The sequence below is a fragment of the Chitinophagales bacterium genome (assembly GCA_020636535.1).
Lineage (GTDB): Bacteria > Bacteroidota > Bacteroidia > Chitinophagales > JADIYW01 > JADJSS01.
Window position 1 is genome coordinate 115,344 of record JACJXT010000011.1, and the last position, 57,671, is coordinate 173,014.

49 protein-coding genes and 1 tRNA gene (2 of these 50 cut by a window edge) are annotated in these 57,671 nt (G+C 30.9%); 33 read left to right on the forward strand and 17 right to left on the reverse strand.

Annotation, left to right across the window (positions count from 1 at the left end; all coding sequences use genetic code 11):
• On the reverse strand, nucleotides 1-197 hold the 5' portion of the coding sequence (locus H6553_00900; GenBank protein ID MCB9032375.1) for a type II toxin-antitoxin system Phd/YefM family antitoxin. The gene continues 58 nt to the left of window position 1, outside the view; the window shows 197 of its 255 coding nt (coding positions 1-197); its start codon is at nucleotides 195-197; its stop codon lies off the left edge, out of view.
• A 220-nt stretch (nucleotides 198-417) separates the two neighbouring features.
• Here H6553_00900 and H6553_00905 point away from each other — a divergent pair, with 220 nt between their 5' ends.
• Nucleotides 418-1,950 (forward strand): DEAD/DEAH box helicase, encoded by a 1,533-nt coding sequence (locus H6553_00905; protein ID MCB9032376.1) that lies wholly within the window; start codon nucleotides 418-420, stop codon nucleotides 1,948-1,950.
• Nucleotides 1,951-2,002: 52 nt separating this feature from the next.
• Nucleotides 2,003-3,601: an alanine:cation symporter family protein gene (locus tag H6553_00910; protein ID MCB9032377.1), complete on the forward strand. Its 1,599-nt coding sequence runs from the start codon at nucleotides 2,003-2,005 to the stop codon at nucleotides 3,599-3,601.
• 36 nt (nucleotides 3,602-3,637) lie between these two features.
• Here the strand turns inward: H6553_00910 and H6553_00915 are convergent, their stop codons facing one another.
• The 4 genes from H6553_00915 to H6553_00930 all read right to left on the reverse strand — a co-directional run bounded on the left by H6553_00915 (nucleotide 3,638) and on the right by H6553_00930 (nucleotide 6,199).
• Nucleotides 3,638-4,054 (reverse strand): arsenate reductase ArsC, encoded by a 417-nt coding sequence (locus H6553_00915; GenBank protein ID MCB9032378.1) that lies wholly within the window; start codon nucleotides 4,052-4,054, stop codon nucleotides 3,638-3,640.
• Between the two features lie 138 nt (nucleotides 4,055-4,192).
• The gene (locus tag H6553_00920; protein ID MCB9032379.1) at nucleotides 4,193-4,648 is read right to left on the reverse strand and encodes a hypothetical protein; all 456 of its coding nucleotides are present in this window, start codon (nucleotides 4,646-4,648) and stop codon (nucleotides 4,193-4,195) included.
• Nucleotides 4,649-4,663: 15 nt separating this feature from the next.
• Nucleotides 4,664-4,996 (reverse strand): winged helix-turn-helix transcriptional regulator, encoded by a 333-nt coding sequence (locus H6553_00925; protein MCB9032380.1) that lies wholly within the window; start codon nucleotides 4,994-4,996, stop codon nucleotides 4,664-4,666.
• 123 nt (nucleotides 4,997-5,119) lie between these two features.
• Entirely contained in the window at nucleotides 5,120-6,199 is a 1,080-nt protein-coding gene (locus H6553_00930; GenBank protein MCB9032381.1) for an NTP transferase domain-containing protein, read from the reverse strand.
• A gap of 148 nt (nucleotides 6,200-6,347) precedes the next feature.
• Here H6553_00930 and recQ point away from each other — a divergent pair, with 148 nt between their 5' ends.
• Nucleotides 6,348-8,570 carry a DNA helicase RecQ gene (gene recQ / locus H6553_00935; GenBank protein ID MCB9032382.1) on the forward strand — a complete coding sequence of 741 codons (2,223 nt, stop codon included), beginning with the start codon at nucleotides 6,348-6,350 and terminating at the stop codon, nucleotides 8,568-8,570.
• A gap of 7 nt (nucleotides 8,571-8,577) precedes the next feature.
• Here the strand turns inward: recQ and H6553_00940 are convergent, their stop codons facing one another.
• Nucleotides 8,578-9,675 (reverse strand): alkane 1-monooxygenase, encoded by a 1,098-nt coding sequence (locus H6553_00940; protein MCB9032383.1) that lies wholly within the window; start codon nucleotides 9,673-9,675, stop codon nucleotides 8,578-8,580.
• Nucleotides 9,676-9,788: 113 nt separating this feature from the next.
• Here H6553_00940 and H6553_00945 point away from each other — a divergent pair, with 113 nt between their 5' ends.
• On the forward strand, nucleotides 9,789-10,400 hold the full coding sequence (locus H6553_00945) for a TetR/AcrR family transcriptional regulator (protein MCB9032384.1): 612 nt from the start codon (nucleotides 9,789-9,791) through the stop codon (nucleotides 10,398-10,400).
• A gap of 9 nt (nucleotides 10,401-10,409) precedes the next feature.
• On the opposite strand, the gene H6553_00950 is transcribed toward H6553_00945, so the two are convergent.
• From H6553_00950 to H6553_00965, 4 genes are all read right to left on the reverse strand, one after another.
• Entirely contained in the window at nucleotides 10,410-11,978 is a 1,569-nt protein-coding gene (locus H6553_00950; GenBank protein ID MCB9032385.1) for a peptidase C1, read from the reverse strand.
• A gap of 304 nt (nucleotides 11,979-12,282) precedes the next feature.
• Nucleotides 12,283-13,755, reverse strand: coding sequence for an RtcB family protein (locus tag H6553_00955; GenBank protein ID MCB9032386.1), 1,473 nt, complete (start codon nucleotides 13,753-13,755; stop codon nucleotides 12,283-12,285).
• A gap of 11 nt (nucleotides 13,756-13,766) precedes the next feature.
• On the reverse strand, nucleotides 13,767-14,846 hold the full coding sequence (locus H6553_00960) for an AAA family ATPase (GenBank protein MCB9032387.1): 1,080 nt from the start codon (nucleotides 14,844-14,846) through the stop codon (nucleotides 13,767-13,769).
• A 274-nt stretch (nucleotides 14,847-15,120) separates the two neighbouring features.
• Nucleotides 15,121-15,543 (reverse strand): hypothetical protein, encoded by a 423-nt coding sequence (locus tag H6553_00965; GenBank protein MCB9032388.1) that lies wholly within the window; start codon nucleotides 15,541-15,543, stop codon nucleotides 15,121-15,123.
• A gap of 251 nt (nucleotides 15,544-15,794) precedes the next feature.
• Here H6553_00965 and H6553_00970 point away from each other — a divergent pair, with 251 nt between their 5' ends.
• From H6553_00970 to H6553_01020, 11 genes are all read left to right on the forward strand, one after another.
• Nucleotides 15,795-16,283, forward strand: a complete 489-nt coding sequence (locus tag H6553_00970) for a hypothetical protein (GenBank protein ID MCB9032389.1) — start codon at nucleotides 15,795-15,797, stop codon at nucleotides 16,281-16,283.
• 67 nt (nucleotides 16,284-16,350) lie between these two features.
• Nucleotides 16,351-17,529, forward strand: a complete 1,179-nt coding sequence (locus H6553_00975; protein MCB9032390.1) for a cytochrome-c peroxidase — start codon at nucleotides 16,351-16,353, stop codon at nucleotides 17,527-17,529.
• Between the two features lie 131 nt (nucleotides 17,530-17,660).
• A complete protein-coding gene (locus H6553_00980) occupies nucleotides 17,661-19,049 on the forward strand; it encodes a BamA/TamA family outer membrane protein (protein ID MCB9032391.1) in 1,389 nt (462 codons plus the stop codon).
• Nucleotides 19,046-19,915, forward strand: a complete 870-nt coding sequence (locus tag H6553_00985) for an NAD kinase (protein MCB9032392.1) — start codon at nucleotides 19,046-19,048, stop codon at nucleotides 19,913-19,915. The genes H6553_00980 and H6553_00985 overlap by 4 nt, the downstream gene beginning before the upstream one ends.
• Nucleotides 19,916-19,990: 75 nt before the next feature.
• Nucleotides 19,991-20,521: a hypothetical protein gene (locus H6553_00990; protein MCB9032393.1), complete on the forward strand. Its 531-nt coding sequence runs from the start codon at nucleotides 19,991-19,993 to the stop codon at nucleotides 20,519-20,521.
• Nucleotides 20,522-20,855: 334 nt separating this feature from the next.
• The gene (locus tag H6553_00995; protein MCB9032394.1) at nucleotides 20,856-21,095 is read left to right on the forward strand and encodes a hypothetical protein; all 240 of its coding nucleotides are present in this window, start codon (nucleotides 20,856-20,858) and stop codon (nucleotides 21,093-21,095) included.
• Between the two features lie 45 nt (nucleotides 21,096-21,140).
• Nucleotides 21,141-21,809 carry a tRNA (guanosine(46)-N7)-methyltransferase TrmB gene (trmB, locus tag H6553_01000; GenBank protein ID MCB9032395.1) on the forward strand — a complete coding sequence of 223 codons (669 nt, stop codon included), beginning with the start codon at nucleotides 21,141-21,143 and terminating at the stop codon, nucleotides 21,807-21,809.
• Between the two features lie 194 nt (nucleotides 21,810-22,003).
• The gene (locus tag H6553_01005; protein ID MCB9032396.1) at nucleotides 22,004-23,497 is read left to right on the forward strand and encodes a cysteine--tRNA ligase; all 1,494 of its coding nucleotides are present in this window, start codon (nucleotides 22,004-22,006) and stop codon (nucleotides 23,495-23,497) included.
• The gene (locus H6553_01010) at nucleotides 23,481-24,470 is read left to right on the forward strand and encodes a M28 family peptidase (GenBank protein MCB9032397.1); all 990 of its coding nucleotides are present in this window, start codon (nucleotides 23,481-23,483) and stop codon (nucleotides 24,468-24,470) included. Before H6553_01005 ends, H6553_01010 begins: the two co-directional genes overlap by 17 nt.
• 81 nt (nucleotides 24,471-24,551) lie before the next feature.
• Nucleotides 24,552-24,625 (forward strand) — tRNA-Ile (locus H6553_01015).
• Between the two features lie 167 nt (nucleotides 24,626-24,792).
• A complete protein-coding gene (locus tag H6553_01020) occupies nucleotides 24,793-29,529 on the forward strand; it encodes a S8 family peptidase (protein ID MCB9032398.1) in 4,737 nt (1,578 codons plus the stop codon).
• Nucleotides 29,530-29,546: 17 nt separating this feature from the next.
• Here H6553_01020 and H6553_01025 read toward each other — a convergent pair whose 3' ends face one another.
• Nucleotides 29,547-30,311: a biotin--[acetyl-CoA-carboxylase] ligase gene (locus H6553_01025; protein MCB9032399.1), complete on the reverse strand. Its 765-nt coding sequence runs from the start codon at nucleotides 30,309-30,311 to the stop codon at nucleotides 29,547-29,549.
• Nucleotides 30,312-30,344: 33 nt separating this feature from the next.
• Between H6553_01025 and rsfS the strand changes: the two genes are divergently transcribed.
• Entirely contained in the window at nucleotides 30,345-30,728 is a 384-nt protein-coding gene (gene rsfS, locus H6553_01030) for a ribosome silencing factor (protein MCB9032400.1), read from the forward strand.
• An 18-nt stretch (nucleotides 30,729-30,746) separates the two neighbouring features.
• On the forward strand, nucleotides 30,747-32,768 hold the full coding sequence (locus H6553_01035) for an ATP-dependent zinc metalloprotease FtsH (protein MCB9032401.1): 2,022 nt from the start codon (nucleotides 30,747-30,749) through the stop codon (nucleotides 32,766-32,768).
• Between the two features lie 411 nt (nucleotides 32,769-33,179).
• Here H6553_01035 and bshA read toward each other — a convergent pair whose 3' ends face one another.
• On the reverse strand, nucleotides 33,180-34,319 hold the full coding sequence (gene bshA / locus H6553_01040; protein ID MCB9032402.1) for an N-acetyl-alpha-D-glucosaminyl L-malate synthase BshA: 1,140 nt from the start codon (nucleotides 34,317-34,319) through the stop codon (nucleotides 33,180-33,182).
• 216 nt (nucleotides 34,320-34,535) lie between these two features.
• Between bshA and H6553_01045 the strand changes: the two genes are divergently transcribed.
• Entirely contained in the window at nucleotides 34,536-35,708 is a 1,173-nt protein-coding gene (locus tag H6553_01045; protein MCB9032403.1) for a hypothetical protein, read from the forward strand.
• Here the strand turns inward: H6553_01045 and H6553_01050 are convergent, their stop codons facing one another.
• Genes H6553_01050 through H6553_01060 form a run of 3 tightly spaced genes read right to left on the reverse strand, consistent with a single transcriptional unit; the run spans nucleotide 35,709 to nucleotide 39,993 of the window.
• A complete protein-coding gene (locus H6553_01050) occupies nucleotides 35,709-37,511 on the reverse strand; it encodes a gliding motility-associated C-terminal domain-containing protein (protein ID MCB9032404.1) in 1,803 nt (600 codons plus the stop codon).
• Nucleotides 37,492-38,754 (reverse strand): insulinase family protein, encoded by a 1,263-nt coding sequence (locus tag H6553_01055; protein MCB9032405.1) that lies wholly within the window; start codon nucleotides 38,752-38,754, stop codon nucleotides 37,492-37,494. Before H6553_01055 ends, H6553_01050 begins: the two co-directional genes overlap by 20 nt.
• 3 nt (nucleotides 38,755-38,757) lie before the next feature.
• Nucleotides 38,758-39,993: an insulinase family protein gene (locus H6553_01060; protein MCB9032406.1), complete on the reverse strand. Its 1,236-nt coding sequence runs from the start codon at nucleotides 39,991-39,993 to the stop codon at nucleotides 38,758-38,760.
• Between the two features lie 435 nt (nucleotides 39,994-40,428).
• Here H6553_01060 and H6553_01065 point away from each other — a divergent pair, with 435 nt between their 5' ends.
• The 11 genes from H6553_01065 to atpG all read left to right on the forward strand — a co-directional run bounded on the left by H6553_01065 (nucleotide 40,429) and on the right by atpG (nucleotide 52,734).
• Nucleotides 40,429-41,553 (forward strand): CofH family radical SAM protein, encoded by a 1,125-nt coding sequence (locus tag H6553_01065; protein MCB9032407.1) that lies wholly within the window; start codon nucleotides 40,429-40,431, stop codon nucleotides 41,551-41,553.
• A 176-nt stretch (nucleotides 41,554-41,729) separates the two neighbouring features.
• Nucleotides 41,730-44,918, forward strand: coding sequence for a SusC/RagA family TonB-linked outer membrane protein (locus H6553_01070; GenBank protein ID MCB9032408.1), 3,189 nt, complete (start codon nucleotides 41,730-41,732; stop codon nucleotides 44,916-44,918).
• A gap of 61 nt (nucleotides 44,919-44,979) precedes the next feature.
• Nucleotides 44,980-46,407 carry a SusD/RagB family nutrient-binding outer membrane lipoprotein gene (locus H6553_01075; GenBank protein MCB9032409.1) on the forward strand — a complete coding sequence of 476 codons (1,428 nt, stop codon included), beginning with the start codon at nucleotides 44,980-44,982 and terminating at the stop codon, nucleotides 46,405-46,407.
• Nucleotides 46,408-46,425: 18 nt separating this feature from the next.
• A complete protein-coding gene (locus H6553_01080) occupies nucleotides 46,426-47,106 on the forward strand; it encodes a DUF5011 domain-containing protein (GenBank protein ID MCB9032410.1) in 681 nt (226 codons plus the stop codon).
• 12 nt (nucleotides 47,107-47,118) lie between these two features.
• Nucleotides 47,119-47,637 (forward strand): hypothetical protein, encoded by a 519-nt coding sequence (locus tag H6553_01085; protein ID MCB9032411.1) that lies wholly within the window; start codon nucleotides 47,119-47,121, stop codon nucleotides 47,635-47,637.
• A 138-nt stretch (nucleotides 47,638-47,775) separates the two neighbouring features.
• Nucleotides 47,776-48,924 carry a F0F1 ATP synthase subunit A gene (atpB, locus tag H6553_01090; protein MCB9032412.1) on the forward strand — a complete coding sequence of 383 codons (1,149 nt, stop codon included), beginning with the start codon at nucleotides 47,776-47,778 and terminating at the stop codon, nucleotides 48,922-48,924.
• Between the two features lie 39 nt (nucleotides 48,925-48,963).
• Nucleotides 48,964-49,170, forward strand: a complete 207-nt coding sequence (atpE, locus tag H6553_01095; GenBank protein ID MCB9032413.1) for an ATP synthase F0 subunit C — start codon at nucleotides 48,964-48,966, stop codon at nucleotides 49,168-49,170.
• 37 nt (nucleotides 49,171-49,207) lie between these two features.
• On the forward strand, nucleotides 49,208-49,702 hold the full coding sequence (gene atpF / locus H6553_01100; GenBank protein MCB9032414.1) for a F0F1 ATP synthase subunit B: 495 nt from the start codon (nucleotides 49,208-49,210) through the stop codon (nucleotides 49,700-49,702).
• 4 nt (nucleotides 49,703-49,706) lie between these two features.
• Nucleotides 49,707-50,249, forward strand: coding sequence for an ATP synthase F1 subunit delta (gene atpH, locus H6553_01105; protein MCB9032415.1), 543 nt, complete (start codon nucleotides 49,707-49,709; stop codon nucleotides 50,247-50,249).
• Between the two features lie 15 nt (nucleotides 50,250-50,264).
• Nucleotides 50,265-51,842, forward strand: a complete 1,578-nt coding sequence (locus H6553_01110; GenBank protein ID MCB9032416.1) for a F0F1 ATP synthase subunit alpha — start codon at nucleotides 50,265-50,267, stop codon at nucleotides 51,840-51,842.
• 7 nt (nucleotides 51,843-51,849) lie between these two features.
• On the forward strand, nucleotides 51,850-52,734 hold the full coding sequence (atpG, locus tag H6553_01115) for an ATP synthase F1 subunit gamma (GenBank protein ID MCB9032417.1): 885 nt from the start codon (nucleotides 51,850-51,852) through the stop codon (nucleotides 52,732-52,734).
• 340 nt (nucleotides 52,735-53,074) lie between these two features.
• Here atpG and H6553_01120 read toward each other — a convergent pair whose 3' ends face one another.
• Both H6553_01120 and H6553_01125 read right to left on the reverse strand, forming a co-directional pair.
• The gene (locus H6553_01120; protein MCB9032418.1) at nucleotides 53,075-54,685 is read right to left on the reverse strand and encodes an IS1634 family transposase; all 1,611 of its coding nucleotides are present in this window, start codon (nucleotides 54,683-54,685) and stop codon (nucleotides 53,075-53,077) included.
• Nucleotides 54,686-55,072: 387 nt separating this feature from the next.
• A complete protein-coding gene (locus tag H6553_01125) occupies nucleotides 55,073-55,306 on the reverse strand; it encodes a hypothetical protein (protein MCB9032419.1) in 234 nt (77 codons plus the stop codon).
• Nucleotides 55,307-55,427: 121 nt separating this feature from the next.
• On the opposite strand from H6553_01125, the gene scpB reads away from it, so the two are divergent.
• From scpB to H6553_01145, 4 genes are all read left to right on the forward strand, one after another.
• Complete coding sequence (gene scpB / locus H6553_01130; protein MCB9032420.1) at nucleotides 55,428-56,015, forward strand: SMC-Scp complex subunit ScpB; 588 nt, start codon at nucleotides 55,428-55,430, stop codon at nucleotides 56,013-56,015.
• Nucleotides 55,975-56,835, forward strand: coding sequence for an rRNA pseudouridine synthase (locus tag H6553_01135; GenBank protein MCB9032421.1), 861 nt, complete (start codon nucleotides 55,975-55,977; stop codon nucleotides 56,833-56,835). The genes scpB and H6553_01135 overlap by 41 nt, the downstream gene beginning before the upstream one ends.
• Before the next feature lie 79 nt (nucleotides 56,836-56,914).
• Nucleotides 56,915-57,400, forward strand: a complete 486-nt coding sequence (locus H6553_01140) for a hypothetical protein (GenBank protein MCB9032422.1) — start codon at nucleotides 56,915-56,917, stop codon at nucleotides 57,398-57,400.
• Between the two features lie 8 nt (nucleotides 57,401-57,408).
• Nucleotides 57,409-57,671 carry the 5' portion of a hypothetical protein gene (locus H6553_01145; protein ID MCB9032423.1) on the forward strand. Its footprint extends 220 nt past the window's final position, so the window shows 263 of its 483 coding nt (coding positions 1-263); the start codon lies at nucleotides 57,409-57,411; the stop codon falls past the right edge of the window.

Sequence of the window (57,671 nt, forward strand, 5' to 3'; positions counted from 1 at the left end):
GCATCTAAACGCATTTCATTTTTTCGAGAAGATAATTCATGATTGGTAGCAATAAGAGCATTGTATTCATCAAGCGACATTACTACAATTCCAGAATCTTTTCCTCTATTTATAATTAGCGTTTCAAAATTCTTTGTAACTCTATCTAAATAAGATTTTATATCTTTTCTAAAATCAGAAACACTAGTAACTAACATAATTTTGTACTTTTATTAGTACAAATATAAGTACAAATTTTAATACAACAAAATCTTATAAAGTGTTTTTAATTTATTGTCTTAAACTGAATAAACAATAACTTTTTATTAAATCAAAAAACAACAAAATTAATTCCAATTAATTGACTAACTTAGCCATTTTCCTCAAGAACTTGCTTTAAATTTTAATGGTACACATTTTGTGGTAATAAAACTATACATGAAGCAAGCTGAAACAATTTTAGAAAAAAGACCGGAAACTGCCAAAAAGCTTTATCCATATCAACAAGAATACATTGAAAAAATATTTAATACACTAACCAATAATACTAAAAACGATAATATTATTTTTCAGCTACCAACTGGTGGTGGAAAAACAGTTATTTTTTCTGAAATTGCCAGACGATATTTAGCACAATACAATCAAAAAATATTAATTCTTACACATAGAATTGAGTTACTAAAACAAACAGCAAAAGCACTAGAAGAAGTACATATTCACTGCAAATATATTACTAGTGAAGTAGATACTATAGACAATACTCAAAACTACGATTGTTACTTGGCAATGGTAGAAACTTTGAACAATCGACTTAAAGAAGATGAGAGTTTTATAGAAGGCATTCGTTTAGTTATTGTTGATGAAGCTCACTACAACTCATTTAGAAAAATTTTTAAATATTTTAAAAACGCAACTATTCTTGGTGTAACAGCTACGCCATTAAGTTCTAATGTAAATCTGCCATTGCGTCAAAATTATCAAAAATTAATTGTTGGCGACTCAATCAAAGAACTTATTGCAAAAGGTTATTTAAGTGATGCTACAACTTTTTCGTTTGATGTACATTTAGGTAATCTAAAAATTGGTATCGATGGAGATTATACCATCAATTCTCTAGACAGAATTTATATGGGATTTGAAATGCACGACAAGCTACTTCAAGTGTATAATGAAAAAGCAAAAGGCACAAAAACACTTATTTTTAATAGTTCTGTTGCCACTTCAAAATCGGTAGAAAAGTTTTTTTTAGACAATGGCGTAGAAATAAAACACCTAGATAGTACTAGCAAAAAACAAGAGCGAAAAGATGTATTACAATGGTTGAAAGAAACACCAAATGCTATAGTTACTAGTGTTGGAATTTTAACAACAGGTTTTGATGAACCAACAGTAGAAACCATTATTTTAAATAGAGCAACGCGTTCGCTTACGCTGTATCATCAAATGATTGGTCGTGGTTCTAGACAAACAAAAAACAAAAATCATTTTAATATTATTGATTTAGGAAACAATGCCAAACGATTAGGTCTTTGGAAAGATTTTATAGATTGGCAAGATGTATTTGTCAATCCAGATAAATTTTTAGAACATTTATACGATAGAGAAGTAAAAATGGAAAAAGGATTGATGTACGAAATTTCTGACGAAGTAAAAGCACTTTTTCCAAACACTAGCGATTTTAATTTTGATATGGAAGAACGCTATCAGTTCTACTATATGAAAAGCGAAAAAACATTGAAAGCACTAGATGACGCTATTGACAATCATCAAAAAAGAATAGCAGAAAATGTTACCAATTACTTAGATGCCATTCCTTTAATTAATATACTACAACCAGAAATTGAATATCGATTAAATGTATATACTAATTGTTTATCAAAAGCATCTAAAAACTACTTTAGCTTTTTACTAGAAAACTACAACAAAGATTTACACGCCAAACTAAAATCAAACTTGCCTTTTAGTGATTGATTTATAGTTTAAATTCGTAATTTTTTATATCTTGTTCTTTAAACAGTAAAATATGTCGTTTAAAGCAAATAGCAAAAAACTAATTTTATTCTTAATAACACTCCTTTTTTCTTCTAATTTAATCTTTGCCAACCAAGTTGACCAACAAATAGATAAAGCATTTGGTAGTGCAACAGGTTGGTTTGTAAAGTTTATTTTTTATGCCATTCCTTTTTCAGAAAATGTTGCTATTCCTTGGGTATTGTTTCCATTAATTATAGGTGCTGTTTACTTTACTATCTATTTTAACTTTGTCAATTTCAGAAATTTTAAAACCGCTATTCAAATTGTAAGTGGCAAGTTCGATAAATTAGACCAAGACCATGCTACTAATGTAAATCCATCGGCTAATTTACATACTGTAGATGGTGACATTGTAGATACGATTAAAGATGAAGCTGCAACTGGAGAAGTTACACACTTTCAAGCGTTAACAGCTGCACTTTCTGGTACTGTTGGATTAGGTAATATTGCAGGCGTTGCTGTTGCTATTTCTATTGGTGGTGCTGGTGCTACTTTTTGGATGATTGTAGCTGGATTAATTGGTATGGCATCTAAATTTACAGAGTGTACGCTTGGTGTAAAGTATAGAGATATAGATGCTAATGGTGTGGTTTATGGTGGACCAATGTACTATTTGAAAAAAGGTTTTGCAGAAATGAATCTTGGAACTCTTGGTAGAATTTTAGCAGTACTTTTTGCTATTATGTGTATTGGTGGTTCTTTTGGTGGAGGCAATATGTTTCAAGCCAATCAAGCATTTAAAATGTTTGTAAATATTACTGGTGGCGAAAATAGTTTTGCTATGGGTTATGGTTGGCTCTTTGGTTTAATTATGGCTGTTATTGTAGCTGTTGTAATTATTGGAGGCATTAAATCTATTGCAAGAGTAACCGATAAAATTGTACCATTTATGGTTGGTATTTATGTAATAGCATCTCTCATTATAATTTTTATGCATCTTGGACATTTAGGTACTGCTTTTAAAGAAATTATTGACGGTGCTTTTTCAGCAAAAAGTGTAGCTGGTGGTGCTATTGGTGTGTTAATACAAGGATTTAAACGAGCTGCTTTTTCTAATGAAGCTGGCATTGGTTCTGCGTCTATTGCTCACTCTGCTGTAAAAACAAAGTATCCAGCATCCGAAGGCTTGGTTGGTTTATTAGAACCATTTATAGATACCGTTATTGTTTGTACCATGACTGCTTTAATTATTATAATTACAGATCATCATTTAGTTGGTGCAAGTAGTACAGATGAAGGCGTTAAACTTACTTCTGATGCATTTGCTTCTGTATTGCCTTGGTTTCCGTATATTTTAGCATTAGCAGTAATTTTATTCGCTTTTTCTACTATGATTTCTTGGTCGTACTATGGTGTACAAGCATGGTCGTATTTATTTGGAAGAAGCAAAGCAACAGAATATACTTACAAAGTAATTTTTTGTTTATTTGTAATTATAGGAGCAGCATCTAGTTTAGGTTCTGTAATAGATTTTTCTGATGCCATGATTTTTGCCATGATGGTTCCCAATATGGTAGGATTATTATTACTAGCACCAAAAGCTAAAAAAGAACTCAAGCGATATTTAGAAGCGATAAAGAATAGTTAGTCATTTGTCAGAAAGTTAATAGTCATTTGTAAGTTGCTATTGTAAATATTCCTCTACAAATTGATAACAAAAGGTTTTGATGGCTGTTCTTGTTGTTCCAAATGCTGTTTTAATTTCCTGTTCTGTTCCTATTACTTTTGATGGATCTGAAAAGTTTTGATGAATGATTATTGCATTGCTAGGAAAATACGGACAGTTTTCTTTGGCATGATCGCAAACAGTAATTACAAAATCAAAGTCAATATTTTTATATTCATTAATATGATTAGAAGTATGATGTGAAATATCTATTCCATCTTCTAGTAAAGTTGCAACTGCATTTTTGTTTAAACCATGTGTTTCTATTCCTGCACTATAAACCATTGCTTTGTCTTTTGCAAACAATTGTAAGTACGCTTCAGCCATTTGACTTCTACAACTATTTCCTGTACAAAGTACTAATATTTTTTTCATCTATCAATATTAAACAAATAACCAAATAATATTTATTATACAAAACTTCGGCTCAAAACCCCAAATGAGTTGTAAAATAGTTATAGCACCAACTATTATAAATTTCTTTTTATGTGTAATGATAAATGCTTTCATCGTTTAGCAACATCCACTATTTGGTGTACAACAAGTTGAAGTGTTTTCTACTTGTAGTTTTTCTTCTGGAATACCACATTTATCTTTCGCTAAACAGTCGGTTTGTTTTGGAAGCAATATAAAATTAGCACCATCAAAATCTAAATCAAATAAACTTATTGTTGCTGTTTGATATTGTACTTCTATTTCTAAGTCTTCTTGGTTTAATACTTTTCCTGAAAGCTGAATGATGTCTAATACTTTTTGTGGTTGCAATTTGTGTTCTATATCATTAGCAACCCAAAGTTGAATACAAATATTTTTTTCAATGCGTTCTGTTCCTCCACAATCTATAAAGTGTTTAGTTTGTAAACCTACTTCAGTAATATGAAAATGTTTTGGTATTAGATTTCCATCATACGATACTATATTTATAGAATCAATTGTATTTAAGTAGTTTTTAAATTCTGATAATTTCATATTATATATTTTTTATTAACAACAATTATTTTCTTTTACATTAAGTTGATTAGTTATATTAAAACAAAATAAATTTATAATTTCAATAGCATCTGCATTTATACAATAACAAATCGCATTGCCTTCTATAGTGCCTTTAATTATGTTGGCATTTTTCAGTTCTTTTAAATGCTGAGATATAGTAGGTTGAGCCAATGGTAGTTCATTAACAATATCTCCACAAATACATTTATTGGTTGTTAAAAGATATTCTATAATAGCAATTCTTGCAGGATGACCAAGTGCTTTTGCTATGGTAGCAACAGTATTTTGTTCATCTGAAAAGCAATCTGTTTTGGTAACTCCCATTTTTAAATTATAATATTGCAATATTACGATAAAGAAATTGTATTTTAAAACTATTCTCTTAATTTTTGTTTCAAAAACTCAATCCAAGAAAAAAAGAATGCCTAATTATGTTGCTAGAAATTCTTACAGATACTGGTTGCCTTTTTTCATCTTAATATCGTGTGTAATTTCCTTGATACTTTGTTCGTCTTGTTTTTTACAAATCAATAAAACATCATCGGTATCTACTACAATAAAATCTTCTAAACCATTTAAAACTACCAATTTATCATCTGGTACGCTAATCATATTGTTGTTTGCATTATACACTATTACATTTTTGCCATTTACCGCATTTTGTAAATAGTCTTTTTCTTTTTCTTCGTATAAAGATGCCCAAGTTCCTAAATCACTCCAACCAAAATTTGCAGGAAAAACAAAAACATTATCTGCTTTTTCCATAATACCAAAATCTATTGAAATATTCGGACAAGTAACAAATGCTTGTTCTATTGCCTTTGGTTCATCTGCTGTTCCTAAGTATTGTTTCGCTTCAGCAAAAGCATCATAAACTTCGTCTAAATATTGTTCAAAAGCACCTAAAATACTTTTAGTACTCCAAATAAAAATACCAGCATTCCATAAAAAGTCACCACTTTCAATAAACTGTTTTGCTACTTCTAGTTTTGGTTTTTCTGTAAAAGTTTTCACTTTATATACACCTTCATCTTTGCCATCGTCAATATATTGAATATAACCATAACCAGTGTCTGGTCTGCTTGGTTGAATGCCTAAAGTAGCCAATGCATTGTGTGTAGCACAAAAATTAAGTGCTTTGTTTGCTATACGAACAAATTCTTCTTCTTGCAAAATAACATGGTCGCTAGGAGCTACTATAATATTTGCATTTTCATTTAACTGATTAATTTTCATAGCAGCATAAGCAATACAAGGCGCTGTGTTTTTTCTTGCTGGCTCTGCTAAAATTTGTTCGTCTTTAATGGTTGGTATTTGTTGTTTTATTTGTGCTATATAGCTTTCATGAGTAAGTATATAAATGTTTTCGCTAGGACAAATTTTTAAAAATCTATCATAGGTTTGTTGAATAAGCGTTTTGCCTGTTCCTAATATGTCTAAGAATTGTTTAGGTTGACTGGTTCTACTTGCTGGCCAAAACCTACTGCCTATTCCTCCAGCCATAATTGCAGCATAATTATTGTTCATGTATTTCTTTTTGCTGGTGTAAATGTAAGAAATACAATTTAATAAAAATAAAGTAATAAAGTATTGAGTTTTTACAGCTAACTTTAAAAATAATTATTATATTTATATAGTTATACGCTTATACTAGACTACAATTATATCGTAAGGAATGACAACAAAAATTTTAGATTTAGAAGAATCTTTGAAGCAATACTTTGGCTTTGATAAGTTTAAAGGCAACCAAAAACAAATAATACAGAGTATTTTAAACCAACAAGATACTTTTGTAATTATGCCAACAGGTGGTGGTAAATCATTATGTTACCAGTTACCAGCAATAATTTCTGAAGGAACAGCTATCGTAATTTCTCCTTTAATAGCACTAATGAAAAACCAAGTGGATTTAGTTAGAGGTTATAGCAACCAAGATAATATTGCACATTTTTTAAATTCGCAACTCAACAAAACACAAATAGCACAAGTAAAAGCTGATGTTACCAATGAAGTAACTAAACTATTATATGTTGCTCCAGAATCATTAATAAAAGAAGAAAATATTGCTTTTTTAAAAAGCATTAACATCTCTTTTGTTGCTGTTGATGAAGCTCATTGTATTTCTGAATGGGGACACGATTTTAGACCTGAGTACAGAAAAATAAAAGCAATGCTCGAAGACATTGGCTCTAAAATTCCTGTGGTAGCACTTACTGCTACTGCTACGCCAAAAGTACAGCACGATATTATCAAGACGCTAGGAATGAAAACGCCAAAAGTGTTTTTGTCTTCATTTTTAAGAGATAATTTATACTACGAAATTCGACCTAAAACTAGCAAACAAGATGCGATAAAAGACATCATAAAGTTTATAAAAAAGCAAAACGGAAAAAGTGGTATCATTTATTGCTTAAGTAGAAACAATACCGAAGATTTGGCAGAAACACTTTCTGTAAATGGAATTAATGCTGTTGCTTATCATGCTGGATTAGATGCTAAAACAAGAAATGAAAGACAAGACCATTTTTTGATGGAAGAAGTACAAGTAATTGTAGCGACTATTGCTTTTGGTATGGGAATTGATAAACCAGATGTGCGATTTGTAATTCATTTTGATGTACCAAAATCGCTAGAAAACTACTATCAAGAAACTGGTAGAGCTGGTAGAGATGGTTTGCAAGGCGATTGTATTGCTTACTTTTCGCCTAAAGAAATACATAAGTTTGAAAAATTCATTCTTAGCAATAAAGAAAAGTCGGTTACTGAAAAAGAAATTGCAGTTCAACAACTCACTGAAGTAGAAGCATATGTGCAAAGTGCTGAGTGTAGAAAACGATTTGTACTACATTATTTTGGTGAAGAAATGGAACACGAATGCAACAAAATGTGTGACAACTGTGCCAATCCGAAAGAAGCCGTAAATATAAAAAATGAAATGTTAATGGTGTTAGATGCCATCAAACAAACCAACGAACATACCAATACTGCTAATTTGGTAAATATACTTACTGGTAGAAAATCGGCAGACATTACTACGCTTAATCAAGACAAATTAAAATGTTTTGGTGTTGGTAAAGACAATAATATGTTGTTTTGGAACTCTGTTATTCAAAAAGCACTTTTGGAAAATTTAATCAAAAAAGATATTGAAAGCTTTGGAATTTTAATGCTAACAGACAAAGCACACGAGTTTATTGAAAAACCAAAAGCCATACAAGTTGTTTTAAATCACAAGTTTGAAACTGATGATTCTGATGATGACACAGAAGTAATACAACTAAACCAAAAAAGTGGAAGTGTACTTGAACCTGTTTTATTAAGTCTTTTAAAAGATTTAAGAAAAACCGAAGCCAAGAAACATAAAGTACCAACTTATGTTGTTTTTCAAGATCCATCTTTAGAAGAAATGGCAACACTGTTTCCTATTACCGAAGAAGAATTATCAAATATTGCTGGTGTAAGTTTAGGTAAAGCCAAACGATATGGTAAAGCATTTATTAATGCTATTAAAAAATATATAGAAGAAAATAATATAGACCGAGTTAGTGAGTTTGACAATATTAAAAGCAAAGACAATAACTCTAATACCAAAATAAATATTATTAAAGCAATTGACAAGCGAATGTCTTTAGATGATATTGCTGATACTTACAATATGGACATGGACAAACTAATTGCCGAAATTGAAAGTATTGTGCATACTGGAACAAAAGTGAATATCAATTATTACATTGATGAAGTTGTTGACGAAGATATACAAGAAGAAATTTACGACTACTTTATGAGTGCTAGCACTGACGATATTGATGTTGCTTACAAAACACTTAAAGAAGAAGACATTGAATTAGAAGAAATTCAGTTGACAAGAATTAAGTTTTTAAGCGAGTTAGCAAATTAATTATTAACTATGCACTCGCAAAGTTTCTGCCAAGTGTAGTAGAGTAATCTTCGTTAATGTTGTTATTATGTTGGTCTACAATTGGATTCATAATATAAAACCAAAGTGGAGGAAATAAAGCACAAATCATCATTGCAGGATAACCGTTTGGCATTTGTGGTGCATTATCAAAATGTCTGAGTATTTGATATTTTCTACTAGCATTGTAGTGATGATCGCTGTGTCTGGTTAATTCAAACAAAAACAATCTACCAAGCGTTCTGTTTGTATTCCAAGAATGGTGTGGTTTTACTTTTTCGAATCTACCTTCTGAGATTTCTTTCCGCAACAAACCATAGTGTTCTATATAATTTACTGTCTCTAACAACAAGAAACCAAGTACTGCTGCTCCAATAAATGCTAGCATTGCTTTCCAACCAAATACTATGGCAATCATTGTACAAAATAATACTTGTATCATTTGAAATACCAACATTTCGTTGTGTATAGAAATAACAACTTGATTCGATTTTTTTAATCGGTGTGCTTCTAGTTTCCAAGCAGACAACCAACCTCCTACAACAGAGCGAATAAAAAACGAGTAAATCACTTCATTTTTTCTGGAAGTTGCTGGATCAAATCTTGTAGCAATATTTTTATGATGACCTCTGTTATGCTCTATAAAAAAATGCATGTATAAAGAAGTTAGCAATAATGCTTTAGACATGTTTTGTTCGTATTTTTTACTACGATGACCTAATTCGTGTGCTACATTTATACCTATTACACCACAACCAATACTCATAGACCAAGTCATGCCAATTAATTCTAAAGTGGTATAATCTGTATAACCAACTCTGTATAAAAAATAAAACAAGCCAACAAATTGTACTATAACTGTAAAATATATAAGATAGTCATATAATTTATTATTTCTTTCTTCTTTTTCTTCTTCTAATGAAAGGTTGTCTTCATTTCCTGGTAAAAACAATTCTACTGCTGGAATGAATACAAAACCAAAAGCAACAGCAAAGAATGTCCACCAACCATTTGCATTTAATGAAACCACTAAAATTGCTGGTAAAACAACAATCGGAATAAAAAATTTAAGCGTTCTCCATTTCATAAAAAAACATTTTGTAGTATAAATGTAATACAATAATTTTAAAAAATCAAACTATTTTTATAATAATAGTTTAATTTTGGTATTTTTTGTAAACTTTACATAATCTTTATAGCGTGGGAAGAAAACCAGTAAACAAGAAAAGGAATAATAATTTCGAGAAAAAAGATTTGTATTTAAATCAGTTGGCGAGTGTTTTTAAAGAACATGGTATTAGCAAATACAATATGGATACTATTGCTAAAGAACTTGGTGTAAGTAAAGCAACATTGTATCATTATTTTAAATCGAAAGATGAAATGTTGGAACTGATTACAATTAACATCTTACAAAAAATTAGTGATGCAGAAAAAATACTAAAAGATAAATCGTTGAAATACATTGATAGATATTATCATGCAATAGATTTGATTTCGCAAAATATTTCTGATATATCAACAGTTTTGTTAGAAGATATTAGAAACTATTATCCAAGAATTTGGAAAGATATACAAGCAGTGATTGATTATTTGTCTGAATTGTTAGAAAACTACTATAATGAAGGAAAGACGAACAAATTATTCAACGATATTGATACTAAAGTACTTGTTCTTACCGACAGATTATTTTTTGATGCCATTTCTGATGTGGATTATCTCAAGAAAAATAAAATGAGTTTACAATTATTGTTCGACAATTACTTTAAACTAAAAGCATTTGGTTTTATTAAACAGCACCAAAGTTTATAGCTTGATTTTCTACTGTTTATTTATTTCTACAACAACAGCAACTGCTTTAGTTTCGTTGGTTTGTGCTTGAAATAATATTCTATTGTCTTTCGCTTGATATACTACATTGCTTACTTGTGCATTACCTAATGCTTGTTGTACTTTGCTTCTATAATCACCATTCGCTTTGTTAATTGCACTATTCAGTTGATTATAATCTATCGCCTCTTTAGTTACTACAATTGCCATAAAATCTTTATTGCCAATATCATCAGCCATTAAAGATTGAGATTTTGGAAACAAACGATAACCAGTTACGCCACAAAATGGCGAATGCTTTGCTGTATATGGAAACAAAACATAACTACTACCGTCGGTTTCTTGTCCAAAAATGTAAGTATAACATTCTACTGTGTTTTGAACTTCTATTTTAAATTTAGTTCCTTTAGCAACAGGTTGAGATGTAAATAAATTGCCATTGTTTTGTAGTGGAATATATTGTTTTGTACTGTTATTAACCAAACCTATAGCACATGCAAATTTTGTAGCAGCAGCAGATCCTTTTTTTGGCAGTGGATATAAAGCATATGCTTCTTTATTAAAATGCATAAAGTCTTCATAACGCACCCAAGCAATACCATTGTCGCCCCATTCTGGTCCCCAGCTATTCATAATTTGGAACGAACCACCAGCTAATCTATCATCATAACCAATAATACACATACAATGACCTCCAAATCCTTGCATATCATAATCTCTGTTGCTTGGTTGCCATAGTTTTTGACCATACATTTCTGACATAAATGTTCCGCCAACCAACATGCCACAAATAACAGGTGAGCCATTCGCTAAATGTTGTTTGATAGCATAGAAATCGGTAGCATAATCATCACCATCAACAGATAATCTTTCTGCTCCTCTTATTTTAAAATTTTGTGCATGTTGTAACAGCTCAGTACTTGGTTTTCTGCTACAAGAGTTTTCATCGTAACTAAAGTTCTTAAGTGCAACATCTCCATAAGTTTGCATAAAATCGCATGCCTTATTGATATAAGACCCTTGACAATCTCTAAATCCGATATTATTATAGACAAAAGATGGAGAGAATGCAATGTCATCTGGATTTTGACCAGAAGCAATAGATTCTAAAATTGTTCTTGCTGCATAAGAGCTTCCCCAACCAACACAAGAACCTTGCGAACCTTGATTTAATCTTTGTGGAGCATATTTTTCTAAACTTACGAATTCTGGCAATGCTGGTCCACCACTAGTGCCTGCTTCAGTAGCAGCATATACACTTGCCTTATCGTATTGCGTAACATCTAAATCGGCACCAGTAGACAATAAATTCTCTACGCTACTATTACCACCACCACCAATAATTCCACTAGAAAAAAAATAGATTGCACCACCAATAAGCAATAAAGGAATAGCTATTTTAGGTTTCTTTAATACAAACGAAATAATTAAAGGTAAAAATGCGGCACAACCTTTTCCACCACCAAGATTTCCGCCACCGCCAGTATTACTTCCACCACCGCCTTGATTTGGGTTGTAGTCATTTCCTTGATTTTCATCATCGACCATTCTTATTGGCATAACTCAATTTTTATGTAAATATAAAAAAGATATTTAGATGCAAGACCTTTGATATTGGTATAAAGTATTTTGACTTATTGTAGTAAGGATTTTAGCGTTTAAAAATTTAGTATTTTTTAAATTATATAATTATATAAACTTTGAATCTTAGAGTGTTCTGCATATTTTTTGTTCTATAAAATAATATCATTGAAACTAACTTTCAATGATATTATTCAAAACTGTTGTAAATATTAACTAGAACAATAATTGTTTTATGTGTCACTTTTGACTACATTGTCTTTTCTTTTCCATAAACATATAATTAATTTTTATCCATAATTACAATTTTAGGATAGAATTTGGCAAGTATATCAACTAAATCGGTTTGGTGTTTCATTACTTTTTCAATGTCTTTATATGCTTGAGGTGCTTCATCTAATCCACCACCAATTAAAGTTACTCCATTGTCTTTAAGTAATTTTTTTAAATCGTTGTGTGTAATACTTTCTTTAGCTTTAGTTCTAGACATTTTTCTTCCTGCTCCATGAGATGCAGAATTAATTGCTTGCTCATTTCCTTTTCCACTTACAATAAATCCTGGTGCTGTCATAGATCCAGGAATAATTCCAAGTACACCTTTTCCTGCTGGTGTTGCTCCTTTTCTATGAACAATTACTTCCTGTCCTTTATACATTTCTTTCCAAGCAAAATTATGATGGTTTTCAATAATGGTTATTGCTTTTTCATTTAATGCTTTCTCAATTTTTTGATGTATGGTATGATGACAAGCAGAAGCATAATCGCCAGCTAAATTCATAGCAATCCAATATTCCATACCTGCTTCAGTATTTAAATCTAACCAAGCCAAATGTTTTGCTTCTTTTGGCAATTTACATTGTTGTATAGCCAATTTGGTATAATGATTAGCTACTGTAGCACCTAAACCTCTAGATCCAGAATGTGATAACAGTGCTAGGTATTTTCCTTTTGGCAATAGAATGCTTTGATTTTCTTCTGTAATTTCTATCCAACCAAATTCTACAAAATGATTACCAGAACCAGAGCTACCTAATTGTTTTGTTGCTTTAAATTGTAAAGATTTTAATAATGGATTTTCATCAAATTCTTTTCTGTCTAATACTTCATGATTACTGTGTTTTGTAAACTCTCTACCTGCACCAAACAATGTATTCTCTTTCAATATATTTTCAAAATATTGTTGTTTTTCTTTTAATTTATGAGCGTCAATATCAAAAATAGACATACACATTCTACAACCAATATCTACTCCAACGCCAAAAGGAATAACTGCATTATTGGTAGCAAGCACACCACCAATTGGCAAACCATAACCTTGATGAGCATCTGGCATTAATGCACCAGCTATGGCAACTGGTAATTTAATAGCAGTGTTAATTTGTTTAATAGCTCCTTCTTCAATATGATTAAGTCCGTAGGTAGTAAGCTCTACTCCAGTTTCATTTAAAAGGTATTCATTTTCATTTGTACCAATCATGTCTTCTAACAAAGTTTTTGAAATAGTAAGATGATTGTCGTTGCCTTTTTTTAATTGCTTGATGTTATACTCGATAAGTGCATTGGCAATTTTATTTAAAGGTTCATTTTCTATAAACTCCATTGGATTTAACAGTATGTTTTGTAGTAATATTTCTACTTCATTTAAAGTACTATGCTTGTAGTGTTTGTTAATTACTTCAAGCGTAATTGCTATGGTTCTATCTTCTGGATAGTTTAATTTTCTTAAATCTTCTCCTGTTATTTTTAATTTTTTCATTTGTGTAAGTTTTAATTCATTGTTAGCTGTTGTTTAAAGCCAACTACGGTTGTTTTTTTCTCTTCAAATTCTCGTTCATTATAGTTACATATCTCAGACAAACTCATTGCTTCTTTAACGCTAAGGTTTATATCTAAATGCTGTGCTAATTGTTGTGCTTTTTCTATACTCAACTTTTCAAAATTATACTTAGCAATTAGTCTGCCTTTACGCATTAATGCACTATCAATTTTAGATATAGACATATTAAATGTACATATAATTTGTATATTTAGACAATCGGCTAATAATCCATCAGAGATATTTAATAAGTTAGAAACAGCAGAATTTCCATTGGTCGTTCTATCCATAATTATATTTTCTGCATCTTCAATTACTAATAGACTATTTGGATATTCTAACAGTAAACTAATAAACTCTGGATTAGTAATATTTGCTGCAACACTTGGTGGAACAAACAAAACTCTCTTCTTTACAATACCAATTAAGTATCTTAAATAAGTAGTTTTTCCAGTTCCTGGCAGTCCGTGTAACAAAACAATCCCTTTGTCGTTTTTAGTATTAAGTCTAGTTTTAATGATGTTGTGGACTTCAATAAAATCATCGTTATAATACAAATCAATATTGAGTTTAGTTTTTTTAATATCTATATCTACCAAAGAAAAATAGCCATCAAAGTTTATTAAACTAATTTCAAACTCTTTTTTTCTTTCTCTTCTTTTAAATTTTTTAAGTTGATTAGACAATTGCAAAATACTAGCTTCATTTTCTATACTAGAATATATTGAACAAAAACTATAGCCAATATGTACAACTGTATTGTCTTTTAAAATGATAATGGCATAACCCAATTCATATTTGCTGTTTTTATTTTTGTTGTCTAGATAATTGCTTTTGTAAATACTATCGACTAAATGACTTCCTTCGTTGTTAAAGAATTTAAATCCTTTTTCATAATCAAATGGATGAATATTATACAAGTGTGGCAATGTATTATTTAAAGCAAAGAAGATATGTTTGGCATCTAAATAATATCTGTTATTTAATATATTTTTAATATTTATTTTATTAATATTGTTTAAAGTTTTCATTACTTAATTTTTTTAGTTTGAAATAATTCGGACAATTTGAAAACAAAAAAGCCCGACATTTTTTGTCGAGCTTTTAATATATATTGAAATAATACTATACTATTTAAAAGGTCGACATATGACTTCCATAGGACTTGAATCCTTGAAGTAATTTATAATATGCAGTCGATTTGTTTTCATTTTTGCTTTTTTTGCGGTGCAAAGGTAATTAAAATATTGAAACAAAAAACATTTTTAGTAATAAAAATATATTTTTCTGTTATTTAGATTCGTTTTAATTAAAGTGTTCTTCAATATAAGGTGTGTCTAAAAGTTCTTTTAAATTAGGAATTAGTGCTTGTATTTGTTCTGCAAACTGAGTAGTATATGGTTCCATTTTTTTAGCTTTATCCCAATATAAGTTATAAATGACTTCGTCTTGATAGTATAAGCGAATGCCTTTATAACTTGCACCATCAACATTTTTTCTAATTCTGCTTTTTGCTCGTTCAAGTTGCTTAGCTGCTGTCACTAGTGTTGTAAACTGATTAGTATCAATTACAAAATTGGTATCTAAAATAATATCACCATACACATCAATTACAATTTGTGCTTTATTGCTAGTAACACTTATTATATAGCTTCTATGATATTCTGGTGGAATAGAACTGTCATCATATCTATACTCAACTTTATCTATCTGACCATTATTTTTCATTTGCTTGTGTTTTATAAAAGTACAGGATGAAAATAAAATACACACTAATAAAAAAAGAGCAATTCGTTGAAGCATAGAACTAATTTAACCAAAAATATTGAAAAACTCGACTTTTTTACATTTACTTTGCATCCATTAAAACAATAGCCAACATAGCATCACTTGTATTTCATCCATTACTAATACCAACATATGCTATTCTATTGTTGATGTTGGCGTCTCCATTTTTATTTACAGCATTCAGCAAAAAAATGGTAATTATACTAGTAGCATATCATACTTTTTTTATGCCATTTATTGCTATATTAATTATGCGAAAGTTAGATTTAATTGCTAGCTTAAATATGGATACACATAAAGAAAGAATTATTCCACTTATAGCAACAATAGTTTTTTATGTATGGGGATTTTTAGCCATCAAAAAATCTGGTTATCCAATGATTTTTACTTGGTTTATGCTAGGAACTGTGATAAGTATTTTACTGGCTTTTGTAATTAATGTGTTTACCAAAATTAGTTTGCATATGATTGCCATAGCTGGTTTATTAATTTATGTCACGATGTTAGTATTGTACACCAATCCTACAATAAATTGGTGGTTGCCAATAGCCATAATAGCAGTAGGATTAGTAGCTACTTCTAGACTATTTTTAAAAGCACATACACCAAGACAAATATCCTTAGGCATTTTTGTAGGTGTTATTGCTCAAGTATTGGCACTAGCATATTGGTTTAAATAATGTTATGATGATAATGACTTTGCAACTAAATTATATTTGATGAGTCTTTTAAAAAAACACATATTGTATGGTAAATAAATACAGTTTAATTTTAGTTTTCTTGATGTCGCTTGTAGCAAGTGCTTGTCAAAAAGAAGAAAATACGATGACTGACGAAGACCAATTAATTCAGTCGTACTTTGGCTCAAATATCAGCTTAAATAAATTCGATAATTATGCCAATCAAACAGTGCCAAGTTATATAGCAAAGAACAACACTTTTAATGGCAATAACATTAATGATTTTGGTGCTACTTTAGGTAGAGTATTATTTTACGATAAAAACTTATCATCAAACAATACAGTTTCTTGTGCTTCATGTCATATACAATCAGCAGCGTTTGGTGATACTTTGGTGCAATCAAATGGTGCTAATGGTACAACACCAAGACACTCTATGCGTATTGTAAATGCAAGTTTTGGAGCAGATTTTCATTTCTTTTGGGATGAAAGAGCTTTTTCTGCTGAAAATCAAGCAACATTTCCAACTAAATCTCATAACGAAATGGGTTTTAGTGGTGTTAATGGCGATCCATCTTTTAATGATTTGCTAGTAAAATTAGCACAGCTACCATACTATAAAGTTTTGTTTAAAATGGTTTATGGAGATACTACAGTTACAGAACCAAGAATGCAAAACGCATTGGCTCAGTTTGTAAGAAGTATTCAGTCGTTTGATGCAAAGTATGATATGGGAAGAAATCAAGTAAGTACTGATTTAGAACCATTTCCAAATTTTACACCATTAGAAAATCAAGGGAAGCATTTGTTTTTAACAGTACCAGTTTTTGATGCCAATGGTATTAGAATTGGTGGTGGTTTAGGTTGTAATGAATGTCATAACGCACCAGAGTTTGATATTGTGCCTAACTCAAAAAACAATGGTTTAATTAGCATGATTGAAGGAAATGCTCAAGACTTAAGCATAGTAAGATCTCCAAGTTTAAGAGATATTTTTAATACTAATGGATTACTTAATGCACCTTTAATGCATACTGGTTTAGTCAATTTTAATTTAGTTTTAGATCATTACAATCAAATAGAAAGTATAAATAGCAACATAGATAGTAGATTAATGCCAAATGGAATGCCACAAAATTTAGCATTAACACAAGCAGAAAGAGATGCGGTAACGGCTTTTATGAAAACACTTTCTGGAAAAGATATTTATACCAACAAAAAGTGGTCAGATCCATTTGTAAATTAAAAAAGTCTAGTAGTTACAATATTGTATCTACTAAAATGTACACTTTGTTTACAAATTAACAATAATATCTATATAAAATCTGTTTTCTTTGTACTGTGAGAGGACTACTACTAATATTTTTGTTTATTACAATGTATAATTTGTTTGCACAAACAGACTCAAGCAATTATATTACCATTAGAAATATTAGCGTAGAAGAAAATAAAAGAACTAAAGACTATATTATCCTAAATAAAATGTCTTTAAAAGAAGGTGATAAAGTTTTAGCTAAAGATTTAGATTCTACTATTTTATCAAACAGACTAGAAATATATAATTTTAAACTATTTAAAGATGTAAATTTTAACATCAAAAATTGGGAAAACGATAGTTTAGATTTAGTCATTAAAGCATATGATAAAAAGTGGACAGCTATTCCTGTTCCAATCATAAAATTTGCAGATAGAAATGTCAATGAGTGGTGGAAATTATACAATCACGACTTCGGACGATTGCAATATGGTTTGCGTGTAAACTGGAGCAATACTTCTGGACGAAATGATTTTGTAACAGTTGCTTTTAGTTATGGTTTTGCTCAAATGCTAGATTTTACTTACTTCTTACCATATTTTAAAAATAAACCTAAGCTTGGCTTAATGACCGATTTTATGATGATGCGTAGTAGAAGAACTGCTTATACTACTCGCAACGATGAACTACAATATCTTACCATCTCTAAAACTTTTCACAATACCAATATTAAATTCGAACCATCAATATTTTTCAATCAAGATAAATACACCAATCATATTTTAACTGCAGGTTATGGTTATACCAAAGTATCAGATTCTGTAATTCATGCTAATCCAAATTATTTTATTAATGATAAGAATAATCAGCATTACTTTAAAATTGCATACAACTTTGTAGCAGACCATAGAAATGTAAAAGCATATCCAACAGATGGTTGGTTATTACAATTTGGCATTCAAAACTATGGTTTGGGTTTTATGAAAGATGTTAAAATGACCAACATCTATTTTCGACTGAGTAAATACAATGAATGGGAAAAACACAAAAGGTTTAGTGTTGCCAATTACGGAAAGTTTTTAATTTCCTTTAAAGATAAACAACCGTACAACTTACAATCAGTAAAATCATTAGGTTATGGCGATAATTTGGTACGAGGTTATGAGTTAAATGTACTCGATGGTCAGCATTACTTGTTATTTAAAACCGAACAACGATTTAAAGCAGTCGATTTTAAATTTATCAATGCCAAAAAATTTAAAAACAAGGCCATTATTAATAAAGCAATGGCTTATTTGCCTATTAACTTAGTAATAAAAACATACTTTGATGCTGCATATGTTTGGGACAATCAATTCGAAGCAACCAATCAACTAAAAAACAAATGGATTTTTGGATTTGGTGCAGGAATTGATTTAATTACTTTCAACTTCTCTGTAGTGCGATTTGAGTACAGCTTTAACCGAAATCTTGAAAATAGATTATATTTACATTTCATACAAGCATTATGACCGTTGGAATTTATGGCAGAGTTTTTAAACCAGAACACCAAAGCTATTTGGAACACTTGGTTAATGAACTTGAAAAACATAAAATAGATGCTGTTTTTTATAGCAAATACCAACAACAAATTCCTAAAAAATATAAATCTTATTGGGCTTTTAATGGATATAAAGACATTGGCTCGCTAGATTTACTCATTGCTTTAGGTGGCGATGGAACAATACTCGATACCATTCAATTTATTAGAAATAAAAATATACCAGTTGCAGGAATTAATATGGGACGATTGGGTTTCTTGGCAGATATTCACAAGGAAGAAATCAAGCAATTAGTACAATCAATAGTAGAAAATAGTTATACTACAGAAGAAAGAACACTGCTTTCTGTAGTTACAGACCAAAATATTTTTGGCGAACTCAATTTCGGATTGAATGAATTTACCATTCACAAAAGAGATTCTGCATCGATGATTGTAATACATGTTTATTTGAATGGTGCATTTTTAAATTCTTATTGGGCAGATGGTTTAATCGTAGCAACACCAACTGGCTCTACAGCATATTCTTTAAGTTGTGGAGGACCAATTTTATTTCCATCAGTCAATACATTTGTAATAACACCAGTTGCACCACATAATTTAAATGCTCGACCATTAATTATTCCAGACAATAATATTTTATCATTCGAAGTAGAAGGAAGAGCCAATTCTTTTTTATGTTCTATTGATTCAAGGTTTCAAACACTAACAAGCAATATGCAAATAGCTGTTAAAAAAGCAGATTTTTCGTTTAAACTTATCCGATTACCAGAAAATTCATATCTAAAAACATTAAGAGAAAAATTGCGTTGGGGCGAAGACAGTAGAAATTCATAGTATAAATTTTATATCAATTAGTATTAGGTAACTATCAATTTCAAATAGTTTTATATTTTAGCAAAAAAATAGTTTATGAAAGCATATAGTATAGGTACAAAAATTAATCATCCAAGTTTTGGAAAAGGTGTAATTATTGATGACAGTGATGAGTATACTTATAACATATATTTTTATGGAGATAGTGAAAAAGAAATCAGTAAATCTTTTGATGGATTAACCGTAATAGAACTCATAGAAAAAGATGAAAATTCAATTAGTTTTGATACCATTACTTCTACTTTAGAAAAATTAATTGCACCATTAACAGAACCAATTGAAGATGTAAAGATAGGAGACAAATGGTTAAAAGGAAATTTAGTAATGCAACCAGCAGATGATTCACTACAAGCTAAAGAAATTCCAATCGAAACATTTTTTCATAAAATTGTAATGGTAAGAGATAGATTAAGAGTAATGGAACAAAAAATAAACGCCAGTAACTTACAAGACGATGAAAAAGTAGAATTACAACAATACATTACAAGAATTTATGGTTCACTAACTACTTTTAATGTACTCTTTAAATTTAAAGACGATCAATTTAAAGGCACAGGTGGAAATTAATAATATAATCTTTTACGAAGTTTATATAAAATAATTCGTTTTTTTAAAATGTTGAGCAGGTAACTCAAAATGACCTACAATAAATTTAGAGAGAACAAATAAAAAAGTGTAAAGAAAATCTTGCTGTTTGAGCGGAGCGAGTTTCAAGATTTTTAACTTTTTTAAGCAGTTCGAGCGTTAAGAATTTATTGCAGTCTTGATTTTTTGTTTCTTTTGTATCAAGACAAAAGAAAAAGGTAACATTTTGAAATTAAAAACTAAGATTTCTTCATAAAAAAATCACACATTACACAATAAATTAATTCGTTCTTCGTTACAGTAATAAAACAATTATATGGAATTAGATTTTACACTACTCTTTACCAAAAAACTATACAACGAAATTACTGATAAAGAGAACAGTTTATTGCAAGAAGCACTAACAAACAACAAAGCATTACAAGCAGAATTTAATGCGTTTCAAAAAGTTTTCAATCAAATAAAAGCTTCTAAATTAGAAGGAAAACCTAACGAAAAAACAATACAAAACATATTAAAATATACAACAACAGCAGAGGCAATTCACAAGGTATAATTGCTAATCAACAACAAAATATTACTTTTGTAGCAAATTTTTTTAGTGAAAAACAAACTATTCAAATACGCTGCAATTAATGAAATGCATCATGTGCTCGATAAAAATCCACATTACAAAAATGCATGGCAAACCAATTTTTTCAAAAACAACAATCCAATTGTAGTAGAATTGGCTTGTGGAAAAGGCGATTATGCTTTAGCAATGGCTCAACTATTTCCTAATAAAAACTTTATTGGAGTCGATATTAAAGGCAATAGAATTTATACAGCAGCAAGAAAAGCAGAAGACGAAAAAATACAAAATGTAGCATTCATCAGAGACCAAATTGATTTACTTACCAATTATTTTGAGAAAGATGAAATTGACGAAATTTGGATAACCTTTGCCGATCCATTTCCAAAAAAATCAAAACATAAAAAACGACTCACCTCAAAAAAATTTCTAAAAGTATATCAGCAGTTCTTAAAAAAAGATGGCATTATTCACCTAAAAACCGATAGCGATATTCTATACGAATACACCAAAGAAGTGCTACAAACAGTTCCGAGCAAAATACTAAAAGACTATCCAGATGTTTACGCCATGAATAAAAATGAAGAACTATACAACATTCAAACACACTACGAAAAAATGCATCTCAAAGACGGCAGAACAATAAAATATATTGCCTTTCAAATACAAACTTCTAATAACTCAATGACTATTGACTAACTTTTCACGCCACATCAAGTGTTATCACTTGATGTTTCTTTATGGCATAACCTTCGGTCGGGCTATCACTACAAGTCCTCGCTCGTTTACAACTTCGCTGTGGGCTTTCCGTTCTATCCCTTATGCAAAAAGTCTGCTAAAAAAATATCACTACTCACTACTATATACTCAATACTAAATATTACTTTTGTTCCATGTCAACGCTACATATATATAACACACTTACCAGACAAAAAGAAATTTTCGAACCATTACATCCACCATTTGTTGGATTGTATGTTTGCGGACCAACAGTATATAATTACTTGCACTTAGGCAATGTAAGAACATTTATAGCATTCGATGTCGTATATCGCTATCTAAAATATCTTGGCTATAAAGTAAGGTATGTTAGAAATATCACCGATGCAGGACATCTTACTAATGAAGCAGGCGAAGGTGTTAACAGAATGGAAGCTCAAGCTAAATTAGAACAGTTAGAACCAATGGAAATTGTTCAAAAATATACACTCAGTTTTCATGATGTATGTAGATTGTTCAATATGAAAGAGCCAACCATCGAGCCAACAGCAACAGGTCATATTGTAGAACAAATTGATATGGCAAAGCAATTAATCAATAATGGTTTTGCTTACGAAGTTAATGGCTCAGTTTACTTCGATGTAAAAAAATACAACGAAAAATACAAGTATGGTATACTGTCTGGTAGAAATATAGACGAAGCAGAAGAAGGGTATAGAGATTTAGACGGACAAGAAGAAAAGAAAAACAGCATCGATTTTGCACTTTGGAAAAAGGCATCAGACGAACATATTATGCGATGGAATTCTCCTTGGGGCGATGGCTTTCCTGGTTGGCATTTAGAATGTTCTGTAATGAGTACCAAATATCTAGGTAAACAATTTGATATTCATGGTGGAGGAATGGACTTAAAATTTCCACATCACGAATGCGAAATTGCTCAAAATGTAGGTGCTTGTGGTACACAACCAGTTAAATATTGGATGCATAGCAATATGCTTAACTTCAACGGACAAAAAATGAGTAAGTCTTTAGGCAACTCTATTTTACCTTTAGAAATGATAGAAGGCAATCATCATTTATTAGATAAAGGCTATTCACCAATGACTATCCGTTTGTTGTTTCTACAATCACATTATTCTAGCGAGTTAGACATTAGCATTAAAGCACTGCAAGATGCCGAAAAGAATTTAAGAAAGCTATTAAATGCAGCACAGTTCTTACAAGAAATTAAACAAGAAGGCGAGTTAAAACCAGCAGTAGATATAGACGAAGCAATTCATCAACTATGTTTAAGTTGTAAAACCAATATGGACGATGATTTTAATACAGCAAAAACAGTAGCTAATTTATTAAACTTGGCTACGCATATTAATACATACTACAACAATGGAAAATTAGCCAACAATATTTCTGTTGATACTTATAATTTATTACAAAAAATATATCCAGAATTTTTATTTGATGTATTAGGATTACAAGCAGAATCCAACAGTCAAAACAATGAGGCATTAGATAAAGTAATGGACTTAGTAATAGACATTAGAAATACTGCAAGAACTACTAAAGATTGGGCAACCAGCGATAAAATTAGAGATGCATTAAAAAGTGCAAACATTGAATTAAAAGATGGAAAAGAAGGAACTTCCTATGAAATTAAATCGTAAAATTATAATTATATTAATTTATTCTATATTTATTTTGTCTTGCAAATTAAAGCCAAAACAAACTGAAGCAGAGCAAACAGCAACAACAGTAGAACGACCAAATTTTTCTGCCGATTCGTGCTATCGTTTTATACAAGAACAAGTTACCTTTGGTGCAAGAATTCCTAACACACCAGCTCAAGCAAAATGTGCTTTATACTTAAAAGAGAAATTGCAAAGCTATGGAGCAACAACTATCATTCAACAAGCCAATTTAATAGTCTATAACGGACAAACAGTACCGTGCTACAATATTATTGGTAGCTATAATCCAAATGTAGAACGAAGAATTTTATTATGTGCTCATTGGGACACTCGACCTTTTATGGATCAAGAAGAAGACAAAGCCATACAACAACAACATAACGATGGTGCAGATGATGGTGCTAGTGGTGTAGCCATTTTACTAGAAATTGCTAGACAACTACAAGCAAAAAATCCAGAAATAGGTGTTGATATTATTTTCTTTGATGTAGAAGATTATGGTCAACCACAATACAATTATAATCCAAATGTAGAAGATGATTATTGCTTAGGTACACAGTATTGGTGTAAAAATCCACACAATGCAAATTACCAAGCAGAAGCAGGTATTTTGTTAGATATGGTTGGAGCAAAAGGAGCAACTTTTCCATACGAAGGTATTTCTATGCAATACGCACCAAGTTTTTTAAAACAAGTATGGCACAATGCAACGCTACTAGGATATAGCAACTATTTTCTAAAACAACAAAGTGCAGCAATAACAGACGACCATTATTATATAAATACACTAGCAGGAATACCAACAATAGATATAATCAATAGAACTACAGCAACCGAAAGTGGTTTTGCTTCACATTGGCACAAACAAACCGATAATATAGATATTATTAGTACAGCAACACTACAAGCAGTTGGAGAAACAGTTTTGTACAGTGTGTATGAATTTTAAGTAATAGATAATTTAATACAAGAAGATTTTTCAAATAGAAATAATATTGTATTTTTGCCAACCATTAGAGCGTTAAGTTCAGGTCCTATAGCTCAGCTGGTTAGAGCACCTGACTCATAATCAGGGGGTCCATGGTTCGAGCCCATGTGGGACCACAAAAAGCACCTATTTAATAGGTGCTTTTTTATAATATAATTGTCCAATAAGCTAAGGGCTATATAATTAAATCTTTTTTGTATTATTTGATGTATCTTTGTATCGAATTTATTTCAGAGTAATAAACTTAATTAATTGATTTGGTGTTTACTATAGTGTATCTAAAATGGTAATAAACAAGAACAAACGACTACTGGCTGTTTTATTACTAATTTTCTTATTTGTTTTTTGTACTACAGCACAGACTAATAAATATGAAATTGGTATTACTACAGGTGTGTTTATTCCTAATACAACAGAAAAGGAAGATGCTATCATTAATAAGAAATTAGAAAAATCATTTCAGTCCAAATACTTTAAACTATTACAATTCTATAATATTCCATCTACTACACAAAAAAAAGAATGGGAATTACAAGGACTTAAATTAACAGATTACTTACCTGGCAATGCCTATTTTGCTATTATAGATGAAAACTTTAATCTACAACAAATAGAAAATCAAATAAGAGCAATTATACCTATTGATAGTCGTTTTAAATTAGAACAGTCTATCTTCTCAAAAGGAATTCCAAAACATGCTATTCAAAATGGCAAAGCACAACTTATATTGAATTATTATGTAGGATTAAATTTCAATGACATCTTACAAACACTAAAAGAAAAAAACATAGAAGTACTTTTATTTGATACATTAACTACTCAAATAAATATTAGTATTCTACCAAATCGATTGAATGAATTAGTAGCATTGCCTTTTATTCAATATATCGATGCAGTTTCTCCAGAACCTATTTTAGAAGGACTTGATTTTAGAAATGCATCTGGCAGATCTAATTATTTAAATACTGGATATAACGGATTAAATTATAACGGTGAAGGTGTAGTTATAGCTATTGGAGAAGGAGGAGCTTTAGATACAGAAATTGATGCAAAAGGAAGAGTCACTTTAGAACTTGGGTCTGGTTATAGCGACCATAAAGTTGGTGTAATGGAAAATTTAGGTGGAGCAGGCAACTGGGATCCTACCAATCGCAATCAATCTTGGGGAGCTACAATATTAAGTACTACAGGAAGCACCAATTATGCTGCATTATATAGTAGTCATAATTTGTTATATACCAATCACTCTTATGGTTATGGTGTTTCTGGTGGATATAATTCACAAGCAAGAAATCATGATATATTATTGTCCTCTATTCCACAATGTGCTGTTTTCTATTCTGCTGGTAATGATGGTACTGCTACTGGTTATGCTCCATACGATATAGCCAACTGGGGAAACATAACTGGTGCAGCCAAAATGAGCAAAAATATGTTGGCGATTGGCTCATTATTGTCTAGCGATATACAACCAGCGTTTAGTTCTAAAGGACCAATGTACGATGGTAGAATTGCACCACAAGTGGTAATAGAAGGTGGTGGAGGAACTTCTTTTGCGGCACCTAAAGCTGCTGGAATCTTTGCTATGCTTACACAAGCATATAAATCTCAAAATGGTGGAATTGAACCAGCATCATCACTACTACGAGCTATTGTTTTTAATACTGCTGACGATATAGACAATCTAGGACCAGATTTTAAAACGGGTTACGGACGCATTAATGTGCGAAGAGCATATAGCGTAATGACTAATTATCAGTTTTTAAATGCAAGTGTAGCAAATAGCAATACCAATTCACATACTATTAGTGTACCAAACAATACCAAACAATTAAGAGTAATGATTGTTTGGCCAGATGTTCCTGCTGCACTTAATGCAAATCCAGCTATTGTAAACGATTTAAATTTAGTAGTAAAAGATCCTAGTAGTACAGCATATAATCCTTGGGTACTTGATGTTAGTTTACCATCTTCAGATACAAAACTAAATACACCTGCAGTTCGTGGAGTTGATAATTTAAACACCATAGAACAAGTTACAGTAGATAATCCTGTTGCTGGAAATTGGACAATAGAAGTCAATGGATTTAATGTGCCTTCTGGTCCACAAACTTATTTTCTTAGCTACGAATTTCTTCATGATGAGCTACAGTTTATGTTTCCACTAAAAAATGAACGCTTAGTAAGTAATGAAACTTATCAGTTAAAATGGGATAGTTATGGTAATGATGATCCTTTTTCTATAGAGTATCAGTTAAATGGTGGTAGTTGGACAACAGCAGCATTGAATATTGATTCACTGACTAGAAGTTATGCTTGGGTAGCACCTACAGTAAGTGGTATTCAAACTATAAAATTCAGAATAAAAAGAGGCAGTTTGATTTCCGAGAGTGATATTAATTATATAGGAAAGTCAGTAGATAATTTTAGAATTACTAAGGTTTGTAATGATACAGTTACCTTTCGTTGGAGTGCAGTTAATGGAGCTACAGCATATAAAATATATAAACTAGGTGCAAGGTATATGGAAGAAGTTACTAGTAATATCAGCTATTATGGTACTTCTGCAATACTAACAGGTCAAAGTACAGTTAATAATGAGTATTACGCTATAAGTGCAATTACTGGTACATACGAAGGAAGAAGAACTTATGCTATTGTAAAAACGCCTGGCGATTTAAATTGCGTTGGCATAAATTGGACAGGCACTGTTTCTACTGATTGGTTTGATCCAAGTAATTGGGCAACGAGTACTGTTCCTACTTCAACAGATAATGTAATTATTCCTGCTGCACCAAGCAATCAACCGTTTATTGATAATATAGGTGCTGTTTGTGGCAATATTACTATCGATACAGGTGCTTCTTTATCTATGAGTAACACAAACAAATATGCTTTGTCTGTTTATGGCGATTGGATAAACAATGGCACATTTAATGCTGGTATCGATACTGTTGATTTTGCATCTACATCCAACTATCAAGAAATTAGTGGAAATGCTACAAGCAATTTTTATGTTCTGAAAGTATCAAAAAACAATGTAAATAATATTTTAGAAGCCACCGCTTTAATTACATTAAATGCAACTACCAATCCATTAATAATAGAAAGTGGTACATTCAAACTATCAAGTACTTCTACCATTTTTCCATTTACCAATAATGGTGGTGCTGATTTAGTTGCTGATGAAGGAGTTTGGAACAATGGTGGTACTATAAATGTAAATTTAGGTAGCGATAATTGGTATAATGCTGGAAGAATTACACTTACTGCTGGTACTATAAATGTTGGTACAAATTCTAATAATAGTATAATTCAGTGGAATGGTGGTGTGCTTACTATAGAAGATGGCACACTAAAAATTGCAGGATGCTTGCGTCCATATAGTGATATTTCATCGAGTACTTATAAGCAATATGGTGGTACTGTTATTGTTAATGCTGTTGGATCTACTAGTACAAGTAGAGCTCCTTTTGAAATTAATCCGAATGTGCCTTTTACAATGACTGGTGGTACTATTATCATTAGAAAAGCATCTTCAAATGCATCAGACTATTGGAATAAATCAGATAATGCTACTATTTCTGGTGGCACACTTCAAATTGGTGATGCATCAACGCCAATCAATCAAAATATAAAAATAAATACGATTAATCCAATTTATAACTTAGTTGTTAATACTACAAATAATCCAACAGCTAGACTAGTTAGTAATAACTTAAATGTTATTAATAATATTGATATAAATGGTGGAACGCTTAATGCAAATAATTTAGATATAGCTATTCAAGGCAACTGGAAAAACAATAGTAATTTTACTGCTGGCACAGGAAGTGTTACTTTTAATGGTTATGTTAATCAAAATATAATTGGAAATAATACTACTGTATTTAATAATTTAATTATTAATAATAAAAACGGAATTGATTTAAGTGGAACTGTTAATGCAAATATTAATACTGTGCTCACGCTTTTGAAAGGCGTAATCAATACATCAAACAACAGAGTAGTGATGAATACAGGAAGTACTGTTAATCGTACTTTAGGACATATATTTGGAAAACTACAAAAAACAATTTCAACAGGCAGTAATGTAAGTGCTAATTTTGAAGTTGGTGATGCTACAGAAACGCATTATACACCAGCAAGTGTGTTGTTTAATACAGTAAGTAATGCAGGAACAATAACGGCATCTACTATTGCATCAAATCATTCTGCAATAGATAGTTCTGTGTTAGATGCAACAAGAAGCGTAAACAGAAATTGGACATTAAGCAATAATGGAATTGTTTTTGATAACTACAATGCATCGTTTAATTTTCTTTCATCTGATATAGATACTAGTGTTGATTGGAATTTTTTAGAATGTGCTAAATACGATGCAGGAACATGGACTTATCCTTCTATTGGAACAAAAACAGCAAACAGTGTTGAAATTACCAATGTAAGTTCTTTTAGCGATTTTCAGTTAGGTGAACATATTGCGGTACTACCTATAGAACTACTTGCTTTTAATGTTGTACTAGTAGACAATCATCAAGTAGAAATTGATTGGAGTACTGCCACTGAAATTAATAACGACTATTTTATTGTTGAAGAATCTACCGATGCACAACATTGGACATCATTAACAACAGTAAACGGACAAGGCAATTCATCTGAAATAAGTTCGTATACAACTTTTGATAGTCAACTAACAAATGGTTATAATTATTATAGACTAAAACAAGTAGATGTTGATGGCTCATTTACTTATTCAGATATTCAATATGTAGTAGTTGAAAACAACAATAGCATTATTGCCGTTTATCCAAATCCAACAAACGATATAGTTTATATTGCTGGATTAAATAATCAAAAAATTCAAATATTTTCTAGTTTAGGGCAAGAAGTTACTAGTTCAGTAAACATAAATTACAACAACAATAATTGTCAAGCAGATTTAAGTTGGTTAACTGATGGTATATACTTTATTAAAACACCAACAGAAATGCTTAAAGTAATTAAAAGAAGTTTTTAATAGTAAAATTTGAATAGTTATCTACTCAACCCAAAACTAATCTCTCTTTGATTAAATGCTTCAATGCCATTCGTTGTTTCAATTAATAACTGACCGTGTTCATTTACACCAATAATTTTTCCATTGATTATAGATTCTTTATACATAAAACTATGAGTAATATTTTTTAAATATAAATTAAATTCATATTTTTTTTGAAGTTCAGGTTTACTATAATCACTCATATACCAATTTTCAATGTGCACTAAAAGTGTTTGCAAAACAGTGTTTAAATCAAAGCTAGTTTTTTCTACTATTTGCATACTAGTAGCCAATGTCAAATCAAGAAAATGAGTCTGATTTACATTTAAACCAATTCCAATAACAGACTTAGTAATAAATTGACCACTAATCGTATTCTCAATTAAAATACCAGCAATTTTTTTTTCATCAACATAAATATCATTCGGCCATTTTATTTGAATTAGTTGATTATTTAAATATTGTTTAAGCGTTGCCACTACAGCAAGAGCAACTTTCATATTTAGCATAAAATGATTTATTGCCAATAATTTATCAGGAAAATAAATAATACTTGCCGTTATATTTTTTCTAGCTTCACTCTTCCAAATATTAGTCCCTTGTCCTCTTCCATTTAACTGTTCATCTGCCAAAATTACAGTTCCATTTTTTGGAGTAGTTTTTGCTAGTAATTCTTTTGCATAGGTATTAGTACTATCAATTTGTTGCAAATGAATTAAACTTTTGCCTGTAAATTTGGTTTTATAAATAAATAATGCCAAAATGATTATTTTTGGAAAGTTAATAAGAAGTAATTGGAAATAAAAAGAAAGCAAAACAAATCATCAATCACAGAAAGTGAAATGCTAAATAATACTTTAGTAACACTTTTGCAAGATAAAAAAGCCAACGAAATTGTTAGCTTAGATTTAAGACAAATTCCAGAAGCAATTGCAGATTTCTATATCATTTGCCATGGAACAAGTACTACGCAAACCAGAGCTATGATTGACTATGTAGAGCAGGAAATGAAAACGCAATATCAAACCAATGCACTGCATACAGAAGGCAAACAAAATGGCGAATGGTGTTTGATTGATTTTGGTGAAGTAATTATACATGTTTTTATAGAAGAAAAAAGAGAACTGTATCAATTAGAAGACCTATGGCAAGATGCAGAAAGAATAGATTATAATTAAAAAATAAATATACAACTAATGGATTTTAACCCAGAAAATGATAATAACAACAATAATAAAAAGAACAAAAAAGGTGGTTTTAATGGTTATTGGATTTTTGGAATTTTAATAGTAGTACTTCTAGCAACACAAATGTTGTCTATGAATACCAAAATTGGAGAGATTACCGAAGATCAATTTTTCTTAGAATATTTACCAAGTAACGATGTTCAAAAAATACTTATCGTTAACCAAAACGAAGTAGAAGTTTTTATTAAAGAAGATTCACTTGCAAAAAAACAATATGCAGAAGTTAAAGATACAAAGTTTGGAAATGCTAATTTAGGACCACACTATAAGTTTCAGCTAACTTCGGTAGATGCATTTAAAAGTAAACTCGACAAACTACAAGAAGGCAAACCATTAGAAGAAATGGTGCTAGTAAAAAATGAAAACAGAAAAAGTTTCTTTGATATTTTTCTAATGTATTCGCCACTATTAATTATTGTAGCAATTTGGTTTTTCTTAATGCGTAGAGCAACTGGTGGAATGCCTGGTGCTGGTGGTCAAATTTTTAATATCGGAAGATCTAAAGCAGCACTACACGATAAAGATACCAAAGTAACCATCACTTTTGATGATGTTGCAGGACTAGATGAAGCGAAAGAAGAAGTTAAAGAAATTGTCGACTTTCTTAAAAATCCAAAGAAATATACAACACTTGGAGCTAAGATTCCAAAAGGAGCACTGCTTGTTGGTCCTCCAGGAACTGGTAAAACTTTATTAGCAAAAGCAGTTGCTGGCGAAGCTCAAGTGCCATTCTTTTCTATCTCTGGTTCCGATTTCGTAGAGATGTTTGTAGGTGTTGGAGCATCAAGAGTAAGAGATTTATTTAAACAAGCAAGAGAAAAAGCACCTTGTATTATTTTTATCGATGAGATTGATGCAGTAGGTAGAGCTAGAGGCAAAAACATGATGCAAAGTAATGACGAAAGAGAAAATACACTCAATCAGTTACTAGTAGAAATGGACGGTTTTGCTGGCGATAAAGGCATTATTCTTTTAGCTGCAACCAACAGACCAGATGTATTAGATGCTGCTTTATTAAGACCTGGAAGATTTGATAGACAAATTTCTATTGATAAACCAGATCAAAAAGGTAGAGAGCAAATCTTTAAAGTGCATTTAAAAATATTAACTTCTTTGGCTAGCGATGTTACTGCTGATAAATTAGCAGCTTTAACACCAGGATTTGCTGGAGCAGAAATTGCCAATGTATGTAATGAAGCGGCTTTAATTGCTGCTAGAAAAAATAAAACAGCAGTCGATTTAGACGATTTTCATAATGCTATAGATCGTTCTATTGGTGGATTAGAGAAGAAGAACAAAATCATTTCACCACAAGAAAAAGAAATTATTGCATTTCACGAAGCTGGTCACGCTATTTGTGGTTGGTATTTAGAACACGCACATCCTTTATTAAAAGTAACTATTATTCCAAGAGGAATTGCAGCATTAGGTTATGCTCAATATTTACCAAAAGAACAATATTTATATAGAACAGAGCAACTATACGACGAGATTTGTATGACACTTGGTGGACGAGCTGCCGAAGAAATTGTATTTGGCAAAATATCTACTGGTGCACAAAACGACTTACAACGCATTACGCAATTGTGTTATGCTATGGTAACTGTTTATGGTATGAACGATACCATAGGCAATGTTTCTTTTTACGATCCACAAAACGACAATCCATTTACTAAGCCATATTCCGAAGAAACTTCTAGAGAGATAGACCAACAAGTTCGTAAGATGATTAATGAAATGTACGAAAGAACTAAAAAACTACTTACAGAAAAAAGAACAGAATTAGATTTATTAGCAAGAAGATTATTAGAAAAAGAAATATTATTTAAAGCAGACCTAGAAAATTTAATTGGCAAGCGACCTTTTGAAGAAGAAGATATAATTCCAACTACAGAGAAAGAATTAATAGCAGAAGAAAAGAAAGTAGAACAACAAATAGAAAACATTACACAAGAAGAAAATAAAGTGTAGTATTGGTCATCTTTAGCGAAGCAAAACATCTAAATTATAATGGTCGGTTTTTTTACCGACCATTTTTTATTTATTCAAGAATATTGTTTGGTTCGTATTTTATAGCTAAATCAACATAAAGCGTCATTCCTTCGAAAGAAGGAATCTATGAACTCCTTTATTATACTTCGGTGATAGTTTTTTATATCGTGACAAATTATTAATGCTTAAACATAAATAACTTTAGTATTAATAATATAGTAATTAATAAAAAGACGCGTCTTTACGAGCGAATGAAAGTAGCGAAGTAATCTATCTTTTTTGTGGTTTATAGTTTTGAGATAACTTCAATTTTTTCGTATCTCAAAAATTTTGTAATAATGATTAGTATGAGTTAATTATATAGAATTTTTAGCTATAATTTAGTTTGTTCTAACTACAATTTCCTTCTAGTAAAACAGATTGATAGCAATCTTCGTACATAGGTACTATTTTTTCTATGCTAAATTTTTTAGCTTGTTGATAGGCATTCTTTCTAAACTGTTGTAGTAGCTCATCATTGCTTAATAACTCTATCGACTTTTGTGCCATTGCATCTACATCACCAATATCACAAACAAAACCAGTTTTTCCATCTATATTAACTTCAGCAATTCCACCAGCATTTGATGACACAACTGGCACTTCGCAAGCCATAGCTTCTAGTGCAGCCAAACCAAAGCTTTCACTTGCAGATGGCATTAAAAACAAATCGGCAACTGCTAACAATTCTTCTACTGCATCTTGCTTGCCTAAAAATCGTACATCGTTAATATTACAATTTTGTCGTACTAAAAGCTCTATGTTTTGTCGTTCTGGTCCATCACCAATTAATAATAATTTAGCTGGAATTTGTTCTACGATTTTACAATACACTTTTACAACATCATCTACTCTTTTTACTTTTCTAAAGTTAGAAGTATGCACTACAATTTTTTCACCGTTTGGAGCAATCGCTTTTTTAAAATGCTCTTTATTGGTTTTCTTAAATCGAGAAAAATCAATAAAATTTGGAATGACTTTAATATCTTTTTCAATCTCAAAAAGCGATAGTGTATCTTGTTTTAAACTTTCAGAAACAGCTGTAACACCACACGATTTATTGATAGAATAAGTTACAACTGGTTCGTAAGTTGGATCTTTTCCTACAAGTGTTATATCAGTTCCATGAAGCGTAGTAATTACAGGAACGCTTTTGCCTTTAGTCAGCAAAATTTGTCGTGCCATATACGCAGCAGATGCATGTGGAATAGCATAATGCACATGAAAAATATCTAGGTTGGCATTGAGTGCTACATCGACTAATTTACTAGCCAAAGCAGTTTCGTAAGGTGCAAAATCAAACAAAGGATAATCTCTTAATCGCACTTCATGATAGTAAATGTTTTCGTTAAAAGTTTCCATGAGTCGAGCTGGTTCTTTGTAAGTAACAAAGTGTACTTGATGACCATTATTAGCTAATGCTTTACCAAGTTCAGTAGCCACCACACCACTTCCGCCATAAGTTGGATAACACGCAATTCCGATATTCATAGTGCGAAGATAATTTTAATTTACTCCTTATTAAAACAAAATACTGGAATCTAAGTTCATTTGTTGTTAGAACGCTATACAAATAGCTATCTAAAAGTATTAAGGATATAGGACTTTAGTTCTAGCTGTAGAAATTTATTTTATAGAGAAATAAACTTTACAATTTATTTACATTTATCAAAAACTATACCTATATTTAGTTAACAAAAGGTGGGTATGAAAAGTATACATATACTTTTTGCATTGAGTTGTTTACTCATAATCAATGCATGTAAAGAAGAAGATAATAAAAGAGTAGCAACTACGGCAGTAAACTCTGATGCACGATTTGAAGCGTTGCCAATTAATCAAATACAATATATTGGCAGTCATAATAGTTATAGACTTAGAACTACGGATAAACTTTTTGATTTTGCACAAAAACTAAAACCAATTTTGAGTCCATTAGGTTTAAATCCAGATGAATGGGATTATACGCACTTACCAATTACAGAACAATTAGATTTAGGTTTAAGAACTTTCGAGTTAGATATTTACAATGATCCAAGTGGAGGAAAGTTTTACAATAGAGCAGGCAATGCACTTGTTGGTTTGCCAGTAGCTTCTGGTATCGACGCACTTAAAAAGCCAGGCATGAAAATTATTCATATTCCAGATATGGATTACAATACACATTACTATACTTTTGTAGATGCTTTGGCTGGTATTAGAAACTGGAGCATACAACATCCATCACATTTACCCATTTTTATTATGGTTGAGTTGAAAGATTTTTCTATTGGAAATGTATTGCCATTTTTTGCAAAAGCACTACCATTTGATGAATCTGCAATGAACAAAGTAGATGAAGAAATTAATGGTGTTTTTGATAGAACTAACTTGTTATTTACACCAGATGATTTAAGAAAAAGCTATCCTAATATAAAAACAGCATTAGAGACAGAAGGTTGGCCAACAGTAAAAGCAATGCGAGGCAAAATAATAATTATAGCATATCATAATGATGCATATTTAACAAATCATCCGAATTTAGAAAACAGAAAAATGTTTATGTATGTCAATGAAGATAGTCCGAATGCAGCATTTATAATAAAAGATGGAAGTCAAGATAGTTATGATGATATACAACGATTAGTTAATCAAGGATATATAGTTAGAACAAGAGCAGATGCAGGAACTGATGAAGCTAGAACAGAAGATTATACTAATATGAATGCTGCATTTACATCTGGAGCTCAACTTATTTCTACTGATTACTATGTACCTGACTTTAGAGCAGGTACCAATGGTTGGTCGTACTATAAAGTCTCTTTTGATGGAAATACATTTAACAGAACTAATGTTTTAAATACACCAACAGATATAGCAGGACAATATATCATGCCGTAACTACCTAATCAAATGTAGTGTTCCAGTTGCAGTGTATTGCTGTCCGTCTACACCTTGGTATTCTATAAAATAGATATATGCATCCATTGGAGCTACTTCACCTTTGTAGTCGCCATACCAAGCTTCATCACGATTATTTGTACTAAACACCATTTGATGCCATCTATTAAAAATTTTAAATGAATAACCAGTATCACTTGCTAAATACAAAAATGGTTTAATGCTTTTGTTTACACCTTGTGGAGCAATTGCATTTGGCATAAATATTTTTGGTGTTGGCTTTAAACAAACTATATTCGACGAATTTCGCAGCAATTGTCTTGGTGTTGCATCATTCAAATTATAGTATTCTGCAATAATCATAAAACAAATTTCAGTAATACTGTCTGCAGTATAATCAAATAAATCTTCGTAAACAGCTTGTTCTACATTATTGCCATAACTTCCAAAAAAACTCAACATACTATCTTGATAAGTATATACACTATAGTTAATGATTTGAGCACTATCGGTATAGAAATCGTTCCATTCAATATTACCAGTATTGCCTTTGTCTTCTTCTACTGTAAGATGAATAGTATTGGCAGCTTGAGAATAATGTTCTGCACCACAATTATCTGTAGTTACTACTCTATAATAAAATGAATTATTACTCGGATTGGCAGCACCATCAACAAAAACAATTTGTGTACTATCTTGAAAAAATGGAGTAATTACAACTGGAGTAAAGGTAGTGCCATCTGGACTTCTTTGTAGTATAAACTTTTTAGGAGGCGTTGCAGAAGTGTCTTTCATATATTGAATGACAATATGATTATCTGCATTGATAGTTATAGCACGAATATAATCGTCTTCGTAGCTTTCTATTACATCAGAATTAATACATTGTTCATTAGAATAAGCAGTAAAACCATTGGGCAAATTAACCTTTACTCTAGCACATACAGTGGTCTGAGCTGGAATGTTTTGTATAATATAACTTGTGGCAGTATTATCAACTGTACCAACTGTAGCATAAGCTGCACTACCAAACTTTGCCTGAATTTCGTAATTGGTAGGCGTACCATTTTCGTATAAATAAGGCGACCAATTTACACTTACTGTTTTAGTACAAACATCTGGCGTATTAATGTTTAGCAAACAAGAACGATGATCTTTATTGGTCAAAGCACCTTGATATCCTAATGGATCTTCGCAATATTCTAAAGTTCTAATTCTATAACTTACCACATCTGTATTTACATCTATCAATGCATCTGTAAAAGAAGTATTTGTTCTTCCAAAAATTGTGTCTGGCGTTGTATAATTATCTAAACTATTAAATACTAAATAGCCAACAACTTCGGGATTTGTAGATCCATACCAGTTCACTTGCATCTGTCCGGAAACAACAGTAATGTCTTTTAATACAATTGCAGGTTGTGGTTTTATATCATCTAAAGTATCAGAAATACTTGGTGTTGGTGGATTTGGATTAGCACAACTACCTCTTTGAATAATATAAAAATATACATCGTCTATAGCACTTCCTGGATTTGGAATAGTGGTAGTAGATTGAAATTCATTAGTAACTGTAGTTAGTAAACTATAACTTCCATTTCTATTATTGATACTATAATATATTTCGTATTGTTGAAAGCATGGTCGGTTTGTAGGAATTAACCAAGACAAGACCACATCACTATTGCTATTTCTTACACAACGCAGTGTTGGTGGCTCAAAAATACCTTGAGCTAAACTGTTTAATGAAAACAGCATAGTAATTATTAATAGACGAATATGTTTATCCAACCACCACTTCATATAAGTTGTTTAAAGTTAAATATTTCTGTGCAATAGACAACAACTCTTCTGCATTTGTTGCTTCAATACTGTTAACAAAGTAAGAAAATTTATCAATGTCAACACCTTCTACAGTATAGCTGGTATAAGTTCCCATACTATTAAAAGCACCATCGGTTTGTTTTAAATATCGTCCTAACAAATAATTTCTAGCCATATCTATTTCTTCATTGCTAATCTTCTCTTGTGTTAAACGATTTAATTCTTTATAAATTTCATCAATACACAATTTAATGTTCTCTTTATTAGTGTCTGTGTGAATTGCCCAAACACCATCAAACTTGTAAGGTTGCAACATCGAGTAAATACCATAAGTTAATCCTTTGTCTTCTCTAATATTATTCATCAATCTCGAACCAAAATAGCCACCAAAAATAGTATTGAGCAAAACAAATTTGCTATAATCATCATTTTGTTTGTTAAACAAATGTTTGCCAATAATTACAGAACTTTGTACACTACTGTCTTTATGAATGTGGTGTTTTAATTGCGTACTACTATTTATAGTATAAGTATTTTGAGGAGTAACAGGAATATTTTTTTGCCAATTACCTAAATATTGTTCTAGCAATTGTAAGGTATTGTCTGAAACATTTCCGCCTATAAAAATTTTTAATTGTTTAGGATGCAATTGCTCTTGATAATACGACAATAATTCTGCTTGATTTACTGCTTCAATAATAGTTGCAGTTGTACTGTAACCATAAGGATGTTTATTGCCATATAAATCTTCGTTAAACGATTGCTGCGCTACAAAATCAGTTTTTTCAAGCTTAACAGAAAGTCTTGCCAAAGCATTTTTTTGGAATAAGTCAATTTCATCTTCAGGAAAAATAATATCATTCAAACAAGTAACTAAGAGATTCAATGCTTGTTCTACATAAATACATAAACAACTTATATTTATATTAAATGTATTGTATCCAGCATGAGCAGACATGCTTACACCAAGTGCATCTATACTATTATTTATTTCATAAGATGTTTGATTAGCTGTTCCACTTTTAAATAAAGCAGCAACAGCATCAGCAATTAAAGGTGTTTTTTCTTGCCATCTACCACTATCAAACTGTAAGTGTATCTTAATGATTTCATTTTGTAGTCCACCAAAAACAAAAACAGGAACACCATTGCTTAATTTAAAAGTATTTGGTGTTGGAAAAACAATATCTTTAATTGGATGTATTGTAGGTAGTATTGTCATATTTTATTTTTTTAAATAATACAGCGTATTGCTTTTGGCTTTGGTTAAAAATTGTGTAGCATAGTTTTGAATATCTTCTGGTGTAATGTTATAATAGATTTCGGTTTCTTTATTTACCAAATCAATATCATCAATTAATTCAGAAAAAGCCAAACTAATCACTCTGTTCATTAAACTATAATCAGAAAAACTTATATGTGTTAATAATTTATTTTTTATTTTATTTAACTCATCAGATTCAATGATATGTGCTTGTAACTTTTCTATTTCTTTCCAAATTAAATCGTATGCTTTATTTATGTCATAATCATTCGCTACTTTTCCTTGAATAACAAACATACCTTCATCAATACTTCCACTAATGTAGGCATCAATGCTTACAAATGCTTTTTCAATCTTTACCAGTTGTTGTACCAATCTCGAAGCACTTCCAGTCGATAAAATATCTGTAATAATATCTGCAACATAGTATAACTTATTTTTTCTTTTAGGCATTCTAAAAGCCAAGTAAATAGCATTTAAAGGAACAGCATCGTGTACTGTTAGAGTTCTAGCTTCGGTTTGTTCTGCTTCATGCTGTATCGTTACCTTTCTTATATTATTTAAAGATATATTACCAAACCATTTTTCTGCTAAGTCAAACGCATTAGTAGCTTCAATATTTCCACCAACAACTAAAATAGCATTGTTCGGTTGATAAAAGTCTTTATAAAACTGTTGTACATCGCTCAGTTTTGCGTTTTCAATTTGTTCAATATTTTTACCAATAGTTGGCCAACTATAACTGTGCTTTTCATAAACCATTGGTCTTAACAAATGCCAAGCATTACCATACGGTTGATTGAGATAATTTTCTTTAAACTCTTCAATCACTACTTTTTGCTGTACAGATAAACTGCGTTCGTTAATATCTAACTGATGCATTCTGTCAGCTTCTAAACACAAACCAATTTCAACATTTTGCTTAGGCAGAAAGTCATAGTAATTAGTATAGTCATTATTGGTAAATGCATTATTACTGCCTCCAGCTTGTTGTATTGGATGATCAAAATTTGGAAAAGATTTTGTTCCACCAAACATTAAATGTTCAAACAAATGAGTAAAACCAGTTAAGTGTGCATCTTCATGTTTAGCACCAACATTATATAAAATATTGACCATAGTAAAAGGTGTAGTCGTATCATGATGATGAATAACTTTAAGTCCGTTTGAAAGCACTTGTTTTGTGTACTGAATCATGTTGCAAAATTAAGATTTTATAAACCATTTAAAACAAAACAATATTAATGATGTTTAAATTTTGAATTTTTATAGATTATATTACGAACGACCTACAATAAATTTAGTGAGAACAAATAAAAAAGCGTTAAGAAAATCTTGTTGTTTGAGCGAAGCGAGTTTCAAGATTTTTAGCTTTTTTAAGTAGTTCGAATGTTAAGAATTTATTGCAGTCTTGACTTTTTGGTTCGTTTTGTGTCAAGACAAAATGAACAAAGTATAAATTATGGTGTAGATTTTATATCTGAAACATCCGAATCAATTTATAATACATATTTTGTATTAATTTTTTTCGTGCTGTCGGAAGGAAACATCCGACATGTTCTTATTCACAAGTATTCTAGATATAAAATAATTTTTGAATTTTTCTATAATTGAGCGTAGCTTTGCACTATCATGAATTTATCAACGATATATCAAAAAGCATTAAACTTCGAAAATCTTACAATAGAAGAAGGTGTCTTTTTATATCATCATGCAGCAACAGCAGAATTAATGGAAATAGGTCATCAACTTCGATTAATTCAGAAACCAGACAATATTGTTACTTGGCAGATAGATAGAAACTTGAATACTACCAATGTTTGTGTTGCCAATTGTAAATTCTGTAATTTTTATAGAAAACCAGGTGATGTGCATGCTTACATCACAGATATTGAAACTTATAAAAGAAAAATAGACGAAACCATTAAATATGGCGGTGATCAATTATTATTACAAGGAGGTCATCATCCAGATTTAGGTTTAGATTTTTATGTCGATTTATTTAAACAACTTAAAATATTATATCCAAATATACGATTACATGCATTAGGTCCGCCAGAAATTGCACACATTTGTAAGCTCAGTAATAAATCACACCATGAAGTTTTAAGTGTATTAAAAGCTGCAGGATTAGATTCATTGCCAGGTGCTGGTGCAGAAATTTTAAACGACAGAGTACGAAGATTATTAGCCAAAGGCAAATGTACAGGACAAGAGTGGTTGCAAATAATGGAAGTAGCACATCAGTTACATATTACTACTTCTGCAACGATGATGTTTGGACATATAGAAACCATAGAAGAAAGAATGCAACACTTAGTTTGGATAAGAGAAACACAAGCTAAGAAACCTTCATCAGCAAAAGGATTCAATGCATTTATTGCTTGGCCATTTCAAGACGAAGGCACATTATTAAAAAGAATGCGTAATATTTCTAATACAGTAACAGGCGATGAATATATTAGAATGGTAGCAATAAGTAGAATGATGTTGCCAAACATAAAAAACATACAAGCATCGTGGTTAACAGTTGGAGAACAAGTAGCACAAATGGCATTATATGCAGGAGCTAACGACTTTGGTTCCATTATGATAGAAGAAAATGTAGTATCTGTTGCAGGTGCACCACATCGTTATACTTTTAAGACCATTCAAAATGCTATAAAAAAAGCAGGATTCCAAGCACAGCTAAGAAATCAAGAATACGATTTTAGAGAGCTACCAACTAATATACAAGAACAAGTGATTGATTATTAAGCATTCTTAACAAAATTAACAACATTTAGTACAACAAATGTTTTCAATTTTTTCACTCAAAATTTACTTTTAACTAAAAAAATCCAATAAATACTTTTGTTTTATAAAATATTGTCTTAATATTGCAGTTGACAAAGTATAGATTATTAAATATTTTTAACAAACTGAACAGTTTTATGAAGAAAAAATTAGTTTTTTGGCTACTTGGATTGATACTCTCGGTTCAAGTATTTGCACAAACAAGGACAATTAGTGGTACTGTTACAGACGCTGCAACAGGCGAGGCACTAATCGGAGTAAATGTTACAGGAAAAGGTACCGATGTAGGTACTGTAACTGACATTGACGGAAATTACACCTTAGAATTAGCTAAAGACATTACGGCTTTAGTTTTTTCTTATGTTGGCTTTACAACCATTGAGAAGCCAATTACATCTTTAGTTATAAATGCAGCTATGGGTGAAGACGCACAATTAATGGACGAAGTAGTTATTACAGGTATGCAAATCAAAAGAGAAAAAAGAAGTACCTCTTTTGCAACACAAACTATTTCAGGAGATGATTTAAATAAAACATCTAGTAATGCATTAAGTGCTTTACAAGGAAAGGTTGCTGGGGTTAAAATTAACTCCACCTCTGGACAAATAGGTTCGTCTACTCGTATAGTTATTAGAGGAGAGAAATCTTTAACTGGAGATAATAATGCATTAATTGTTGTCGATGGGGTACCAATCAATAACTCAAATCAGGTATCTGATAACTTTGTTAACGATGTGAAAGATTACGGTAATAGAGGTATGGATTTAAATCCAGAAGATATTGAGTCTACTCAAATTTTAAGTGGTCCAGCAGCTGTGGCCTTATATGGTACAAGAGGTGCAAATGGTGTTATCTTAATTACTACCAAATCTGGTAAAATGAAAGATGACAATTTTAAAGTATCTATCAAGAGTGGGATGACTTTTGATAAGGTTTATAATGTTTTAGAAAGACAAAATCAATATGGTGAAGGATATTACCCTAGTGGAATTGTAAATGGAGAGAACTTTTCTTGGGGACCTGCTTTTGATGGAATTATAAGACCATGGACATCTCCAATACAGACTGAAAATGGTGTTTCTCAATTAATAAGACCATATTCAGCAATAGATAATCATTTAGAATCATTTTTTAATACAGGAATTACTTTAGATAATAATGTTTCAATTCAAGGAAATAATGATAAATTTACTTATTATTTATCTTATGGGAATTTAAATAATACGGGAATATTACCATATTCATATTATAAAAGACATAATGTCACATTTAATGCAAGTGCAGATCTTTCTGATAAATTTTCAACAAGCTTTGGAGTTAAATATGTAAATATTAAGCAAGATTCTAAAGTAAGCGGTAGAGAGTTTGCAAATCCTTATATGGCAGCAATTCAAACTCCAGTGAATATCCCTTTTCATGAACTAAGAGACTACAATAGCCCTTATCAAGACCTTGCTGGTTACTATGGATCATATACGCCTAATCCATATTTTATATTAGCAAATACTTTCAATGAAAATTATGTTCATAACATAATTGGTAATTTTGAATTGAATTATAAGCCAATTGAGGATTTAACTTTAACTGCTCGTTTTGGGGATAATATTATTATTCAAAATATTGAGGAGAAACAACCAAAATATGATTATACTTTAGATAACTTTAATCCAGATAATTTAGGTGGAGAAAGAAGTAGCAGTATAGGATCCTATAATGCATATGCATATACTAAGAATGACTTATCTGCAGATTTAATGGCTACTTATAATAAAAACTTTGCTAAAGACTTTAATATATCATTAATTGGCGGTTTATCTTATTTTGAACAGTCTTCAAAAGCTGTTGCTGGATTTACTCAAGGAGGACTTGTTGTTCCTAACTTTTATAGTTTAAGTAACTCAAGTCAAACTCCTCTGGCTACAAATAGTTTAAGTAAAAAGAGACTATTAGGATTATTTGCTAATATGAATTTTGGATTTAAAAATATGCTATTTTTAGAGTACTCTGCTAGAAATGATTGGTCTTCTACTTTACCTCTTGGTAATAACAATTATTTCTACCAAGCAGGGGGCGTTTCTTTTGTTCCTACAGAGTTGTTTAAAAATAAATGGGTAAATTACATTAAAATTAGAGGAAATGCAGGAACTTCAGGAAAAGATGCTCCAACATATAGGTTAGCATCTGTTTATGTATCAAATCCAGCATTTGATGATTATTCAGTTACGGAATATCAAACGCTTTTTCCTGTAATTGCTCAAGATGGTTCAACAATTAGTGGTTATACTGCAGGTAATAGAATTGGAAATCCAGATTTAAAGCCAGAATTGACATTTAAATGGGAAGTTGGAGCTGATGTTTCTTTTTTTGATGATAGAGTAAGAACTTCATATACATACTATCAAGAAAAATCTAAAAATCTTATTGTTGATGTTTCACTGCCAGGATCCTCTGGGTATACGGTGTTAACTAAAAATGTAGGAAAGGTATCAAACAAAGGACACGAATTAACTGTATTTGCTACTCCGATAAGAAATATTAAGAATGTAACTTGGGATTTAAGACTTGCGTTTTCCAAAAATAATAATTTAGTTGAAAAAGTTTCTGATGAAACGAGTGAGCTTACAATTGGTGGTTCTACTGTAGCCAATACTAATGCTATAGAAGGAAAACCATTTGGTGTTTGGAAGGTTAAAGATTACTTGTATGATTCTATAGGTAGAATTATTGTTGGTTCAGATGGTATTCCTTTGACTAGTGCTTCTACAGTGGAAACTGATTTTACTACACAACCTAAGTATTTAATGGGTTTTGGCTCAACTTTATCTTGGAAAGGGTTATCTATTGATGTTCAATTTGATATGAGTAAAGGAGGTTATTTTTGGTCAGGTACAAGAGAATTGGCTGAATTTAATGGCACATCTGTTACAACATTGCAAAATAATAGAGAACCGTACTTAGTTCCTAATTCTGTAGTAGATAATGGAGATGGCACATATTCAGAAAATACTGTTGCTGTTGTGGATCCATATCAATTATTTGGTTCAAAGTCAGCCGATATTAATTATATAATAGATGCGTCCTATATTAAATTAAGAGAAGCCAGTATATCTTACTCTTTACCATCAAAATTATTTAAGAATGTTCCTTTGTCTGGGGTTACATTTTCAGTTGTGGGAAGAAATTTGAAATTTTGGTTCGCTGAAGATAATTTATTTGCAGATCCTGAGGCCAATTCATATGGTGGAGCAGGAAATGTTCAAGGATATGAAGTTGCAACAACACCTCCTGCGAGAAGTTATGGGTTTAATGTGAAAATTGATTTTTAAATTTAAAAGTAATAAGATGAAAATATGTTTTAGAAAAACAATGCTATTGTCAATATTTATTTTGTCAATATTTGGAGTAGGATGTCAGAAAGTTTTAGATATTAATACAGATCCAAACAATCCAAGTTCAGCTACTCCTGAGTTACTTCTACCTACAGCACAAGTTGCATTAGGAGTTGCTTTTGGTGATGAATATCATTTTGTGACATCTATGTGGGCTCAATATTGGACTTCAGGTACAACTATTTCTACAACTCCATTAGAGAATTTTACTATGACTGGTGGAGAAGTTAATAGATCATGGAGAAATACATACTCTAGAAGTTTGCTAGATTTATCTCAAATAATTAAGTCGGGAAATCCTTACTATAGTGGTATATCAAAAGTATTAATGGCATTTACCTATCAAAGATTAGTTGATATTCACGGAGATATACCTTTTTCAGAAGCACTTAAAGGGGCAATTGAAGATGGTGGTATTTTAACTCCAAAATTTGATTCTGATAAAGATGTTTATGATGCACTTATTCCCATATTAGATGACGCTATAACTGATTTATCATCTAATGATAATAGCTATGCTAAACCTAGTAGTGAAGATTTGGTATATGGAGGTGATTTAGATAATTGGATTATATTTGCTAATACACTTAAATTGAAAATACTTTTAAGACAGTCACTAGTAGATAATACTAAATTGGCTGAAGCATTGACATTGCTACAGTCAGGAGTTTCGTTTATAGACCAAAACAATTCAGCTTCAATATATTTTAATGGTTCAACATTAGGTAATTCAAATCCAACATGGCTGAGTTATGAGTCTAGATCTGCAACAAAAATGTATATGAGAGCGAGCAAAACAAGTATAAATGTTCTTGATTCTTTATCAGATCCTCGGATAGCAACAATATATGATGCTGGTACTAGTGGATATATTGGAATTCCGCAAGGTGAAGCGAATATTCCTGCTCCAGTAGGTGTATTAGGACAAGCAAATAATTCATTTGCACAACCTAGCAGTGATTATATTTATTCCAATGACCTGCCAGTTTGGCTAATTAGTCCATGGGAAAGTAAGTTTATTCAAGCTGAAATCTTATTAAGAAGTGCAGTGAGTGGGGATGATGTTTTATTTGAAGAGGCAGTTACAGCTTCATTTGATTATTTTGGTCTTTCATCATCAGCAAGTGCATATATCAGTAGTTTAGATTATACTACTAACAAAATTAAGACACTTGCAATTCAAAAATGGATTTCTATGAATGGTTTGCAGCCTACTGAAGGTTGGATTGAGACTAGAAGGTTTGATATCGAATCTACTAATAATATAATTTTTAGAGGTGTTGGAGGAATATTTTATGATCCATCTTCAACTTCACTTCCATCTAATGTTTTTCCTTCAAAAATGTTGTATGGTTCAAGCGAGTCATCATATAATCCAAATACTCCAACTACTACTGTTACAGCTAAAGTTTTTTGGGATAATTAATTTTTAAAAGTAAATAATATGAGAAATAAGTTAAAATTTTTATCGTTCTTTATAATCGCTTCTATTTTTTTTACAGTTGGCTGTAAGAAAGATTATATAGATTCTAAAGAAACATTTCTTCCAGAGTTAACAATAAATGGAGATGCTTTCATTATTCAAACAGTAGGAGAAATATATGTAGATGCAGGAGCGGTAGCAACTGCGGCAGGTCAAGAAATTGACTATACCACTACTGGAACTGTAGATTATAATGTTCCAGATATTTATACACTTGATTATGAGGCGTTTAATGAGGATGGGTTTTCTGTTACAACAAGTAGACAAGTTCTAGTTGTTGATACATTGGCAGCTGATGAAGATTACTCTGGAAGTTACCAAAGAGGATCTAATACTCCAGTAACTATTTGGACTAAAGACGGTGATAATCCATATTTATATCATTGTAATAATCCTGGAGGAGTACCTAATAATGCACCTTTTAATGTTAATTTTGATGTATATTGTGTAGAACCAGGGATCGTAATAGTGCCTCTGCAACAGTCAGGAGTATTAGCTCCTTTTTATTGTACAGATGCTGATGACCCATCTAGTACAAGAATATTGTTTAATTCTTCCGCTACAGTAGGTCAAGTTGCATATGAGTGGTATGTTAATGGAGCTAATTTTTCTTATTTAGTTAGAACATTTAAAAAATTATAAAAAAAGTTTGTTATGAAAAAAATATTTTTAAAATTTTCAATATTACTATTTGCCTCTCTCGTTTCATTTGTTTCTTGTAAGAAAGACTATGAACCTGTAGTTTCAAATACTGTAGAAATGTCTGGTTCTTGGTGGGTTAAGTTACTATACTTAGATAATGGTGAGTATAGAGATTTATATGCGGATTTCGGTTATGGTGATATTTGGGGTGAGTTAATTACTTCAAATACTGCGAGTAATGATAAAGATTCGTTATGGATAATTGACCATGATTTATGGGATTTTCAGTCTAAGGTAAATTGTGATATTTCTAATTTGACATTTTCAAACTCTAATGCTATAAGCATAGTTGAGGATTATGAAATTGCTACACCTATTAGTAATGGTAAAGTATTAAAATCTGTAGCAGTTGCACCTAGTGGACATATTACAGATAGTATCGTTATGGATATTGAGTTTGAAGATTTTCCAGGATATGAGTGTAGAATTACCGGTTACAAAAGAACTGGTTGGCCAGAAGACGATCATTGATATAACCTTATCAATTAACTTAATACAAAAACCCACTACGAGATGTAGTGGGTTTTTTATTTTACTTAACATTCATTTAATTTCTACTTTTTAAACAATTTTTAATTACTGCGTATCTTTGCACCGATTAATTAAAGCATGTTAAATTATCTAAAATACCTAACGCTTTTATTGCTTTTTATAAGTACTCAATTTGTAGCTTTAGCTAATACAAATGAAACAACGCATAAAGAGTCATTAGTAGAAGAAGTAGAGCATGAAGCAAAAGAAGTAGAACACGAAGTAAAAAGTGAACTACATACAGAAGGCGACTTACCTAAAGATGTTACAGCTTATGTTATGAATTCAATTATGACGCATGTCGCAGATGCTAATGAATATCATATTGCTACAATAGATCACAAACATATTGTATTGCCTTTGCCTTGTATTCTTATTAATAAAGAAACCAAAAAAGTTTCTGTTTTTATGTCATCTAAACTACATAAAGTTCATGAATATGATGGTTATGCAATTAATCATGAAACAGGAAGAGTTATAGATGCTAAGACTCACGATAGATCAACTTTTTATGATTTATCTATTACTAAAAATGTGTTTCACATGATTTTGGGCTTTATTGTTTTAGCACTTATTTTCTTTAAAGTGAAGAACGCTTATGAAGTAAGACCAAATCAAGCACCAAGAGGATTACAAGGGTTTATGGAACCTTTAATCAAATACTTAATTGATGATGTAATTAAACAAAACATACCACATCACGACGAAAAATATACTGTTTTCATTTTGTGTATTTTCTTCTTTATCTTAATCAATAATTTATTAGGATTAGTGCCTTTCTTTCCAGGAAGTGCTAATCTTTCAGGAAATATTGCTTTTACAATGACACTGGCAATTTTTGCTGGAATTATGATAAACTTTAATGGAACTAAAGGATATTGGAAACACATTTTTGCAATGCCTGGCGTTCCAAAACCAGTTTTACTAATCTTAACGCCAATAGAAATCTTAGGTGTTATACTTAAACCATTAGTATTAATGTTGCGTTTGTTTGGTAATATTACTGGTGGTCACATTGCAGTATTAAGTATTGTAAGCTTAATATTTATTTTAGGCGATTTAGGCAGAAGTGTTGGTGGTACAGTGGCAGGAAGTGTATTAGCAGTGCCTATTTTATTGTTTGTAAATGCAATGGAATTATTTGTTGCTTTTTTACAAGCATATGTATTTACCTTATTAACAGCAATTTTTATTGGTATGGCAGTTGAAGAAGCCGACCATCATTAATTATATAAAATATTAAATTAAACAAATAAAACAAAAATTATGACAGGATTAGCAGCATTAGGAGCCGGTTTAGCAGCAATAGGAGCTGGTTTAGGTATCGGTTTAATTGGCGGTAACGCAATGCAAGGTATTGCAAGACAACCAGAAGCTTCAGGAGACATCAGAACTACAATGATTATTGCAGCAGCTCTAGTAGAAGGTGCAGCTATCATTGCGATGATCTTATCTTTCTTGATGAATGGTTAATTAAAAAATTTAAATTATGATTCTTTTATTCAATCCAATGGATTTGGTAACACCAGATCTTGGTTTAGTTTTTTGGACAACAATTGCTTTTGCATTATTTTGGTTTTTGGTAGGCAAGTATGCTTTTAAACCAATTGCAAATGCTATTAACAGTAGAGAAAAGTCTATTGAAGATGCATTAAATGCAGCTGAAAATGCAAAGTTGGAAATGACCAAATTACAAAATGAGAATGAAAAGATTTTAAGAGAAGCTAGAGAAGAAAGTGCTTCTATTTTAAAAGAAGCAAGAGCCATTAAAGATGGTATTATTAATGAAGCTCATGGTAAAGCTAAAGATGAAGCACAGAAAATTTTAGAACAAGCTAAATCTGAAATTTTAGCAGAAAAAAATGCAGCTTTAGCCGAAGTTAAAAACGAAGTAAGTAAACTGTCTTTAGAAATTGCTCAAAAAGTTTTAGGAAAAGAATTAAATTCTGAAAAAGATCACCAATCTTATATCAGTAATTTAGTAGAAAAAGAAAATTTAAATTAATCTTATGTCTTTAGATAAACTATCATTTCGTTATGCAACTGCACTTTATCAAGAAGCTGCGGCACAAAATACTTTAGATAGTTCATTGCAAGATGTTAAAGATTTAATCAAAATTATTAATAGTAATGATGAATTAAATCAGTTGTTTCAAAATCCAATTGTTGATGTTGAAACCAAACGATCAATAGTTCAGTCTCTTTTCCAATCTAAGCTAACACCTTTAGTGTATAATTTCTTAATCTTGCTAATAGACAATAAAAGAGAAGCAGGAGTGATACCAATGCTTAATAAGTTTATCGATATATACAATGATAAACATGGAATCTCAAATGTACAATTAATTCTCGCATCAGAAATTGACAATACTACACTTAATAAAATAGAATCATTTATAAAAACTCAATCAGGAAAACCTAATGTTGTCATTAATAAAAAAGTTGATGAAAGTATTTTAGGTGGTTTCATTATTAATTTTGGTGATAGAATTTATGACAATTCTGTAAAAAGAAAGTTACAACAAATAAAAAACGATTTAATACTTAACTAAGTAAAATATATTAAAATGGTAGATGTAAGACCAGACGAAATAGCCAACATATTAAGAACTCAGCTAAACAATGCCAATACAGATGCTCAGCTAGAAGAAGTAGGTACTGTATTACAAGTTGGTGATGGTATTGCTAGAGTTTATGGTTTAACTCAAGTTCAAGCTGGTGAATTAGTTGAATTTGCTAACGGAGTTAAAGCTATTGCACTTAACCTTGAAGAAGACAATGTAGGTGTCGTTTTAATGGGTTCTTCTGAAGAAATTAAAGAAGGAGACACTGTTAAAAGAACAGGACAAATTGCTTCTATCAATGTTGGAGAAGGCATGTTGGGTAGAGTAGTGAATACACTTGGTGAACCAATTGATGGTAAAGGACCAATTACTGGTGAAACTTTTAATATGCCTATTGAAAGAAAAGCGCCAGGTGTAATTTACAGACAACCAGTAAACGAACCAATGCAAACTGGTATCAAAGCTATTGATGCAATGATTCCAATTGGTAGAGGTCAAAGAGAGTTAATCATTGGTGATAGACAAACTGGTAAAACAGCTATTGCTATTGATACCATTATCAATCAGAAAGAATTCCACGAAAGAGGAGAAACTGTATATTGTATTTATGTAGCTTGTGGTCAAAAAGCATCTACAGTAGCTAATATTGCTAAAACACTAGAAGAGAATGGTGCAATGGCATACACAGTGATTGTTGCTGCTAATGCATCAGATCCTGCACCTTTGCAGTTCTATGCTCCATTTGCTGGTGCTGCTATTGGTGAGTATTTTAGAGATACTGGTCGTCCTGCATTAATCGTTTATGATGATTTATCTAAACAAGCTGTAGCATATCGTGAAGTATCATTATTATTAAAAAGACCTCCAGGTCGTGAGGCATATCCTGGTGATGTATTCTACTTACACTCTCGTTTATTAGAAAGAGCAGCTAAAATTATTAATAGAGATGAGATTGCTGCATCAATGAACGATTTACCAGAATCTTTAAAAGGAAAAGTAAAAGGTGGTGGTTCTTTAACTGCATTACCAATTATCGAAACTCAAGCTGGTGATGTATCAGCATATATTCCTACCAATGTAATTTCTATTACAGATGGTCAGATATTCTTAGAATCAAACTTATTTAACTCTGGTGTTCGTCCAGCAATTAATGTGGGTATCTCTGTATCTCGTGTTGGTGGTAACGCTCAGATTAAATCAATGAAAAAAGTTGCAGGTACACTTAAATTAGACCAAGCTCAATATAGAGAACTAGAAGCATTTGCTAAGTTTGGTTCTGACTTAGATGCTGCTACGCAATCAGTATTAGATAAAGGAAAAAGAAATGTGGAAATATTAAAACAACCACAATATTCTCCAGTATCTGTAGAAAAACAAGTGGCTATTATTTACTTAGGAACTAAAGGTTTGCTAAGAAATGTAGCTGTAAATAAAGTGAAAGAATTTGAAGAAGCATTTTTATCTGCTGTAGAGCAAAAATTACCAGAAGTTTTGAAAAACTTAAAAGCTGGTAAATTAGATGATGCTGATTTGAAAGAATTAGAAAAAGTAGCGAAAGATTTAGAACCTTCTTATTCATAAATAAATTATGCCTGCAAATTTAAAAGAAGTAAGAGCGAGAATTGGGTCTGTAAAATCAACCATACAGATAACTAAGGCAATGAAAATGGTATCTGCTGCTAAATTAAAAAGAGCAACAGATAGAATTATACAAATAAGACCATATGCCGACCAACTCAATGCTGTACTACAAAATATTGCTTCTAATTTGCAAGGAGAGGTAAATTTGGTTTATGCTCAAGAAAGACCAATTAATCGTGTATTAGTCGTAGTAATTACTTCTGATAAAGGTTTGTGTGGTGCTTTCAATTCAAATTCAATCAAAGCTGCAAAAAATATCATACAAGAGAAGTATGCTGAACAAGCTGCTAACAAAAAAGTAGATATTTTAACCGTTGGAAAGAAAGCTTACGATGCATTCAAATCATCAGAATATAAAGTAAATAAAGACTTTACTAATTTATTTCATGGCTTACATTTTGATGATGTAGCTAAAGCGGCAGAGTATATTATGTATGCTTTTGAACAAAATGTATATGATGTAGTAGAAGTAGCTTATGGTAAATTTAAGAATGCAGGAACTCAAGAAACAACTGTAGAGCAGTTTTTACCAATTATAACTACTACAAACGAAGCAGATGCTAAACATAAAGCAGATTATTTGTTTGAACCAGAACAACAAAAAATATTGGGTTCTTTAGTACCAAAAATATTAAAAACACAATTTTTTAGATATACACTTGATTCTAATGCATCTGAACATGGTGCAAGAATGACAGCAATGGACAAAGCTACAGAAAATGCTAATGAGTTGTTGAAAGACTTAAACATTATGTACAACAGAGCGAGACAAGCAGCTATTACAACAGAGTTGACCGAAATCGTTTCTGGTGCTGCTGCATTAAAAGGTTAATTAGTAGCTTACTTAAATTTTTGAGGAACGAAAAAAATGTGGCAATCTATGAGATTTGCTATAAAGGAATGATTTCTACATTTTTCGTTTATTAGGGTTTTGTCTATTGGAGAAAAAAGAAAGAATTTCAATTTGAGTTTTATTTTCTCTATAATACAGAGTGTTATACTTTCTTATAACAACCTTCCTTATTCCTTTAGATGTTGAAACAGGAAATAGACTTGGATTTATAGCAATTAATCTTAGAATTTTATTAATCTCTCAAGTTTGACACGATATTGAGTTAATTAATTGATTATCAACAATAGTGTTATTGGATTGGCTCACTACAAATTGGATTTTATAGTGTTAGTTTGTCTTTTGGAATGATGGGTTGTAATGGCATTAAACCTATTGCTCTTTGAAGTGCAATTTCGTTTTCTGTTGGTCTTGAACGTACATAGATTTGCTCTTTATTGTGTTGTAACAAGCTTACTTGCATTTTATTTAGCGTAGTTCTTAGCGTATTCTCTGTGAGTTTTAGTCCGCTTTTATTGGTTCTTTGTAGTGTGTAGTTTAATAGTGTATAAGCGATATAGCATAAACAAATATGTCCTTTAATTCGTTTGTCTGTCCAATGAAACATGGGTCTTATTTCTAAGTGTGCTTTAAAGGTTCTAAAGGTGTGTTCTATTTTATAAAGTTGTTTGTATTGTTCTAATACTTGTGTTGCTGTAAGGGTTTTGTTGTTGGTGCTAATAGCCAAAATGCCATCGTACTTTGCATCGTTTATTAGTTTTTGTTCATTCAGTTCATAGCTGCCTTTTGGGTTTTGTTGTATATAAAACCTACTTGCTTTTTTGGTAATTAGAGCTGTATTTTTTAATAGTATTTTAGCTGTAGCTTCTTTGTCTTCTCTATCTTGTTTGTCTTTTTTTGCTCGTTTTTGGCTGTGTGTTACGATGATTGTTTTACCATCGTGTTCTACGGTTTTATATGTAATTACAATGGCTTCGCCAGTTGTATCATGGTATATCCATTGTTTGGTAAAAGAAGCTAAATCGGTAAGCTCGGTTTGTAATGTTTTAGGTAAACTTTTGATGCGTTCGCCAAGTATAAATTCGTAGCCATTGTTTTTGGTAATTTCGATGTTATGTTTCGATAACATACCTCTATCTGCTACCATAATTATTTTTTCTATTTGATATTGTTTTTTTAAATCGATTAATGCTTTTTCAAAAGTATGTCCTTCGTAGGTATTGCCTTCAAAAATTTGATAACCAATCGGATTTTTATCAGTATCTATGAGCATACAAAACAAGATTTGTGTGTTTCCTATTTTGCCATCTTTACTAAATCCTTTTTGCCTAAGTTTGCCTTGTTGTTCTACTTCACTTTCAAAATACAAAGTGGTTACATCATAAAATACAACATCCAATTTTTGATTAAATAAATCTCTGCCTGTTTGGAAAATTTGTTGTTGAATGAGCGATTGATTGTCGGCTAATTTATCTAAAGTTCGATACAAGTGATGTAGCGAAACAGTAGGCAAATTAAGATATTCCGACTGATGTAGATAATTTTGATGTTTACTACACGGATCTTGTAATCGCTCTAAAAGCATCAACAAAACAGCATCCGAAAAATTAAATTGTAGTTTGTTTTTTGAGGCTATTCTGCGAAACACATCTTGCAAACCATAATGCTGTAATACTTTTTGGTAGAGGTATTGATAGCCATAATTGTATCTGCCTAATTCTAACAAATCGCTAGTTAGCAATGCCTTTACTTCGCCACCACCTAACTCAAATAATTGGATACCGATGGCTCGCAATTGGGCTGGTTTATAATCTTCTACTTTGCCAAGTGTGTGTAATATTTTGTGCTTTGATTTGCCCTCATCATTTCGATAGCTTTCTAAGATACGCAAATACGTGCCTGATGATTTTTTCTCTATCCGCAAAAATGACATACTGCAAAAATAGAGCGGATAAACTAATTATAAAAGCAACCAAAAAAAAATCGGCTCACTACAAATTTGAAAAAATAAAAACAAAACTCAATAAAATAAGGCGTTCTCAGTCATATTTTATGAAAAGGTGTCAAACTCGAGAAAAAAGAAAGAATTTCAATTTGAGTTTTATTTTCTCTATAATACAGAGTGTTATACTTTCTTATAACAACCTTCCTTATTCCTTTAGATGTTGAAACAGGAAATAGACTTGGATTTATAGCAATTAATCTTAGAATTTTATTAATCTCTTCAGATAATTTTTTCAGCTCTCGTTTAGTAAAATATGTTTCAAGATATTGGTAAGTATTAGCCAATTCATTCAAAGCATGGTTAGTCCAAAAAATGTTATAACCATTTTCCATAAACTTTTTTAGCTGCTGAGTTTGGTTGCAGATTTCCATTTTCAGCATCTGCAATTCCTAATTCAATAGATTCTTTTTCATCTTCAGAAATTTCATTCCACCAATCTTTAGTTTCATTTTTCCTTAATTCAATAATTTTTTGGATTAAAGTACTATCTTCTAATGTAGTTAACCATTGAATGAGCTCAATCTTAGCATTTAGCAAATTGCTTTCCATAATTCAAATTTAATCTATTTTATTGAGTTTCCAAACTTTTAGTTTTCATAGCTTCTTTTGTAAAAGACGCTGTTGGAAATGGCATTTTATTGCCAATTTAGTCTTATCTTTACAAGCTTAAATGGAAGATTTACAAATCAATATAGAAGCCATTATTTTTGCTTCAGAACAACCTGTTTCTGTACAAGAACTCTGCTTGTTTCTCAATAAGCTTCAAGAAGAAAATGATTATGATGAAACTTTTATAGAAGGCATAGTACAAGTCATCATAGAGAAGTATCAAAATGAAATGTTTCCTTTTGAAGTTGGCAAAGTAGGTGGTGGTTATCAGTTTTTAACCAAAGGAAAGTTGCACGAAGCCGTTTCTAGTTATTTGAATAGAAATACAGTAAAAAGATTGTCGCAAGCAGCTTTAGAAACACTGTCTATTATTGCGTATAAACAGCCAGTTACTAAAACCATTATAGAAACTATTCGTGGTGTAAATGCAGATTATACCGTTCAGAAATTAATAGAATTAGAGTTAATTGAAATTGCAGGAAGAAGCGAAGAAGTTGGCAAACCATTATTGTATAAAACAACGCCATTGTTTTTAGATTATTTTGGAATTAATGGTTTAGAAGAATTGCCAAAATTGAGAGAATTTGAAGAAATACAAAACCAAATAGGTGAGCAAGAAAACATCGAACAAGAAGACCAATTATCATAAGTCTAAATCAAAAAAGAAAGATGAATTTGCTCAGCACATAGAGCAAACAGTTAAGAAATTTAAAGAACCAAGAGAGAAAAAAGAACCTGGATCTAATGAAGTTAGATTGAATAAGTTTATTGCTAATGGCGGAATTGCTGCTAGAAGAAAAGCAGATGAGTTAATTAAAGAAGGTGCAGTTAGTGTAAACGGAAAAGTAGTATTAGAACCTGGATTTAAAATCAAATCTAAAGACAAAGTTACTTACAATGGCAAAGTTGTAGAAGGAGAGAAGTTGTATTATGTGCTTTTAAATAAACCAAAAGGTGTTATTACTACTACTAGTGATGAAAAAGACAGAAAAACAGTAATGGATATTGTTGACATTCGCAAGAATGTGCGTCTTTTTCCTGTTGGTCGATTAGATAGAAATACAACAGGGTTGTTGTTGATTACTAACGATGGAGATTTGTCGCAACAGTTGGCACATCCTAGTAGCAAAATTACCAAAGTCTATCAAGCAGAATTAGATAAACCATTAACCGAAGCCGACTTAAATAAAATTAAAGCAGGTTTAACTTTAGAAGATGGCTTAGTAGAAGTAGATGAAGTAGCTTATACTTTACCACGAGGCGATGACAGACATGTTGGTATTGAATTACATGTAGGCAAAAACAGAATTGTAAGAAGAATATATGAGCATTTAGGTTACGAAGTAAAAAAACTAGATAGAGTACTTTACGCTGGATTAACTAAGAAAAATCTACCACGAGGCAAATGGCGTTTCCTTACAGAAAAAGAAGTTATCTTTTTAAAATATTTTATCTCGAAGAAGAAGTAAACTAAAAAAAGATTTAACATCTATAAAATTTTATTTTTTATAAATTTGTAGTGTTTACAGTTTGTAAACAAGAATAATTATGGAAACATCTAGTAAATATCAAACAAATTCTACAGAAAATAATTTAGATAAGTGGTTTGATGATTTAATTAATCAGTTACACATAGATCATTTACAATTATCAACTAAGACTGCAGATGCTGATAAGGAAAACTTTTATCAAAACTTAATTAGCAATAATGTTGATGGAATGTTAGATTCAATGAATAAAGACAGAATGCAGTATTATATTTCAAATATACTTTTTTCGTATTCTAAAGAATTATTTATTAGATTGCAAAATAATATAGATAAAATTAAAATTGCTGTAGATTATTCTAGTACTAAATTATTGGTTTGGTCTGAAATTCCATCAGAAAATGAAGCTTATTATGAAGATGCATTGCTATTATCAGAAGCAAAGGTAAGTGCCATTTATTTTGATAGAGGTTTTAGTATATCTTCTACTATAGTTTCTAAAGAAGATAATATAAAAATTCCTACTCAATATAAGTTGCTTAATTAAATACTACCATGCCTTTGTTTGAAGAACACTTAAAACAATCTAAAAATAATTTACAGTTCTTAGAAAAAATAAACAAAGAAAACCTTTCTTTTTTTGATTGGAAAGTTACGGTTTGTTTTTATACTGCCTTACATATAATCAATGCACATATTTGTAAGAAAACAGGTGTGAATTATAAATCGCACGAAGAAGTTGATAATGCAATAAATCCAAATAAACAATTATCATTATCTAAACTAAACGAATCAAATTATTTAGCATATAAAAAACT

Coding starts and splice junctions, on each gene's coding strand:
- H6553_00905 (MCB9032376.1), top strand. CDS start 418: ATGAAGCAAGCTGAAACAATTTTAGAAAAAAGACCGGAAACTGCCAAA.
- H6553_00910 (MCB9032377.1), top strand. CDS start 2,003: ATGTCGTTTAAAGCAAATAGCAAAAAACTAATTTTATTCTTAATAACA.
- H6553_00915 (MCB9032378.1), bottom strand. CDS start 4,054: ATGAAAAAAATATTAGTACTTTGTACAGGAAATAGTTGTAGAAGTCAA.
- H6553_00920 (MCB9032379.1), bottom strand. CDS start 4,648: ATGAAATTATCAGAATTTAAAAACTACTTAAATACAATTGATTCTATA.
- H6553_00925 (MCB9032380.1), bottom strand. CDS start 4,996: ATGGGAGTTACCAAAACAGATTGCTTTTCAGATGAACAAAATACTGTT.
- H6553_00930 (MCB9032381.1), bottom strand. CDS start 6,199: ATGAACAATAATTATGCTGCAATTATGGCTGGAGGAATAGGCAGTAGG.
- recQ (MCB9032382.1), top strand. CDS start 6,348: ATGACAACAAAAATTTTAGATTTAGAAGAATCTTTGAAGCAATACTTT.
- H6553_00940 (MCB9032383.1), bottom strand. CDS start 9,675: ATGAAATGGAGAACGCTTAAATTTTTTATTCCGATTGTTGTTTTACCA.
- H6553_00950 (MCB9032385.1), bottom strand. CDS start 11,978: ATGCCAATAAGAATGGTCGATGATGAAAATCAAGGAAATGACTACAAC.
- H6553_00955 (MCB9032386.1), bottom strand. CDS start 13,755: ATGAAAAAATTAAAAATAACAGGAGAAGATTTAAGAAAATTAAACTAT.
- H6553_00960 (MCB9032387.1), bottom strand. CDS start 14,846: ATGAAAACTTTAAACAATATTAATAAAATAAATATTAAAAATATATTA.
- H6553_00965 (MCB9032388.1), bottom strand. CDS start 15,543: ATGAAAAATAATGGTCAGATAGATAAAGTTGAGTATAGATATGATGAC.
- H6553_00970 (MCB9032389.1), top strand. CDS start 15,795: ATGGTAATTATACTAGTAGCATATCATACTTTTTTTATGCCATTTATT.
- H6553_00975 (MCB9032390.1), top strand. CDS start 16,351: ATGGTAAATAAATACAGTTTAATTTTAGTTTTCTTGATGTCGCTTGTA.
- H6553_00980 (MCB9032391.1), top strand. CDS start 17,661: ATGTATAATTTGTTTGCACAAACAGACTCAAGCAATTATATTACCATT.
- H6553_00985 (MCB9032392.1), top strand. CDS start 19,046: ATGACCGTTGGAATTTATGGCAGAGTTTTTAAACCAGAACACCAAAGC.
- H6553_00990 (MCB9032393.1), top strand. CDS start 19,991: ATGAAAGCATATAGTATAGGTACAAAAATTAATCATCCAAGTTTTGGA.
- H6553_00995 (MCB9032394.1), top strand. CDS start 20,856: ATGGAATTAGATTTTACACTACTCTTTACCAAAAAACTATACAACGAA.
- H6553_01005 (MCB9032396.1), top strand. CDS start 22,004: ATGTCAACGCTACATATATATAACACACTTACCAGACAAAAAGAAATT.
- H6553_01010 (MCB9032397.1), top strand. CDS start 23,481: ATGAAATTAAATCGTAAAATTATAATTATATTAATTTATTCTATATTT.
- H6553_01020 (MCB9032398.1), top strand. CDS start 24,793: ATGGTAATAAACAAGAACAAACGACTACTGGCTGTTTTATTACTAATT.
- H6553_01035 (MCB9032401.1), top strand. CDS start 30,747: ATGGATTTTAACCCAGAAAATGATAATAACAACAATAATAAAAAGAAC.
- bshA (MCB9032402.1), bottom strand. CDS start 34,319: ATGAATATCGGAATTGCGTGTTATCCAACTTATGGCGGAAGTGGTGTG.
- H6553_01045 (MCB9032403.1), top strand. CDS start 34,536: ATGAAAAGTATACATATACTTTTTGCATTGAGTTGTTTACTCATAATC.
- H6553_01050 (MCB9032404.1), bottom strand. CDS start 37,511: ATGAAGTGGTGGTTGGATAAACATATTCGTCTATTAATAATTACTATG.
- H6553_01055 (MCB9032405.1), bottom strand. CDS start 38,754: ATGACAATACTACCTACAATACATCCAATTAAAGATATTGTTTTTCCA.
- H6553_01060 (MCB9032406.1), bottom strand. CDS start 39,993: ATGATTCAGTACACAAAACAAGTGCTTTCAAACGGACTTAAAGTTATT.
- H6553_01065 (MCB9032407.1), top strand. CDS start 40,429: ATGAATTTATCAACGATATATCAAAAAGCATTAAACTTCGAAAATCTT.
- H6553_01070 (MCB9032408.1), top strand. CDS start 41,730: ATGAAGAAAAAATTAGTTTTTTGGCTACTTGGATTGATACTCTCGGTT.
- H6553_01080 (MCB9032410.1), top strand. CDS start 46,426: ATGAGAAATAAGTTAAAATTTTTATCGTTCTTTATAATCGCTTCTATT.
- H6553_01085 (MCB9032411.1), top strand. CDS start 47,119: ATGAAAAAAATATTTTTAAAATTTTCAATATTACTATTTGCCTCTCTC.
- atpB (MCB9032412.1), top strand. CDS start 47,776: ATGTTAAATTATCTAAAATACCTAACGCTTTTATTGCTTTTTATAAGT.
- atpE (MCB9032413.1), top strand. CDS start 48,964: ATGACAGGATTAGCAGCATTAGGAGCCGGTTTAGCAGCAATAGGAGCT.
- atpF (MCB9032414.1), top strand. CDS start 49,208: ATGGATTTGGTAACACCAGATCTTGGTTTAGTTTTTTGGACAACAATT.
- atpH (MCB9032415.1), top strand. CDS start 49,707: ATGTCTTTAGATAAACTATCATTTCGTTATGCAACTGCACTTTATCAA.
- H6553_01110 (MCB9032416.1), top strand. CDS start 50,265: ATGGTAGATGTAAGACCAGACGAAATAGCCAACATATTAAGAACTCAG.
- atpG (MCB9032417.1), top strand. CDS start 51,850: ATGCCTGCAAATTTAAAAGAAGTAAGAGCGAGAATTGGGTCTGTAAAA.
- H6553_01120 (MCB9032418.1), bottom strand. CDS start 54,685: ATGTCATTTTTGCGGATAGAGAAAAAATCATCAGGCACGTATTTGCGT.
- H6553_01125 (MCB9032419.1), bottom strand. CDS start 55,306: ATGGAAAGCAATTTGCTAAATGCTAAGATTGAGCTCATTCAATGGTTA.
- scpB (MCB9032420.1), top strand. CDS start 55,428: ATGGAAGATTTACAAATCAATATAGAAGCCATTATTTTTGCTTCAGAA.
- H6553_01140 (MCB9032422.1), top strand. CDS start 56,915: ATGGAAACATCTAGTAAATATCAAACAAATTCTACAGAAAATAATTTA.